This window comes from Brachybacterium sp. p3-SID1565 (genome assembly GCF_025143785.1).
GTDB classification, from domain to species: domain Bacteria; phylum Actinomycetota; class Actinomycetes; order Actinomycetales; family Dermabacteraceae; genus Brachybacterium; species Brachybacterium epidermidis.
Genome location: NZ_JAMBDS010000008.1, coordinates 1 through 57,096, shown reverse-complemented (window position 1 = coordinate 57,096; position 57,096 = coordinate 1). Strand labels below are relative to the sequence as shown.

The window sequence follows — 57,096 nt, the reverse complement described above, 5'->3', positions numbered from 1 at the left end:
CGGCGGGCACTCGGGGTGCCGACGCCGATACGGTGCGCATCGACGCCTCTGAGCCATCCGACCCCTCGGATCCCGCCGCCCCTGCCCGCCCCACCGTCCCCACCCAGGAGGTTCCCGTGGACGAGTCCGCTGTCCCCGGTCTGGAGGCCCCGATCATCTCGGGCGTCGCGCATGATCGCAGCCAGGGCAAGATCACCGTCGTGGAGGTGCCGGACATCCCCGGCAGGGCCGCGCTGCTGTTCGACGTGGTCGCCTCCGCCGGTGCGAACATCGACATGATCGTGCAGAACACCTCCACCACCGATGACACCGTGGCAATCTCCCTGACCCTCCCGGAGGCCGACGCCCCGGCCGCGATCGCGGCGATCGAGGCAGCCCATGAGGCCATCGGCTACACCGAGGTGCGCTACGACGAGCAGATCGGCAAGGTGTCGGTGGTGGGAGCGGGCATGAAGTCTTCCCCGGGCGTCTCGGCCACCCTGTTCCGCTCCCTGGGCGAGGCCGGCATCAACATCGACATGATCTCCACCTCGGAGATCCGCATCTCCGTGGTCACCGACCAGTCCCGCCTGGACGACGCGGTGCGCGTGATCCACACGGCCTTCGGCCTGGACACCGAGCAGACCGAGGCCGTGGTGTACGGGGGGACGGGCCGATGACCGCGCAGGATCCGCGCAGCGCCGCCCCTGGCGCAGCCGCGCCCGACACGTCCGACATCCCCGCCACGCCGGACTCCGCTGCGATCCCCGACTTCACTGCGACTGCTGACGTGACTGCAACTCCCGACTCCCCTGCCGCCCCCGACTTCACGGGGACTCCCGGCTACGCGCCCGACGGGCCCGTGATCGCCGTGGTCGGCGCCACCGGCCAGGTGGGCCGCGTGATGCTCGCCCTGCTGGCCGAGCGCGCCGTCCCGCACTCCGCGATCCGTGCCTTCGCCTCCGCTCGCAGCGCTGGCTCCACGGTGCAGTACGCGGGCCTGGAGCTGCCGGTGGAGGATGCCGCCGCGGCGGATCTGGCCGCGAACGGCGGGGTGGACATCGCGATCTTCTCCGCCGGGGGCTCCACCTCGAAGGCGCTCGCGCCCCGCTTCGTGGAGGCCGGTGCTGTGGTGGTGGACAACTCCTCCGCCTGGCGGCGCGACGACCAGGTGCCGTTGGTGGTGGCCGAGGTCAACCCCGAGGCCATCCACGAGCGGCCCCGGGGGATCATCGCCAACCCCAACTGCACCACCATGGCCGCCATGCCCACCCTGAAGGCGCTGCACGAGGAGGCGGGCCTTTCCCGTCTCACCATCGCCACCTACCAGGCCGTCTCCGGCTCCGGCGTGAAGGGCGTGGCCGAGCTGGCCGCCCAGCTGCGCGCCGGGGCGGATCGCATGGAGCAGCTGGCCACCGACGGCAGCGCCGTCGAGCTGGGCGAGCCCGAGGTGTACGTCGCCCCGATCGCCTTCAACGTGCTGGCGATGGCCGGCTCCCTGGTGGAGGACGGCTCCGGGGAGACCGACGAGGAGCAGAAGCTGCGCCACGAGTCCCGCAAGATCCTGGGCCTGCCGGAGCTGCCGGTGGCCGGGACCTGTGTGCGGGTGCCCGTGATGACGGGGCACGCCGTGGCGGTGCACGCCGAGTTCGAACGGCCCCTGGATGCTGAGCGCGCCCGCGCTGTGCTCGAGCAGGCCGAGGGTGTGACCGTCACCGACCTGCCCACCCCGCTGGACGCCGCCGGTCGCGACGGCACCTTCGTGGGCCGCATCCGTCAGGACCAGTCAGTTCCCGACGGTCGCGGTCTGGTGCTGTTCGCCGTGGCCGACAATCTGCGCAAGGGTGCAGCTCTCAACGCCATCCAGATCACCGAACTGCTCGCGCGGAAGGACCACCGATGACGATGTCCGAGCTCAGCCCGCTGGCCAACGGCCGCCCGGGCCCTACCCCGCTGGCCGCCTTCCTCTCGGACCGCGCGGGGGAGGAGGTCATCGACCCCGCCCCGCAGCCGGTCGGGGACTACGACCCCATCTCGCGGGCGCTGCGAGCGCTCAGCCAGGGCATCACCGAGCCTGCGGAACAGCCCGAGGAGATCCGCAACGTCCACACCCCGGTGCAGACCGCCGGCCCCACCACCCCGCAGGCCCCCAGCCGTCGGGAGGAGATCCTTGACGGCGCCGCGGCGCTGTTCGCCGAGCGCGGTTATCACGGGTCCAGCCTGCGGGACATCTCGCGCCGCGTGGGCATCTCCCACCCGGGCATGCTGCACCACTTCGCCTCCAAGGACGTGCTGCTGGGGTCGGTGATCGACCGCCTGGAGGCCCACGCCAAGGGACTGCTGGACTCGGTCGAGGAGCTCTCCGGCAGCCCGGCCGCGCTGGATGCCGCCCTGGCCGGGCCCTGGGATCCCACCCAGCACCTCATGGGCCTGCTGTCCACGCTGGCTGCGGAGATCGTCAACCCCGAGCACCCGGGCCGTTTCCGCATCGCGCGGCTGCGCCTGGTGCACGAGCACATCCTGGAGTCGGTGCTCACCGCCTACCAGGAGGCCGGCCGCCTGGCGCCCGACGCCGACCCCGCCTTCGTCGCCCGGTCGACCTTCTCCCTGCTGCTGAGTCTGGCGGTGAGGGAGCAGTCGGTGAGCCCGCTGCAGCCCTCGGTCACCACCGATCCGGTGGAGGATGTGCGCCGACTGGTGCACCATTACCTGAAGGGCTGAGCACAGCCCGGCCGGTCGCGGCGCGGTCGCCGCTGCCGGCGCAGGCATGGGGGGTCCGTCGTGGCCGCGCCCGTCGAGGAGGTCGACCGCCGGTGACCCGCAGCACCCCCGCGCCCGAGCACGTCCAGGAGCTGTCGGGCGCATCGGTGCGCGGCAGCGATGGCGAGCACGTGGGCCGGGTGCGGGACATCTACCTCACCGATGCCACCGGGGAGCTGGCCGCCATCACCGTGACCATCGGCCGCCTGCGGGGCCGCGCCGTGCTGCTGCCCGCTGTCGCCATCGCTCCCGGTTCCCTCGCCGAGCTGTTCAGCACGCCCTCCCAGCACATCACCCTGGTGGTGGATGCGGCCGCCGCCCGCGCGGGGGACCCGCCGCCGCCCACCGCGCACGCCGATCCGCAGACCCTGCGGCGAGCAGCCCGCGCCCTGGGCATCGAGGAGGCGCCCCGGGCATGAGGATCCTGCTGATCACGCACTACTACGCGCCCGAGTTCGGTGCACCGCAGCGGCGCTGGTCCGCCCTGATCCAGCGGTTCGTCGATGCCGGGCACCAGGTCACCGTGGCCGCCCCGGTTCCGCACTACCCGGGTGGCAGGCCCACCCCGCAGCAGCGCCGCGCCCACCGCGTGGGGGCCGTCGAGCGCGGAGACCACGGGGAGACCGTGCTGCGCACCGCGTACCTGCCCCACCGCTCCGACATCGGCACCCGCACCGCCGACCACGCCGTGGCCGCGGCAGACTCGCTGCGCCGGCTGCTGTGCCGCTTCGCCCGCACCTCCACTCGGCCCGACGTGGTGATCGCCACCGCCCCCGCCGTCCCCAGCCTGCTGGTGGGCAGGATGCTGGCGCTGCGCTGGCGGGTGCCGCTGGTGGCCGAGATGCGCGATGCCTGGCCGGACCTGGTCACCCACGTCGGCCCCGCCGGTGCGGTGCCCGTGAAGCTCGCCCCCCACACGCGCCCGGACCCGCTGCGGCGGGCAGTGGGGCTGGCGATCGGCCGGGCCAAGGGAGCGGTGCACCATGCGGTGACCAGCTGGCAGCAGGGCGCGCAGGTGGTGGTGACCACCACCGCTCGCTTCGCCGAGGTGCTGCGCGAGCGCGGCATCGACGACCCCCGGGTGGTGCGCAACGGCACGGACCTGGCCGGGGTGCGCGCCCAGCTCGATCACCCGCGCGGGCACCACCGCGAGCTGCGCTGCCTGTACCTGGGCAACATGGGCCGCTCCCAGGGCCTGGAGACCGTGGTGCGGGCCGCCGCCCGGCTGCGGGCCCGGGGCGTGCCGGTGCAGGTGCGGATGATCGGGCACGGCGTGGAGGCTCCCGCGCTCGCGGCCCTCGCCCATGAGCTGGGCGCGCCGGTGCAGGTGCTGTCCCGGATCCCGCACACCGAGGTCCAGGAGCAGTACGCGTGGGCGGACACCGTGGTGGTGTCCCTGCGCGACTGGGAGCCCTTCGCGTGGACCGTGCCCTCCAAGCTGTACGAGCTGCTGGCCACCCGGCGCCACATCACCGCCCTGCTGGACGGGGAGGCCGCCGACGTGGTGCGCGAGGCCGGCGCGGGGGATGTGCTGGCCCCGCAGGACGAGGACGCCCTGGTGACGCTGTGGTCCCGCCTCGCGGCTGACCGCTCCCTGGCGGCCGGGAGGGACAGCGGCCGGGACTGGGTGGCCGCCCACGCCGATGACGACGTGCTCGCTGCGCGGTATCTGGGGATCCTGGAGCAGGTGGTGGCGGCAGGTCGGGGTGCTTCCGGCGCACCTGCCCGACCCTGACATACTGGCGCCATGCGTGGAATCATCTTGGCGGGCGGCACCGGCTCGCGACTGCACCCCCTGACCATCGGCGTCTCCAAGCAGCTGATGCCGGTGTACGACAAGCCGATGATCTACTACCCGCTGAGTACCCTGATGCTCGCCGGGATCCGCGACATCCTGATCATCACCACCCCGGAGGATCAAGCCGCGTTCCAGCGGGTCCTCGGTGACGGATCCCGTTTCGGCGTGAACCTTCAGTACGTGGTGCAGCCCTCCCCGGACGGCCTCGCCCAGGCCTTCGTGCTGGGCAAGGACTTCCTGGACGGCGGCCCGGCGGCTCTCGTGCTGGGCGACAACCTGTTCTACGGGCAGGGCATGGGCACCCAGCTGCGCCGCTACCGTGAGCTCGACGGAGCCGCCGTGTTCGGCTACTGGGTGAAGGACCCCACCGCCTACGGCGTGGTGGAGATCGACGACACCGGCCGTGCCCTCTCCCTGGAGGAGAAGCCTGCCCGGCCCCGCTCCAACCTCGCCGTGCCCGGCCTGTACTTCTACGACGACACCGTGGTCTCCCGGGCCGAGGCCCTCACCCCCTCCGCCCGGGGCGAGCTGGAGATCACCGACCTCAACCGCAGCTACCTCGAGGAGGGCACCCTGCAGGTCGAGGTGCTCACCCGCGGCACCGCGTGGCTGGACACCGGCACCTTCGATGACCTCGCCGCTGCTGGGGACTTCATCCGCACCGTGCAGCACCGCCAGGGCCTGTCCATCGGGGCGCCTGAGGAGGTGGCCTGGCGCATGGGCTACCTGAGCGATCAGGAACTGCGCGAGCGCGCGGAGCCGCTGGTGAAGTCCGGGTACGGGCGGTACCTGCTGGACGTGCTCGAGCGGGAACTGGCCGACCGCTCCGGGAACGCGGGCTGAGGCGGAAGCGCGGAATCAGGGGGCGGCAGCGACGCGAGCGGGCGTGAATCGCGGCTGCAGGGCACTGAAACGACAGCTGCGCTCCGCTGGCGGACTGCGCCCCGCTGGCGGACTGCGCCCCGCTGGCGGACTGCGCCCCGCCGCGAGCGCACGTCCCGTGCTTGCGCCGCCCTGCGCGGCAGGCGGTGCCACAATGGCAGAAAAGCACCCTCGCGCTAGGAGTCCCCGTGGCCTCTCGTCACCTGCTCGTCACCGGTGGAGCCGGCTTCATCGGCTCCAACTTCGTCCACCACGTGCTGTCCCACACCGATGACACCGTGACCGTGCTGGATGCGCTCACCTACGCCGGCAACCGGGCCTCCCTGGAGGGCCTGCCGGAGGAGCGGATGCGCCTGGTGGTGGGGGACATCGCCGACGCGGCGACCGTGGACCCGCTGGTCGCCCAGGCCGATGCGGTGGTGCACTACGCCGCCGAGTCCCACAACGACAACTCGCTGGCCGACCCCTCCCCGTTCCTGCACACCAACCTGATCGGCACGTACACGCTGCTGGAGGCGGTCCGCAGGCACGGCACCCGCTTCCACCACATCTCCACCGACGAGGTCTACGGGGACCTGGAACTCGATGACCCGCAGCGGTTCACCGAGACCACCGCCTACAACCCCTCCAGCCCGTACTCGGCCACCAAGGCCGGCAGCGACCTGCTGGTGCGCGCGTGGGTGCGCTCTTTCGGGGTGCAGGCCACCCTCTCCAACTGCTCGAACAACTACGGGCCCCGCCAGCACGTGGAGAAGTTCATCCCCCGCCAGATCACCAACCTGATCGACGGGATCCGCCCCCGCCTGTACGGGGCGGGCACCAACGTGCGCGACTGGATCCACGCCGATGACCACTCCTCCGCGGTGCTGGCGATCCTGGAGCGCGGGCAGATCGGGGAGACCTACCTGATCGGCGCCGACGGCGAGAAGAACAACAAGGAGGTCGTGGAGCTGCTGCTGCAGATCATGGGCCGCGACGCGGGCGACTACGACCATGTGGCCGATCGCCCCGGCCACGACCTGCGCTACGCGATCGACTCCACCCGTCTGCGCGAGGAGCTGGGCTGGAAGCCCGCCTACGGCGACTTCGAGCAGGGCCTGGCCGCCACCGTGGACTGGTACCGGGCCAACGAGGCCTGGTGGCGCCCCCAGAAGGAGGCCACCGAGGCCAAGTACGCCGCGACCGGCCAGTGAGGGGGCACGAGATGACCACCAAGCCGCTCGCCGTCCATTCCACCCCCATCCCCGGACTGCTGGTGATCGACCTGCCTGTGCACGGCGATCAGCGCGGCTGGTTCAAGGAGAACTGGCAGCGCCAGAAGATGGTGGCCGCCGGGCTGCCGGACTTCGGCCCCGTGCAGAACAACATCTCCTTCAACCAGGCCGTGGGCGTCACCCGCGGCATCCACGCCGAGCCGTGGGACAAGTACATCTCCGTGGCCACCGGCCGCGTGTTCGGCGCCTGGGTGGATCTGCGCGAGGGGCCGACGTTCGGGGCCACCTACCACCACGAGATCACCCCCGATACGGCGATCTTCGTGCCGCGCGGGGTGGGCAATGCCTTCCAGACCCTCGAGGCGCCCGCCGCGTACACCTACCTGGTCAGCGCGCACTGGTCCGAAGCCGCACAGGCCCAGTACACCTTCCTGAACCTGGCCGATGAGACCGCCGCGATCCCCTGGCCCATCCCCCTGGAGCAGGCGGAGCTGTCCGAGAAGGACAAGGCCCACCCCCGACTTTCGGAGGTGACGCCGGTGCCGCCGCGCCGCACCCTGGTGGTGGGCGCTGGCGGCCAGCTGGGCCGCGCGCTCGCCGAGCGCTGGCAGGGCCGGGCCGACGTCGACGCCGTGGATCGCAACGAGCTCGACATCGCCGACGCCGCGAGCGTGGCGGCCTTCGACTTCTCCCCGTATGCCGTGATCGTCAACGCCGCCGCGCACACCGCAGTCGATGCCGCGGAGACCCCCGAGGGCAGGCGCGAGGCCTGGGCGGTGAACGTCACCGGTGTGGGCCGCCTGGTGGAGGCGGCCCGGCGGGAGCGGGCCACGTTGGTGCACGTCTCCAGCGACTACGTGTTCGACGGTGAGCGCGAGCTGCACGACGAGGCCGAACCGCTCAGTCCGCTCGGCGTATACGGGCAGACCAAGGCCGCAGGTGACCAGCTGGTCGCCACCGTGCCGGATCACTACATCGTGCGCACCAGCTGGGTGATCGGCGAGGGCACGAACTTCGTACGGACGATGGCGCAGCTGGCCGAGCGGGGGATCGACCCGACTGTGGTGGACGACCAGATCGGCCGCCTCACCTTCACCAGTGATCTCGCCGCCGCGATCGACCACCTGCTCACGCAGCGGCCGCAGCCCGGGGTGTACAACCTCAGCGGGGGAGGGGAGTCGCTGAGCTGGGCCCACATCGCCGCAGAGGTGTTCGCCCTGACCGGTCACGACCGCGCACGGGTGCACCCGGTGAGCACCGGCGCGTACTACGCCGCCCAGGGCAAGGCCGAGGGCGACGGCACCGTGGCGCCCCGGCCGCGCAACTCCACGCTGGACCTGGCGAAGATCGAGGCCGCCGGCTTCGAGGTGCGGGACCACAGGCAGGTGCTGGGGGAGTACCTGCAGCGGGGGTGAGGGCGAGCACCATGTGGGGCGCCGTTGCCTGGGAGAAGTCAGGAACAGGTAGCGGTTAACCGGGCGGGCGGCGCCCCGAGATGTAAGGATAAGAGTTATCCGAACATCATCGAGGTGTCAGCGGCCGGGTGAGGACTACATGAACGCGTGGGAAGAACAGGAATGGCAGTCGTCCGCGGTGTCGGGGTTGCCACGGCGCGACCGGCGCTCCGGGCCGTTCCTCGCGTATGTTCCCGACACTCTCGTCCAGGCTCCTCTCGTGCTGGGTCGGGAGGCCGAACATCTGCTCGCCACGGCGGAGTCGAAGGTCAGGTCGTTGACCGGCCTTAGCGATGACCTCCCGGCGATCTCCAGGTTCCTGCTGCGCTCCGAGGCGATCGCTTCATCGCGGATCGAGGGGATCGCGCCGTCGGCGCGGCAGGTGGCGCTCGCCGAACTCGGCCAGAGTGAGACCGTTCAGGGTGTCAGCGCACCGGCACAGATGGTCGCCAACAACATGACACTGGTTCGTGAGGCGACCACACGCCTGGTCGGCGCGCCGCTGGTGACCGTGGAGAGCATCATCGACCTGCACCGGAGCCTGCTGCGCGATGAACCCCACCATCACGGGATCAGGGACGTCCAGAACTGGATCGGTGGATCCGACTGGCATCCACTCGACGCGGATTTCGTCCCGCCTCCTGCGGTCCGTGTGGAACCGGCGATGCAGGACCTCGTGGACTACATGAACGGTGCCTCGCACGCACCTATCGTGCAGGCCGCACTCGTCCACGCCCAGTTCGAGACGATCCACCCCTTCACCGACGGGAACGGACGGGTTGGTCGAGCTCTGATCCACTCGGTTCTCACCCGGCGAGGTCTCACCCCTGACTCGGTGCTCCCCGTGAGCCTCGTGCTCTCGACGCTGCGTGACAGGTACGTCGATCATCTTCAGCAGTTCCGTGACGTCGAGGGCCGGGGGAGCGGGGGCAGTGGTCGTGAGCGATGGATCAGCTTCTTCGCGGAGGTGACCCTTCTGGCGAGCGAACAGGCCGTCACGCTGTCCGGAGAGCTGTCGGAGATCCGGGAGGAGTGGGAGCAGCGCTTGACGGCGTCGCGCCAGCGGCGGGGGAGTCAACGAGCACTTCGCAGTGATTCCGCCACAGCGTTGATCCTGGCGGACATGGTGGGTACACCCGTCCTCACCGTCGATACGGCGCAGAGGATCCACGGGGTGTCCAGGGTTGCTGCACTTCGTGCGCTTGATGAGCTGCATGAGGCTGAGATCCTTACTCGACGGTCGATCGGTTCCGGTCGTCACGCGTATGTGTCGGGCGAGGTCCTGGATCTGATCACGTGGGCTGAAAGACGATTGGCGAGCACGAAGTTCGACACCCGGAAGTCGCCTCCGCACCCGGGGGTTCCTGCTCCACCTCAGCGCCCTCCCCTGTGAACAGCGGCGGAGGTGTCGGTCTCCGGCCAGGCCGAACGCCGGTAGTGTGTGTCCCCAGTCACGCCCCCGGATTACTGGAGCCTCTTCATGTCCGCATCGGACAGCCCCGCGCCCGCCCCGGCCGACGCCACCGCGCACGCCGAGACCCGCAAGCTCGAGAGGACCATGAAGCCCGCGTGGGTGTTCGCGATCGCGCTGGGCTCTGCCGTGGGCTGGGGTGCATTCATCCTGCCGGTGGAGTGGCTCGCCGACGGCGGCACCGCCGGTGCCCTGATCGGCTTCGCGATCGGCACGGTGCTGATGGCGATCATCGCCGTCTCCTACGGTCTGGTGATCCGGGCGCTGCCCGTCACCGGTGGGGAGCTCTCCTTCACGCTGCACGCCTTCGGGAGGTACGCCTCCTTCGTGGTGGGCTGGTTCCTGGCTCTGGCGTACGCGTGCATCATCGCGCTGAACGCCTCGGCGATGACCCTGGTGTTCCGCCAGCTGTTCCCCTCGGTCATGGAGCGCGGCTACCTGTACACGATCGCCGGCTGGGACATCCACGCCCCGGAGGTGGTGGTGGCCCTGGCCGCGATGATCATCGCCGGTGCGCTCAACGCCAGTGGCGCGGCGCTGTCGGGACGATTCCAGTTCTACGCCTGCGTGATCATGATGGCGGCGGTGGCCATCATCCTGGTATGGACCGCGGTGCTGTACCTCCAGAACCCCGTGCCGCTGTATCGGGGCTTCCCCGCGGAGGTGTCCCCGCTCGCGGCGATCGCGGTCATGGTGGCGTTCGCGCCGTGGGCGTTCGTGGGCTTCGACAACGTGCCCCAGGCGGCCGGTGAGTTCAACTTCTCCCCGAAGAAGGCGATGGGCCTGATCGTGGCTGCGATCTTCGCCTCCGGCGCCATCTACCTCACGATGATCCTGGTGACCTCGGTGGCGGCCTCCCACGCCGGCGGCAGCGTCGACGGTTCCGTGTGGGCCACGGCCGATGCGATCACCGCGATGCTGGGCCCGGTGGGCCGCGCACTGGTGGTGATCGCCGTGTTCATGGGCGTGATCACCGGGTTGAACGGGTTCACCGTCTCGGCCAGCCGGATCCTGATGACGATGGGCAGGGCCCGGATGCTGCCGCCCGTGCTGGGGCGGGTCAGCCACCGCTTCGGCACCCCGGTGGTGGCGGTGACCGCAGCGATCCTGATCGCCTCTCCGTCCCCGTTCTTCGGCCGCTCGGCGCTGCTGTGGATCGTGGACATGACCTCCGTGGGCGTCACCGTGGCCTACTTCGTCACCTGCCTGGTGGCGTTCAAGATCGCCGAGGAAGACGGCTGGTCGCCGGGAAAGACCAAGCTGGCGAAGGTGATCGCCATCGTGGGGGCGGTGCTGTCGGTGGGCTTCCTGCTGCTGCTGATCGTGCCCGGCTCCCCGGGCGCCCTGGCCACCGAGCCGCTGATCGCCCTGGCCGCCTGGGTGGTGCTGGGCATTGTGTTCTTCGTGCTGCGCAAGCCCACGGTGGACGAGATGCCGGAGGAGCAGCTGGAGCAGGTGATCCTCGAGGGGTGAGCCGGTGAGCTGGCTTGCTGAGGCCCGCCCCTCACGGTTTTGCCCGCTGTGCTTCCAGTGCTGGAAGCACAGCGGACAATTCGGTGAGTTGCGCCGTCAGGGAGCCGACTCGACTTCAGTGCGGAGACGCGCGATGACGCCCGGCAGGTACTCCGTGGTGGTCTGCCAGAAGAGGTCGGCGTCCATCGCCCGGTAGCCGCTGTGTGCCGCGATGTTCCGGGTCGTGATGATCCCCCGGCGCTCGTCGTCCGCCACTGCGGTGAGGAATGGTGCGAAGCGGCTCGGCTCCTCGAACAGCGCGGCGAGTCGGATGACGGCCACTGTCGCCCGGTCATAACTGTCCGAGCCCTCAAAGAAGGCCGGGCGCCCCTGCTCGATGACATCGTCGAGGCGGACCTGGATGCGGTCGAGCTCGACCAGCAGCGCCTCCGCGGGCGAGGGCGCACCGGGGGCTTCGCACTCGGCGCGGCCCTGGATCCGCCACCGGTCCCGCGCCGACGGGGAATCGTCTGCCGAGCTCACAGCGGCACCGCCGTCTCCCGGAGGTGCTCGGGCGTCTCCACCCCGTCGATCACCACGTCGACAGGGAAGCCGAGCAGGTCGGACGCGTCGGCGACGAAGAGCGCATAGTCCAGGGGGTCGGAGTCAGGGTCCCGGGACACCAGGAGATCGACATCAGACTGGTGATGGTCCGATCCTCGGGCGACGGAGCCGAAGACTCTGACGTGGTGGAGTCCCCGCCGCGCGGCGAGGGCCAGCAGCTCGTCCCGATGAGCGGCCAGAGCGAGGGAGGGGCGGTAGTCCGCCGCGGCGAGCAATCGGGCGAGCATCTCGGCGGAGACCGCTCGACGCCCGGATTCGATGCCCGCGATGTGCGGCTGCTGGGCTCCGACCGCCTCGGCCAGAGCACGCTGCGTCATCCCGGCATCCTCGCGAGCGGCGCGGAGCACCCGGGGGGCATCCTGGAGCGGCACGGTCATGGCGCGAAGTATACCCGGGCTGGTATCTCTTTGCGCCGCCCCCCACCCCGAGTTTTTCCAGTCCCGGCAGGAAACCGCCGGGCGCGAGGACACCGGGAGGCCCCAGGGTTCTGCCCGCTGAGCTTCCGCATCAGGACGCTCAGGGGGCAGAACCTTCGGTGCGAGGGCTGAGGCATGGCGGGGCTGACGGCAGCGGCCGTGGGTGCGGGTCGCGTAGCGCACCTGCTCCGTGCCTCCGTGCCGGAAGTGCCACAGGGCCTTGCGCAGGGTCGAGAGCGGGGACGGCATGGGACCTCCGGGCCGGGGACGCGAACTCCCACATAGTAGGCGCAGACCCGCGCGCTGCCCTGCTCCTGGACGCAGCCCCACCTGCGAAGGACCGCGATGCCCGCCCTACTCCACCGCGAAGCGGATCCGGAAGGTCGAACCCTCCCCGGGCTGGGAGCGGACACTGATCTGCCCGTTGTGGGAGACGACGATCCGCCGCGTGAGCGAGAGGCCGATGCCGTGGCCGGGGATGTCGCTGTTGCGGGCGGTCTCGGTGCGGTAGAAGTCGGTGAACAGGTTGGTCTGCTCCTGCGCGGTCATGCCGATCCCGGTGTCGGTGACCCGCAGCTCTGCATGCCCCTCGATCATCCCGGTGGCGACCGTGACCGTTCCGCCGCGTCGCGTGTATTTCACGGCGTTGGAGAGCAGGTTGTCGACGGCCTGCTGCATGCGGGCGGTGTCCACCGGCATCTCCGGCGTGGGCTGCAGATTCGAGATGAGGGCGATCCCGGCCTCCTCGGCGCGCAGCGCGAAGGACTCCACGGAATGCTCGGCGATCTCGGAGAGCCGGCCCGGCCGCAGCACCAGCTTCTCCTTTCCGGAGCGGCTCACCTGATCCTGCAGCAGGTCCCCCACGATCACCAGCAGCTGCTCCGCGTTGCGATGCGCGACCTGCAGGTAGCTCGCGGTCTCCTTCGAGAGGTCCAGGTCGTCCTGGGCCAGTTCCAGGTAGCCGATCACCGATGTCAGCGGGGTGCGCAGCTCATGGGACACCGCGGCGACGAACTGCTCCTGCGAGCGGACCGTCTCGAGGTACGAGGTGACGTCGGAGAACACCACCACCGCGCCGGCCCGTTCGCCGCGCTGGTCCAGGATCTGCCGCGCCGAGACGGAGAAGGCGGCACTGCCCTCACCCGGCGGGCCCGTCGCGACCAGGTAGTTGGTGAAGGACTCCTGCAGCACCGCCCTGCGCACCGGGCGCTCGTCTGCCGGGATCGGCAGCGACGTCCCCGGGTAGCGCAGCAGCAGCTCCGCCTCGCCCGGGTCGTCGTTCCCTGGCGGGGTGGCGAGGGCGTGGATCCGCCGCTGCCGGGTGTTCATGAGGATGTCGTGGCCGTCCGCGTCGACGACGACGATGCCCACGTCCACGGTGTCCAGGATGCTCTGCAGCAGCTGAGCGGAGGCGTCGAGCTCGCCGATCATCGTCTCCCGCTTCGCGACGGTCTTCTGCAGCCGCTCGTTGCGCCGATCCAGCAGGCCCAGCGCCCCCTCGGTGAGCAGGCCGATCTGCAGCACCGTGAGGGGCATCAGCAGCGCGTGCGCCAGGATCATCGAGTCCAGTTCCCCGGCGCGCACCAGCGCGGGCACCGAGATCGCCACGGTGACCGCGAACAGCGAGATCAGTACGCCCGTGCGGCGCAGACGGGCGGACAGCCACATGACCGGGATCAGCGCCAGCAGCGAGACGGACATCGACACTTCTCGCGTCAGGTCCCGGATCAGGGCGACCCCCGCGATGTCCAACACCGGGATCAGCGCCGCCCAGGCCAGCGGGCGGCTGTCCCAGCGCCCCACGAGGGCCAGCACCGTCGTCACGGCGATCAGGCCCAGCGCCGCAAGGAACTGTGGATCCAGCACCATCTCCACGGCGGAGACGGCCACCATCAGGGTGTACCCGGCCACCAGCCCCGCGAAGTACAGCTGCTTCGACCCGGTGCCCGAGGTGGGCGCGAGGACCAGCGCCAAGCGCGTGGCGGCGGAGGGTCGATCGACCACGGAGTGCTCCTTTCTCAGAGCGCGGGGACTCGGGGAAGCGTCCGGACGGGCTCCTTATCGGAATCTTCTTATCGGAATCTTCTGATTCTGGCGCGGGTGAACGGGAGCGGTGCCGCCCACATCACATCGAACGGGGGAGGTGCAGCTGCGGCCCGCTTCGTCCCGACGCAGTTCGTCAGCAGGCTGCCCCTGCCCAATGTCGAGCGCGATCGCGGGGGAGGGGCCGGCGGACGGGAACGCCGCCCGGGAAGTGACACTTCCGGGCCGTGCGTAATCACCTCGAAAGGGATGTGTCGGACTTCTCACGCCGTGCGCACACCGGAGTGATCCGGCCTCTGGGGGGAGGCAGAAATGGACAGTACGCTGGGCCGCTGAGCGCGCGGAGAGGCCGCGTGCACTGCGCGAGGGGGTCTCGTGAGAACCGCACTGGTGGTCGAGGACGACGACGACATCCGCCTGCTGCTGCGAGTCGTCCTCACGCGGGGCGGTTACAGCGTGACGGTAGTCGAGAACGGACGCTCGGGCATCGATGCCGCTCGCTCGCTCCGCCCCGATCTCTGCCTCGTGGACGTGGGGCTGCCCGATATGGAGGGCTACCAGGTCGTCACCGAGTTGACCGGGATCGTCTCGGGCCGCGTCGTGATGCTCTCGGCCCACTCCACCGAGGACGATGCCCGCAGGGGCCTCGAGGCTGGCGCCGATGACTACCTCACCAAGCCCTTCCGTCCCCGCATGCTCCGCGAGCAGCTGGAGGCGATCGTCGCCCGCCCAGCCCGCGCCGCCACGAACACGGGCGAGCCGGGCACCGCCGCGGAGTCCCAGGCCAGCTGACTCCGCGTCCGGTCGGTTCTCGAGGTCGACCAGACGAGAGACGAGCTGAATCCCGTATCGGCTGAGCTCCGCCGCCTGCGCAGTTCCCGTCGGCCACCCGCGCCCCATCGGCAGCATGTCGGCCGCGCGCGGCGGCCCCCTCCCGGAAGAACTCCGCGCGCATCGCACGCACCGTCGCCTCGCCCACCTCGACCAGCTCGGCCAACGGCTGGCGCGCCGCGCGGCGTCAAAGCGGAGGTTCACGAGGCGCCCATCGCCGGCGACGCGGGGACGCGGGCCTGTTGGTGAGCGTCGACGGCTTCGCGCGCCGCGACTCCTGCCTGCTCCACCACAGCCGCTGCTGCTCCGTCCCTCCGTGCCGCAAGTGCCAGAAGGCCGTGCGCAGCTGCGACACCTGCGTGGACAGCGGGAAGGGCGCGAAGACGGGAGTGGGAGAAGGGGGACCCGGCCATCCTACGGGCGTGAGAACGGCTCGACGGAGCCACAGGCTGGTACGACCTGTGGGGCCGCTCGGCTGTGAACGGCTGCATTCCGTGCGAGGGTGCAGATCGAGGGGCCGTCCGCGAACGGAGGGCCCCTCGTCATGAACGCTGCAGCAGATCAGCTATCAAGGTTCTCGATCGCCCAATCAGCTTCCTCCTGGGTGAACTGGTCGCCGTACTCGGAAGTGAGCTGGTCCCGGATCGCTTCCGGGGACATGTTCATCTCATCCTGGTAGACCCGGGCGCTCTCCAAGGCGTTCTGCTTCCAATCGGCGTCGATGTTGTCGATTGCGTACTGCGCCTCCGCCTCGGTGAACTGGTCCCCGTACTCCGAGATCAGCTGGTCGTAGATGCCCTGCTTCGACATGTGCATCGTGTCGGAGTAGACCTTCGCCGACTCCAGTGCGTTGTTGTTCCAATCGGCCTCGACGTTATCGATGGCGTACTGCGCAGCTTCTTCGGAGAACTGTCCGCCGTACTCGGAGATCAGCTGGTCGTAGATGCCCTGCTTCGACATGTGCATCACGTCCGAGTAGGTCTTCGCCTGCTCCAGTGCGGACTTGTGATCCTGAGGAACGTCGCTATCAGCGGCGTCGTCCTCGGCGGGCGCCTCTTCAGCGGGGGCTTCCTCCTCGGCGGGGGCATCGTCCTCAGCAGGAGTTTCCTCCTCGGCCGGCGTCTCTTCCTCAGGGGCGGTGTCCTCGGACGGGTCCGCAGGCGCCTCCACGCTAGGAGTCGGGTCGGGATCGTCACCGCCTCCAGCCACGAGGGCGGTACATCCGGCGATACCGATGGCCAGGATCGCAAGGCATCCGCAGCCCGCGGCGATGAACTTGCCCTTGCCACGCTTCTTCGGCGGGGCGGCGGGCGCCGGAGCGACATTGCCGGCGCCCGGTGTGGAGGGGGCGCCGTACTCGGGGCCGAATCCGGGCTGATTCGGGTGCGCGTTGCTGGGTTCCGGGGGAACGGGTGCAGACATAGTGAAAGCTCCTGTTTCTACGGTTTCGGGCGCGCGGGGCTACCCGAACATCGGGAGAGTTGGGGCGGCCAGGTGCTTTCGGTCGCCAACCTGGGGTAGTAGCGGCCAGTCTAGAACGAGCGGCATTGGTCAACATCGACGGAACCTGAGCCGGTTTCAAGTTAAACCATTCGCTTACGCAGAAACGGACATGCGTCCATGAAGCCTGACTCGTTACACGATCGTGTCCTTCGTGGTGCGCGCTGGCGGGGCCAACGTCCCGGGATCCAGCAGGTGGTCCCCGTCTTTGGGGAGAGGCGGAGGCTCAGAGTCGTCAGTCGCGGTGCGCAGCCGGCTCGGCGAGCACGCTCCCGGAGCGGCCGGGTCGTTCTCAGCGGGCCGGGCCGGTGGAGCGCCGCGCCTTCACCCATCCACTGGCCGCATCCCACCCCGCGATGGCCGTCACGCCCACGCCCAGCAGCACACCGAGGATGCGCATCACGTCCGCACCCACACCGTTGTCCAGGAGCACGGCCTCGGTGAACGCGGGGTTCACCAGCAGTCCCCGGCCCAGCAGGGTCAGCGTCCAGCTCACCACCAGCAGCGCGGCCAGGGTGTTCACGGCCGCCAGGGGCACCGTCCAGCCCCGCCGGATCCACACCGTCACCGCGATCACGGCCTCCAGTGCGAACAGCACGAACAGCGCCGCCATCCACCACGGCCACAGCTGCGGATGCAGGAACGAGAGCGTCTCGCCGCGCACGTGCGCCACGCCGCGGGTGCCGTCCCACAGGACCGCGGCGGCCGTCACCGCGAGCAGCGCCAGGGAGGCCACCACGTCCGAGAGGCGGGCATCGGGATCCTGGGCCTGCGGCAGCTGGTCCACGTCCCAGCCGCCACCGGTCTGGGTGCCGCTGCGCTCCAGGATCACGAACACCAGCGTCACCCAGAAGAACACGTGCACGGCGGCACTGAGCGCGATGGCCAGCGACTCGGCGATGATCGTCTCCACCGGGGAGCCGATCAGGGCCTGCGCGACGGCGACACCGCCCAGTGCGCACAGCGGCACGATGATCAGCAGCGCCTTCAGCAGGCGCCACCAGGTGAGGTAGTAGCGCGGGCCGATCAGGTGCAGGGGGCGATCCGCATAGCCGGCCGCGAGCACCGCCGGATCGCCCAGCTCGGTGAGCACCGCCCGCTCGGCGGCGGCCGGATCCTCGCCCTGCTCGATGCGGGCCTCGACGGCGTCGGCGATGGACACGCCCAGCTCGGCCCGCACGTCCTGCTGGGACTTGGCCGGCAGCGAAGCTGTGGTGGCGGCGATGTAGCGCTCGGTCAGTGTGGGCATGATCAGTCCTCCTCGGTCGCGAGGGTGGGGGAGCCGGGGGTGAGGGATGCGATGGCTGCGGTCAGCGCCGTCCACTCCGAGGTGAGTGCATCGGCCAGGGAGATGCCGGTGGCGGAGGTGCGGTAGAACTTCCGCGGCCGGGCCTCCTCGGTGTTCCATTCGCTGGTGAGGTGGCCCTGCTTCTCCAGGCGGCGCAGCAGGGGGTACAGCGTGTTCGCGTCGGTGGCGAAGCCGAGGCGTTCGAGGTCCTGCAGCAGCCCGTAGCCGTAGCCGGGGGAGCGCAGCAGCTGCAGGCAGGCCAGCACCACGGTGCCGCGCCGCAGCTCCTGCAGGTGGGTATCGAACACATCGTTCATGGAGCACACAATACTGTGTGGCACACACTATGACAATGGGTTCGCGCGGCATTGGCCCTTATCGGGGGCCGGCCGTGCGGATCAGCGCCGCAGCACGTGCCGCAGGGCGCCCTCCAGCTCGGGGTGCGCCGCCTGGAAGCCGCTGGCGCGCAGGCGCTCGTCGCTCACCCGCTGATCGGTCTCCACGATCGCGCGTGCCCCCTCCCGGCCCAGCACCAGTCGCGGACCGAACGGCGGCACCGGCACGGCGGAGGGGCGGTGCAGCACCCTGCCCAGGGTGCGGGCCAGCTCGCCGGCCGTCGTCGGCTGCGGGGCCACCGCGTTCACCGGGCCGTCGAGCGCGTCGGTGAGCAGGGCGTGCACGTAGCTGCGCGCCATGTCATCCAGGGTGATCCAACTGATCGCCGCGTCCCGTGAGGTGAGCGGGCCGCCCACACCGGCCAGGAACAGCGGCAGCTGCGGTGCCAGCGCACCTCCCGCATCGGTCAGCACGATCCCGGTGCGCACAGCGCAGGTGCGCACCCCCGCCTGGGCGGCCGGCGCCATCTGCTCCTCCCACGCCCGGCACACGTTCGCCAGCACGTCCTCGCCCGGTGCGGAGTCCTCGGTGAGCAGCTCACCGGGGCGCCTCGCCCCGTAGTAGCCGATGCCGCTGGCCTGCACCAGAATGCGCGGCCCGGACCCGCTGCGGGCCAGCTGGGCCAGGGTGCGGGCGATCAGCCCCGACGAGGAGGTGCGGGAGGCCAGGATCTCGTGCTTGGCGCGGGCCGTCATCCGGGTGGCGATGCTGCGCCCGGCCAGGTTCACCACCGCATCGACCCCCTCGAGGGCCGACGGATCCAGCACCCCGGCCGCCGGGTCCCACGCGATCTCCCCCTCGCCCGCCCGCCTGCCCCGCACCATCCGCAGCACGCGGTGCCCACCGGTGCTCAGCAGCGCGGTCAGCTGCGTGCCGATCAAGCCGGAGGCCCCGGCCACCGCCACCGTCAGGCGCGGCGCACCTGCCAGGCGCCGATGCAGGTCCAGATCCTGCTCCAGCTGCGCGGCCCGGAAGTCCAGCATCCGCCGCACCTGGCCAGCGGCGATGCGCTCGCCGATGCCGGCCCCTCGCGGCAGGCGGAGGTCGATGGTCTCCTGCAGCCGCGTGTTCGCACCGTCGTCGGTCTGCTCCATGTGGTGGTGGTGCCGCCAGGCGCGGAACGGGCCGGTCACCTGTGCATCCACGAAGGAGAAGGAGGTGGGGGCCTGCGTGACGTCGCAGTGCTCGAGGGTCCATTCCGCGCGGATCCGTCCCAGCTGCGCGGGACCCAGGCGGGTGCGCACCCGCATGCCGTTTTCGATGCCGCCCTGGCGAGGATCCTCGACGCTGCCCAGCGCCGGCGGGATCATCCGCACCAGTGCGCCCGGCCGCTGATGCCAGGCCACCACGTCCTCCAGCCGATGGGGGATCACGGAGCTCAGCTCGATGCGCATGAGGGCACGATACGCCGTGGCCCCGTGGACACGGCAGCCATGAGCCGGGGCAAGGCCAGCCGCACCGCCTCGCAGTAGGGGATGAGCCGCGTCAGTCGCCGGGCCACTCACCGACCACGCGCTCGAAGGCACGTGCGCCGCCGCGCTCCATCAGTGCCTTGATCGTGGCGTACAGCGCTCCCTGCAGGGCGGCGGCCGCCAGGATCTCCCACAGCGGGAACTCGGACTGCAGAGCGGACGGGGCGTCGTCGACGGACTTCGGCGACGCCTTCTTCCACACCTGCTTGAACACGATGCCGGCGAGGGCGCCGCTCAGCACGCCGCTGAGGATGCCGACCGGGCGGTACAGCACCTTTGCGGAGGTGCTGGTGGTCTTCTTGTGGGCCATCGGGGTCTCCTTCGTCAGGGGGTGGGTCTGGCGGTGGGCGTCGGGCCGCGTTCAGTGATCCCGGCGCACCAGCAGCGCGACCAGGGCCGCCAGGGCACCGGTGGCGGCACCGGTGGCCACGAACACGGCCGGCGCGGCAGCAGCACCGGTGCGAGAATCAGTTGTCCGTTCAGCACGGATCTCGGTGACGGTACCGGGCGGGACGGGGACGGTCTCCGGTGCGGTACCCGCATCGGAACGGTTGTCGCCGCGCGATGTCAGACTGTCGATCCGCTCGCGGGCCTGTCCTTTGACCGATTCGACCCGGCCCAGGGCCTCCGCCTTCAGGTGCGCGGCCCGGTCGCGAGCCCGCCCCTTGACGTCCGCGACCTGGCGCTGCGCCTGCACCTTGGGGTTGAGCTGGTCAGAGAGCGCGCTGACGGTCTCTCCCAACTCCCGCCGGGTGAGGGCGATGTCGGTCTCGAGCTCCTCGGCCGATGCGTCATCACCCGGTTCCGGTGGCAGTGCGCCGCCGCGGGTGCGGGGGGCGGGGTCGTGGTCGGCGGGCAGGTGGGAATGGCTGGTGCTCATGTCAGATGCTCTCCTTGATCTCATCGATGTCGCGCTGGACGGTCTCGACGGTGCGCTCCGGCACGGGGGTGAGGCCCTCCGCCTTCTTCTTCCCCAGCAGGGCGGCGATGCCCGCGGCGATGAACACGACCACGGTGACGATCAGGGCCGCCGCCCAGGCGGGCAGGAACAGGGCGAGCACGAGGATCAGGGTCGCCAGGAGGCATCCCAGGCCGAACCAGGCCAGCACAGCCCCGGCGCCGAACAGGCCGGCGGCGGTGCCGCCCTGCTTGGCCTTCTCGGTGTACTCCACTCGGGCCAGCCGCAGCTCGTCCCGCACCAGGCGGGTGGTCTGCTCGGTCATGCGGTCCACCAGGTCCGCGACGGTCGGCTCTGTGCCCGGCTGCTTCTGGGGCGGGTAGGCAGTGCTCATGGACAGCTCCTCTCGAGGGGTGCGCGGGCTCGTCCGCCAGCGCCGCGCCGTTCCCGGTGCCGCTCGGCGCGGCCGCGGTTCTGGGAAGGAGGATACGGGCCGCAGTCGTGGAAAAGCGGGGCCGGATGGTCATCGACCGGTCGGTCGCTCACCCCAGGGCTTTGTCGCGTGCCCCTCCTACACTCGGCGGTGGAGACCTTCAAGCCCGCCACCTGGCGATAGGACGTGACGATGAGCTCGACCACCACAGGCCACCGGGACGACCCGGCCGACGCCCCCCACCCCGAGGACGACCGCAAGCCCGACAGTCCCACCGAGGTCACCACACCGTCCTGGAAGTACATCCTGCGCACCACCGTGCGGGAGTTCAGTGCGGACGGCTGCACCGATCTCGCCGCCGGACTGACCTACCGCACCGTGCTGTCGATCTTCCCGGCCCTGATCGCGCTGGTGTCGATCCTCAGCCTGTTCGGACAGAGCGAGTCCTCGGTGACCGCGGTGCTCGACCAGGCCGAAGGCATCGTCCCGGCGGACATGTGGCAGACGGTGCGACCCGCCCTCGAATCGATCCTCACCGCTCCCGCGGCGGGCCTGGGGCTGATCATCGGTCTGCTCACCGCCCTGTGGTCCGCCTCCAGCTACACCAAGGCCTTCGGCCGGGCGATGAACACCATCCACGACGTGCCCGAGGGGCGCGGCGCGATCAAGCTGAACGTGCAGATGTACCTGCTGACCGCCCTGTTCCTGCTGCTGGGCGTGATCGGGTTGATGATCTTCGTGCTCTCGGGCCCGGTGGCGCAGGCCGTGGGAGACGCGATCGGTCTGGGCAGTGCAGCGGTCGCCGTCTGGAACATCGCCAAGTGGTTCGTGCTGGCCGCAATCGTGGTGCTGGCGGTGGCGCTGCTGTACTACGCCACCCCCAACGTCCAGCAGCCCAAGTTCCGCTGGATGAGCCTGGGCGCGCTGCTCGCCATCATCGTGGCCGTCCTGGCCAGCCTCGGCTTCTTCCTGTACGTCTCCAACTTCGGCAACTACAACGCCACCTACGGGGCGCTGGCCGGCGTGATCATCATGCTGCTGTGGATCTACATCATCAACGCCATCCTGCTGTTCGGTGCGGAGGTGGACAGCGAGATCGAGCGCGGGCGTGAGCTGCAGGCCGGCATGCCCGCCGAGGAGGAGCTCCAGCTGCCCGCCCGGGACACCAAGGCCAGCGACAAGAAGGAGAAGAAGTACCAGGAGGATCTGGAGCGCGGCCGCAACCTGCGCAAGAGCGCCGGCCGCAGCCAGGAGGATCCGCATCGCACCGAGGAGCAGTGAATGTCCACCGCTGAGACGCGGTCGGGCGGCGGCACCGCCGCTCCGCCCCGCACCCAACGCACCACCGACCGCCGCACCGTGGCCTCCGGCTTCCTGTTCGGCTGCGGCATCGCCGCCGCCATGATCGACCTGTTCATCTTCCATCTGGGCCTGCAGTGGCACCACTTCTACGACCTGTCCACCACCCAGGTGGCGCTGACCGCCGACGGGTTCTTCCACGCCTTCGCCTGGTTCATCACCGTGTGGGGCCTGTTCCTGCTGGCCGACGTGCGGCGCCGCGGCCACGTGGCCTGGCCCCGCTGGACCGCCGCGGTGATCACGGGAGTCGGGTTCTTCCAGCTGTTCGACGGGGTGGTCAACCATAAGATCCTGGGCATCCACCAGGTCCGCTACGGCGTGGACCTGCTGCCCTACGACGTGGCCTGGATCGGTTCGGCGATCGTGCTGTTGCTGATCGGCCTGGCGATGCTGTGGCGCACCCGCCCGGCCGCATCCTCCCGCTGAGAGCCCGGGAATGGGACACGATCACACCGGTCACGCCACGAGCTCGGCCGGATGGGTGCTGTTCGAGATCGCGGCCGTCGTGGTGCTCCTCGCCGCTGCGCTCGCCTACGCGGTGGCGCTGTGGGCGGCCCGCGACCGCAGCCCCTGGCCGCTGCGCCGCACGCTGTTCTGGTACACGGGGCTGGTGAGCGTCGGGGTGGGGATCGCGGGCCCACTGGCGCAGGCAGCGCATGCGAGCTTCACCGCCCACATGGCGGCCCACCTGCTGCTGGGCATGACCGGTCCGCTGCTGCTGGTGCTGGGCGCCCCCATCACCCTGGCCCTGCGGGCACTGCCGGTGGCAGGGGCGCGGGCCCTCACCCGCATCCTGCGCACCCCGTACGTGCGGGTGGTCACCCATCCAGCTGTCGCGGCCCTGCTCAACGCCGGGGGTCTGTGGCTGCTGTACACCACGACGCTGTACACGCTGATGCACGAGTCGGTGCTGGTGCACGCGATGGTGCACGTGCACATCGTGCTGGCCGGCTACCTGTTCACCGCCTCGCTGATCGGGCCGGACCCGGATCCGCACCGGTCCTCGATGGCGGTGCGGTCGGTTGTGCTGATCGTGTTCATCGCCGCGCACTCCGTGCTGGGCAAGTGGCTGTACGCCTACCCGCCGGCAGGGGTGGATGCGGCCGATGCTCGGCGCGGTGCACAGCTGATGTACTACGGCGGCGACGTGGTGGACGTGCTGATCATCGTGCTGCTGTTCGCCGGCTGGTACGCCGCGACCAGGCCTCGGCACGGGCTCCAACCGGCGTACGCCAACGGAGCCTGAGCTTGCCCGCGGGGGCAGAGCGTGCCAGGCGGCCTGAGCGCCGCACCGGGGTGGAGGGCGCGAGCGTCGCCTGGCCTGAGCCGCCTAGCGGTGCCTTTCGAGTGCGACGAGGCTACGGCGTGTGCTTCAGCGCTCGTTGCGGCGCCGCTGAAGCCAGACCATCCCAGCACCGGCAGCCATGGCCAGTGCCGTGAATGCGGCGGCCGCGGAAATCTCGGTTCCGGTCTTGGCCAGCTCACCGCCGCCGTCGGCCGCCTCAGCATTGCTGCCCGTAGCCTCGGACGAGTTGCCGAACGCACCCGCAAGGGCCTCACCCAGGGTCACGGACAGTGCACCCAGGCGCTGCTGCGGTGCGGTGGGCTGGGACTTCCCACTGCCGGAGAAGTCACGAGTTCCCGTCTCGGGAGCGGCCGGCAGTTCGGCGCCGGCCCGCGGGGAGCTGGGCTGCTGACCACTGGCCGAGGGAGCGGGGCTGTTGGAGCCGGGGAAGTCCTTGATCGGGGTGGACGGGCTACCGGTTTCGGGGGCGGAGTTACCCGGGGTCGTGCCCGGCTTGTTCTCCTGGTTGCCCGTGCCGCCACCGTTGTTGCCGGTGCCCGTGTTGTCGCCGCCCGTGTTGTCGTCGTCCGGGTTGTCGCTGCCGGGGGTGTCGTCGTCCGGGTTGTCGCTGCCGGGGGTGTCGTCGTCCGAGTTGTCGCCGCCGGGGTTGTCTCCGGGGTTGCCGTCGCCGGGGTTGTCTCCGCCGCCGCCCTCGCCCTCCTCGACAGTCAAGGTGGCGCTGGCCTGCTCCTGGCTGTCAATCAGCACACTGACCCTGTACGAGCCAGGACCTGGAGCACTGATCTGCGTGTTGAAGCGACCGTTGATTACCTCCGCAGGTTTGTGTGTCGTCTGCCCACCGCCTCCGATGACCGCGATGCTCACTCCTGTTACGCCGTCGTAGCAGTCCCCTGAGACATTGAATATCTCGCCGGCCTTGACTGTGTTCGGTGCTAGAACGATCTTCTCTGCGGCACAACCGGTCTCCATCGGCGCCACCCCACCCAGCGGCGCGGCGTTGGCGGCTGCCGGTCCCATCACGCAGGCAGCAGCGAGCATCACGCCGGCGCCCAGGCGCGCGGGAGCGGTTCGTCGGCGAACGGACACAGAAGACTCCTCAGCAAAAGAAGGGGGTTCAGCCATACTCTAGGGGGACGCGCCGCTGTTGTCCGCCCAATGCGTCGATCCGTGGACGAACTTCTCGTGAACGCCACGTCGGCCCCGGTCCCCAGGAGCCGTCCTTGCCCCACGCCGAACTCCAGCCCGACCACCCCGGGGCCACCTCGGGGCCCCACCGCGATTCCCGCGCTGACCTCGCCGACCCCATGGTCGGCAACCCCATGCCGACGCGCGCCGAGAACGCCGCCCCCGCGTCGGACGAACCGCTCGCGGAGCGTGCCGCCCAGCGGATCGCGGAGGAGTCCCAGGCTGTCGTGGAGGAGATCACCACCGTGGTGGAGGGCAAGCCGGAAGTGGCCCGCATCGCAGTGCTGGTGCTGCTGGCCGGCGGGCACCTGCTGATCGAGGACATCCCCGGGGTGGGCAAGACCATGCTCGCCAAGTGCCTGGCCGCGGCTCTCGGCGCCCGCCAGCACCGCATCCAGTTCACCCCCGACCTGCTGCCCGGAGACGTCACCGGCGCGAGCGTGTTCAACCAGGCCACCAGCGAGTTCGAGTTCCGTCCCGGCGCTGTGTTCACCCAGGTGCTGCTGGCCGACGAGATCAACCGCGCCTCCCCCAAGACCCAGTCGGCCCTGCTGGAGGCCATGGAGGAGCGGCAGGTCACCGTCGACGGCGCCACCTACCCGCTGTCCGAGCCGTTCATGGTGGTGGCCACCGCCAACCCCGTGGAGATGGAGGGCACCTACCGCCTGCCCGAGGCGCAGCGGGACCGCTTCCTGGCCCAGACCACCATGGGCTACCCGCTGGCCGGCGCCGAGGTGCGGATGCTCGATGCCCAGACCGGGCCCGTGCGCGAGGGCGACCGCGAGGTGCTGGACTCCGTGCGCGCCCGCACCAGCCCCGAGGCGATGGCCCGTCACATCCGCGACGTGCGCCGCGTGTACGCCTCCCCGCCGCTGCTGGAGTACGTGGTGCGCCTGGCCGAGGCCACCCGCACCCACCCCCAGGTCACCCTCGGTGCCTCGCCCCGCGCCGCCGTGCACCTGGTGCGGGCCGCCAAGGCGCGCGCCGCGATGGACGGCCGCACCTTCGTCGAGCCCCAGGACGTGCGCGCCATGATCATGCCGGTGTGGCGCCACCGGCTGCACCTGACCCCGCAGGCCCTCTCCCGCGGCGCCGGCGCCGGGGACCTGCTGGACCAGGTGCTGCGCACCACCTCCGTGTCGTGACACCCTCGCCGGGCCACCACGCACCGCCCCCCGCACAGCCAAGGGAGCGCACCGGCGACCGTGCAGCGAGAACCACCACCTCCATACGGCCCACGGTGCGCGCGATCGTGGTCGCGGTGTGCGCTGTGGCGCTGTGGATCCTGGCCGACCTCACCCGCGTGATGCCCGCCCGGGTGCTCGCCGCCGCACTGCTGCTCACCCTGGCCGTGGGCGGCGCCTGCATCCTGCTGAGCCTGGTGGGCCTGCACGTGCGCCGCCGCGTGGTCGACGAGGTGGTCCCGGTCGGCAGCCGCGCCCGCATACAGGTTGACCTGGCCCCGAAGGCCCTGCTCACCACCGTCCCCCTGGGCCGCGCAGTGCTGCGCGAGGACCTGCCCGAGGAGCTCGGCGGCCGCGGCGACCTCCCCCTGGCGCACCGCATGCCGCACGCCCTGACCGTGACCCGTCGCGGCACCCACCCCATGGGGGCGCTCAGCATCGTGGTGCGGGACGTGTTCGGCATGTTCCACCTGGACCGCACCATCCACGACGACGCCCGCATCATCGGCCTGCCCGTCGCCGAGCAGATCGACCCGGCCGCCGCCCGCGCCACCGGCATCGCCCACCAGGGCCAGCAGGCTGCCGCCACCGCCCCGGGCATCGGCGAGATCGGTCCCATCGCCCGCCCCTACGTGGCGGGGGACGACATCCGCCGCATCCATTGGCGGGCCAGCGCCCGCACCGGCTCCCTGATGACCCGGGAGGACGAGCCGCCGGTCGGCCGCACCGCCCTGATCGTGCTGGACAACCGCCGCAGCGGCAGCCAGCCGCACCAGACGGGGCCCGTCGGGCGAGGGGCGCAGCAGCCCCGGCCCGGCAGAGATGGGGCGCAGCATCCCTGGCCCGGCAGAGATGGGGTGCAGCCGCCCCGGCCCGGCAGAGATGGAGCGCAGCAGCCCCGGCCCGGCGGGTCCCATGCCCAGCAGCCACCGTCGGCCGCCCTGATCGCGGCCGAGGACCGCCTGGTGGATCACGCCGCCTCCGTGCTGGCCGGGCTGCGCTCCCACGGCTGGGAGGTGCGGGTGGTGGACGCCGACGGCGATGAGATCACCCGCGCCGAGCGCCACCGCGCCGGCGCCTCCCTGTTGGGCCGCGAGGCCGATGCGAGGGGGGAGCGGGTCTCCCTGATGGCCCTGGCCGACCTCGACTTCGAGGACTCCGAACCCACCCCGCGGCACGCCCAGGGAGGCGAGCACGCCACCGGGCACCCCCAGGTGGTGGTGGCGCTCGGCATCGACGACGGCACCCCCTTCGACGGCCTCGAGCTGGACCGCTTCGCCGGCCGCGCCCACCACCGCACCGCCATCGCCCTGCTGCCCGAGGCCGGTGGTACCGGCCCCACCTCGACCACCGTGAACGGCTGGATGCTGGTGCGCGGTCACGTCGACCATGCCCTGAGCGATCTGCTCACCGCCGCCGGCCCGGGGGAGGCGACATGAGCCCCCTGCTGGGTCGCCCCGGCCTGCACGGAAGCCACCTCCTGCGCCGGGCGCTGCTGCTGGCCGTGAGCATCCTGATCGCCTCGGCGCCCCTGTCGATCCTGCTGGCGGGCTCCAGCTGGTTCGTGCTCACCGCGATGGCCGTGGTTTGCGTGATCGGCTCCGGGGTGCTGCTGCGCATCCTGCTGCGCTCTTCCGTGCTGGTGCCGCTGCTGCAGCTGGCGGTGGCGTCGGGCCTGATCATCACCCTGCAGCGGCTGCGGGGGCTGATCCCCATCGGCGGCGGGCCGCGCGGCATCATCACGGCCCAGCGCGACATCATCGTCGCCGGCTTCCAGGAGCTCGCCGGGAGCTGGCCGCCGGTGGTCCTGCAGGGACCGGGCGCGGTGGTGGTGCTGCTGCTGATCAGCCTGGTGGTGCTGGGCCTGGACCTGATGTTCCTGGACCTGGGCTGGCACACGCCCACGGCCCTGGTGCTGATGGGCTTCATGCTGGCGCCCGCCCTGCAGCAGCCCGCCGGGGGACCCTGGTGGACCCTGCTGGGACCGGTGGTGGCGGGGCTGCTGATCCTCACCGCCCGCACCCTGCACGGCGACCCCTCCTACCTCGAGGGTGATCAGCGCCCCCAGGCCGGGCCCCTGCCCCGCGGGGGCCGCACCGCCGCGGCCGTGGCCGTGTGCTGCCTGCTGGTGGCGGGCAGCACCCTGCCGCTGTCCCGCGCCCTGCCGCAGACGGCCCCGCCGCGGATCCCGCTGTCCCTGGACGTGGTCAACTCCTGGCAGGGCAGGAACGTACCCGCGCCGGGGCCGGTGATGATCGACGACAGCGTCTCGGTGCGCCAGGACCTGCTGCGGGGTGAGGAGCACGAGGTGCTGCGCTACACCACCGACGACGAGGACCCCTCCTACCTGCGCCTGCACACCATGTACCGGTACGAGGACGGGGACTTCGTGACCGGGCCCGGCATGCCCCCGGCGGCCGACGGCGCTCCCGCCCCCTTCTCCGACCTGCAGACCGATCACGAACCTCGCGACGCGCGCACTGATCACCTGGTCTCCACCGAGATCAGCCTCACCGGCTTGGGCGGCAGCACCCTGCCGATGCCGCAGAACGTGCGCGGCCTGTTCGGCCCCATGGTCGACGGCACCTCCGTGGTGCCCGGTGACCCCGGCCAGGTGCAGACCCTCGGTGGCGTCGGCACCGACGGGTTCCAGTACGGCGTCGCCCACGAACCGCGCCCGACCACTCCCGAGCAGCTGCGCGCCGTCCCTGCTGATCAGCTCCGGCAGCCCCTGGAGATGGGGGTGATCACCGGGGAGATCCCGCAGGTCACCGTTGATCTCGCGGATCGTCTGGCCGAGGAGGCCCAGGCCGAGAACGCCTACGACACGGCCGTGGCCTACCAGGAGTTCTTCCGCACCTCCTTCGCGTACTCCCTGACGGTGCGCACCCCGCCCGGGGCCGACCCCGTGGAGACGTTCCTCGAGGACCGCATCGGCTACTGCGAGCAGTTCGCCGCCACCTTCGCGCTGATGATGACCTCCCAGGGGTACCCCACGCGCGTGGTCATCGGCTTCACCGCCGGTCAGCGCGACGGCGACACCTGGGTGGTCACCAACCACAACGCCCACGCCTGGCCCGAGGTGTGGTTCGGCCCCGAACACGGCTGGGTCCCGTTCGAGCCCACGCCCCCGGCCGCCACCAGCGGCGTGAACCCGCCCGCCCACACCGACCCCGATGCCGGCACCGCCGACGAGGAAAACCCCACCCCCGAGCAGGAGGCCACCCCCACCGAGGAGGAGACCCCCGAGGCGGAGCAGACGGAACCCACCCCGGAGACGGAGGATCCCACCACCGGCGCGGACGACGCCGGCCAGGGCAGCGGGCAGGATGCTGGCGAGGGCGCCGGGGGGCAGCCCTGGGGCGTGCTGTTGGGCCTGCTGGGCCTGGGCGCTGCGGCGGCCGCGGTGACGTGGGCCCAGCGCAGGCAGGCGGCCGTGCGGGAGCAGCGCTGGGCGGAGGCCGCTGCGAGGGGCCCGGGTGAGCTCACCGCCCTGGCCTGGTCGCAGCTGGAGGCGGCCCTGCGGGCCCGGCAGCGGCGACTGCGATGGCTGGGCTGGACAGGCTGGTACGGCAGGCCCCCGGTGCACCTGCAGCTGGATCCCGCCCTGCCGCCGCAGGAGGCGCTGGCTGCTCTGGTGGAGCGTGCCCGGGAGGGGCGGATCCCCGTCGAGCAGCAACACGAGCAGGCCGCTGCCCGGCTGGGCCGGGCCGTGCACGTGGCCCGCTACGCACCGTCCGGGGGGCAGTCTGGTGCTGGTGCTGGTGCTGGTGCTGGTGCTGGTGCTGGTGCTGGTGCTGGTGCAGGTGCTGGTGCTGGTGCTGGCGGTGCAGTGGCTGGTGCACCGGGCGGTGCGGGGACTGGTGCGCCGGGCGGTGCTGGTGCTGGGGCTGGTGCGCCCGCTGGTGCTGGTGCTGGCGGTGCAGGGGCTGGTGCACCGGGCGGTGCGGGGGCTTCCGGTTCCGGCGCGTCTGCGGGTGCGCCGGGCGGTGCGGGGGCTTCCGGTTCCGGTGCGTCTGCCCTGGGCGAGGCGGCCGGGGGAGTGCTGCGGCAGGACACCGAGACCCTGACCGAACTGCTCACCCGCGCCCCGAGCCGACGCAACTGAACCGGGGCCGCGCGGGCGCGGGGCGACCTGGCGACTGAGCCGGGCCGGCGCGCCTCGGGGCGCAGAACCTCGCTCGACCTCGAGGCAGTTGGCGGTTAGGGACCTCGATACCGCCAACTGCTCACACCTCGGCCGCGGGCGGGTCGCCCTTCTGATGTTTCGACCGGCCCGGTGACCGCCTGTGCGTCGGTCGGCCGGCCTGGTGACCGCCTGTGCGTCGGTCATCCGGCCCGATGACCGCCTGTGCGTCGGTCGGTCAGCCCCGTGCGCCCTCGCCGAACTTGCGCTTCGGCGCCTGCTCCTCGAACGCCCGGGCCGCCCCCAGGGAGTCCACCTCACCCACCACCGGGTTCGGCTGATGCGTGCGGCGGGTGCCGCCGTACAGCGAGAGCAGGTTCATCGACACGGCCCGCTGGTTGCGGTGACCCAGCAGCTGGCCCACGTGCACCGTCAGCCATGCCGCCCAGCCGATCGAGCCGGACAGGTCGGGGAAGGAGGGGATCTCGGCGATCGCGGCATGGCGGCCGATGGTGGCCATGGTGCCGGGGTTCTTGTACCGGAACGCGGTCAGGGGCTTGCCGGCCACCTCGGCGGCGATCATCCGGGCCACGTGCTTGCCGCCCTCCACCGCGGGGCGGGCCAGCTGCGGGAGGCCGTGCTCGCCGCCTGCCATGTCCCCTGCCGCGTACACCCCGGGGAAGCCCTCCACCTGCAGGTGCTCGTCCACCACGATGCGGCCGCGGTCGTCCTGCGGCAGGCCCCACTGGGCGACCTCGTCGGGGATCCCCACGCCGGCCGCCCAGATCGTGATGTCGGCCTCGAGCACGCGGCCGTCGGCCAGGCGGACGAAGTCGTACCCCACCTCCGCCACGCCCTCGCCAAGCGCCAGGGTGACCCCGCGCTCCTCCAGCTCGCGGGCCGCGTACGTGCGGAAGCTGGGGCGGAACTCCTTGATCAGCTCCTTGCCGCGCTGGATCAGGGTGATCTGCAGGGTGCCCGGGTCCATCTCCGGGTACAGGATGTCCAGCTCCTGCCTGCGGAAGTCGGCCAGGGCGCCGGCGATCTCCACGCCGGTGGGGCCGCCGCCCACCACCGCCACGTTCAGGCGGTCCTCGAATCGCCGGCCGGCGGCGTGCGCGGCGGCGCTCTCCCGGCTGGAGCGCTCCAGCTCGGCGAACACCCGGTCGCGGATGGCCAGGGCCTGGGAGCGGGTGTACATCGGCATGGCGTGCTCCTCGGCCCCCTTGGTGCCGAAGAACGTGGTGGTGGCTCCGCCCGCGAGCACCAGGTAGTCGTACTTCATCTCCACCGTGCGGTCCCCGCCGCCCTCGATGGAGACGATCCTGCGCTGCGGGTCCACACCGGTGACCTCGCCCTGCCGGTAGCGCATGTTCGGCACCGTCAGCGACAGCCCGCGCAGGAACATGGTGACGTCCCCGGGGTTCAGACCGGCCGTGGCCACCTGGTACAGCAGCGGCTGGAACGTCTTGTACACGTTGCGGTCGATCAGGGTCACGCGCACCCGGGCATCGCGCAGCCCCAGCACCGCATTCGCGCCGGCGAAACCGCCGCCGACGATCACCACATGGGGCCAGCTGGCACCGTCCTTCGCGGGGACGGCACGGCGGCGACGAGTCAGACCGAGGACCATGGGGAGCTCCTTCGAAGCAGGGCACTGCGCGAAGCGGCGACCACGGGCCGTGGGCCGGGGCGGGCCATCGGCCGGGCGGGCCACCGAGCGGCAGTGCGCGTCGGGACTGTGACGACACTAGGCCACCGGGACGCGCGGTGCGAAGGGGCGGTGGCCGACGGTGGGTAGGAGAGGGGCCGACGGTGGGTAGGAGAGGTGGCCGGTGGTGAGTAGCGGAGGTGGTTAGTGGTGCGCGAAGGAGGGGGTCGGTGGCCGGGTCGAGGAGCGGTGCGCAAGGGAGGGGGTCTGTGGCCGGGTCGCGAAGCGGCCCGAGCGCGGGGTCGGTTCCACTCCGCTCCGCCCGCCCCCGCATCGTCAAAATGCGGCAAAGCCTCACCCGTCGCCCGGTCAAACCATGGCCCTGGGGGATCGACGCAGGTGAACATCGGGTGACACCTTGCCTCCGCGAGGGCGAACCCCTCGGCGTGTCGAGCAGCACGTGAGGTTTGATGGCTGGTGCCACCGTCGGCGCCGTCGTCGCCGTTCCGCGTCCCTTTCCTCCTCAGGAGCATCGTCATGTTCGTACCCCCTGCCCGCCGGGTCACGCGCGGTGCGTCCGTGGGCCTGGGCGCCGCTGCCCTCGCCTTCGGTGCCGCCGTGGTGCCGCTCGGATCCGCCGCTGCCGCCGAGCCCGGTGAGACCGTCACGCTGGTCACCTTCAACGACTTCCACGGCGCACTGAGCGTCGGAAAGCCCTTCGCCTGCACGGTCACCAACGCCCTGGCGGGCGATGAGAACTCCGGGCTCATCTCCGCCGGCGACAGCGTAGGCGGCTCCGAGTTCGCCTCCGCCGTGCAGAACGACGAGCCCACCCTGGACTTCCTGAACGCCCTGGGCGTGCAGGCCACCGCGGTGGGCAACCACGAGTTCGACCAGGACCAGGACGACCTGATGAACCGGATCGTCCCCAACTCCGACTTCCCGACGCTGGCCGCGAACGTCTACCAGGCCGACGGCTCCCGCCTGCTGGAGCCCTACGCGATCGTCGAGGCCGGGGGTGTGAAGGTCGCCGTGGTCGGCGCTGTCACCACCCTGACCCCTTCCAAGGTGAGCCCGGTCGCCGTCGAGGGTCTGGAGTTCCGTGACCCGGTGGATTCCGTGAACGCCGCCGTCGAGGAGCTGAAGGCCTCCGGCGAGGAGTTCGACGTCATCGTCGCCTCGTACCACGAGGGCGCCGGCGCCTCCGCCGACCCCGGCACTGCTCCCTCCGCCGGAGACCGCGCGATCTTCACCAAGATCGTCGAGCAGACCTCCGCCGATGTCGACGCGATCTTCAACGGCGACTCCCATCGCGAGTACGCCTACGACGCGCCTGCCCCGGACGGCGAGGTGCGCCCCGTCGTCCAGGCCGGCTCCAGCGGCTCCCACATCGGCTCGGTCGAGCTCGTGCTCGGGGACGACGGCGACTGGGACGTCGTCAAGGGCGGCACCCAGCTGATCCCCGTGAAGACCGTCAAGGACTCCGACGAGCCCACCGCCGAGGCGCTCGCCGGCTGCGCCACCGATCCCGCTTACATCGCCGCCTCCGGTGTGGCTGAGCAGGCACTGGCCGACGCTGCCATCGAGGGTGCCCGCCCCGTAGGCACCATCGAGGGCGACATCACCACCGCCTGGAACTCCTCCAAGGCCCAGTACGTGGACGGCACCTGGACCCGCACCGACGAGGCTGCGGCCAAGGGCGATGACCGCTCCCGCTTCTCCGCCGCCGGCAACATGCTGGCCGACTCGATGAAGTGGTTCCTTGAGGACCGCGGCGGCTATGAGGGCCAGGAGATCATCGGCTTCATGAACCCCGGCGGCATCCGCGCCGAGTTCTGGTACGAGGCCTCCGGCAGCGAGGGCGATGGCGTGGTCACCTACGCCGAGGCCAACAACGTCACCCCCTTCGGCAACACCCTGAACTCCGGTGAGGTCACCGGCGCGCAGTTCAAGCAGATCCTCGAGGAGCAGTGGCGGATCGCCGACGGCAAGGAGGCCTTCCTCGCCTTCGGTGTCTCCGAGAACGTCACCTACGCCTACGACCCCACTCGTGAGCTGGGTGATCGCATCATCGACCTCAAGATCAACGGTGAGCCGATCGACCCGGAGGCCACCTACACGATCGTGGCGGCCAGCTTCCTGTTCGAGGGAGGCGACGGCATGACCACCCTGGCCCAGGCCTCCAACATCCGCGACACCGGCGTGCTGGACCGCGATGCACTGTCCACCTACTTCGAGAAGAACTCCCCGGTCGCCCCGGACTACGCGCAGCGTCAGCTGTCGGTGCAGATCCTGGAGAGCGGCGAGTACAACGACGAGGAGGGCATCGACCAGGATCCGGTGCTGCGACTGGGCAACCTGGAGTCCCTGAGCCTGGGCGCCCCCCAGATCGAGAAGGTCATCGTGAACGCCGGAGAGTACGGCACCTTCGAGGCCCCCTACGTGCTCGACGAGGAGTCCGGCCGCTACTTCGGCGGCGTCACCCTCACCGACTGGCTGTGCGTGCCCGAGGGCACCTCGGTCCGGCTGACCATCACCGCTGTGCCGGAGACCGGTTCGGAGTTCACCATCGAGGTTCCCTCCTCCACCTGGACCGAGGGTGGCCCGCCTGCCTCCTGCGAGGATGACGACCAGGGCAAGCCCGGTGAGCCTGGCGAGCCCGGTGAGCCCGGCAAGCCCGGTGACGACGGGCAGCCCGGCAAGCCCGGTGACGACGGGCAGCCCGGCAAGCCCGGTGACGACGGGCAGCCCGGCAAGCCCGGTGACGACGGGCAGCCCGGCAAGCCTGGTGAGCCCGGCAAGGGCGAGAAGCCCGATCACGAGCCCGGCAAGCCCTCGGACAAGCCCGGCACCTCCGGCAAGCCTGCTGACCGCCCCGGCCAGCAGCCCGCCCCGGCCGACCGCGGTCGCTCCGACCTGGCCCGCACCGGCTCCGAGGTCGTTCCCTGGGCCGCTGGCATCGCCTTCGCGACCGTCGCCGGCGTGGGCGCACTGGGCCTGCGCAACCGCCTGACCCGCGACTGATCCCCACCAGGACGGTCCCGTACATCACGTGAGTGGAGGTGAGTGGTCGCTTCAGCACCCCTGAAGCAGCCATTCACCTCCACTCACCGCTGTGAGCGTCACTCTCACCCACCCTCGCCCGCACTCCCCGCCACCCCACCCTCCCCACCTCCCAGGAGACCCCATGAGCACCCGCACCATCGGAGACGGCCTGCGCAGCCGCCTCGCCCGTGTCGGCGGCGCCGCTGCCGCCCTCGCCGTCGGCATCAGCATGGCCCCCGCCATCACCCCCACCGCCCATGCCGCCGTCGTCGCGCCCGGCGACGTCCAGATCAACGAGGTGTACGGCGGGGGCGGCAACTCCGGCGCCGCCTACCAGAACGACTTCGTGGAGCTGCGCAACACCGGCTCCGAGCCCGTCAGCATCGACGGCTGGTCCCTGCAGTACGCCTCCAGGACCGGCACCTTCAACAACACCGTGGAGCTGAGCGGCACCATCGCGCCCGGCGACACCTTCCTCATCCAACTCGCCGCCGGCAACGGCAATGGCGAACCACTGCCGGGTGCGGACCTCACCGGCGTCATCAATGCCTCCGGCACCGGCGGCGTGTTCGCGCTGTCCGACGCCTCCGGCAAGTTGGCCTGCACCGGCGCCACCTGCGCCGAGGACCCGGCCGTGGTGGACCTGGTGGGCTGGGGAGGTGCCTCCACCTACTCCGGCGAGGCTCCCGCGCCCGCCACCACCAACGCCACCTCCGTGGCCCGCGTGGCCGCCACCGGCGAGAACTCCACCGACTTCGCCGCCGGTGAGCCCACGCCCGCCCCGTCGGGCACCCCCACCGATCCGACCGACCCCGGCGACCCCGAGCCCGACCCGGAGCCCGAGCCGGACCCGGAGCCCGCCCGCGAGGTCAGCATCGCCGAGATCCAGGGCACCGGCAGCGCGAGCCCCCTGGTGGGCCAGACCGTCACCACCGAGGGCGTGGTCACCGCGGTGTACGCCACCGGCGGCCTGAACGGCTACGTGATCCAGACCGGCGGCACCGGCGGCGCGCTCTCCTTCGACACCCACGAGGGCTCCACCGCCGTGTTCGTGTACTCGCGCGACACCGCCGGCCAGGTGGCCATCGGCGACTCCGTGCAGATCACCGGCGAGGTCTCCGAGTACTACGGCTCCACCCAGATCACTGTCCCGGCCGATGGCCTCACCAAGCTCGACCAGGCCCTGCCCGTCGTGGAGCCGGTGACGCTGGATGCCTTCCCCACCGACGAGACCCAGCGCGAGTCCCTCGAGCACATGCTGTACCTGCCCGGCGCCGGCGACTTCACCGTCACGGACGTGTACAACACCAACCGCTACGGCGAGGTGGGCCTCGCGATCGGCGATCAGCCCCTGCGCCAGGCCGGTGACGTGATGCGCCCCGGTGCCGAGGCCACCGAGTACTACGACGCCCAGGCCGACAAGCTGGTGCTGCTGGACGACGGGAAGACCACCGACTTCTCCCGCAACCCCGAGCAGCCCATGAGCTGGCTGACCGTCGAGGAGCCCGTGCGCGTGGGCGCAGCGGCCACCTTCACCGAGCCGGTCGTGGTGGCCTACTCCTTCGACCAGTGGCGGCTGAACACCACCACCCCGTGGGAGTCGTCCGGCACCGACGGCGTGGACTTCGAGAACACTCGCCGGGCCACCCCTGACGAGGTGGGCGGTGACCTGCAGGTCGCCACCTTCAACGTGCTGAACTACTTCACCACCCTCGGTGAGGACATCCCCGGCTGCACGCCGTACACCAACATGGACGGCGAGGGCACCAACGTGCGCGGCGGCTGCCTGCCCCGTGGTGCCTGGGACGAGACCAGCTTCGAGCGCCAGGAGTCCAAGATCGTCGAGGCGATCTCCTCCACCGACGCCGAGGTGGTGGGCCTGATGGAGATCGAGAACTCCGCCCGCCTGGGCGAGACCCCCGACGAGGCCACCGCCACCCTGGTCGCCGCGCTGAACGAGCGCGACGGCGAGGGCACCTGGGCGTACATCCCCACCGCCCCCGCCTACGAGGCGCAGGGCACCGACGGCGGCCAGGACGCCATCACCAACGCCATCATCTACAAGCCCGCCGAGGTCAGGCCCGTGGGCGATGCGCAGATCCTGGTGGGCGATCCGGCCTTCGACAACGCCCGCGAGCCCATCGGCCAGGTGTTCGTGCCGATCACCGAGGGGGCCGACGGCGAGACCGTCGAGGGTGAGCCCTTCTTCTTCGTGGTCAACCACTTCAAGTCCAAGGGCTCGGCCGACGCCGAGGACGCGAACCTGCCGGAGGACCCGGTGCAGGGCAACGCCCGCACCTCCCGCCTCCAGCAGGCCGAGGCGCTCAGCACCTGGGCCGCCGCCACGGCCGCAGAGCTGGGCGTGGAGGACATCCTGCTGGGAGGCGACTTCAACGCCTACACCCAGGAGGAGCCCCTGCAGCTGTTCTACGACCAGGGCTACACCAACCTCGGTGAGCAGTTCGATCCCGAGGGCTGGTCCTACAGCTTCGGCGGCATGGTTGGCTCCCTGGACCACGTGATCGCCAACGCATCGGCCACCGAGCGCATCACCGGCGCCACCGACTGGTCCATCAACGGCCCCGAGTCCGTGATGACCCAGTACTCCCGCTACCGCAACAACACGGTGAACATCTACGAGCAGGGCGTGTTCGGTTCCTCCGACCACAACCCGCTGATCGTGGGCCTGGACGCCGGGTTCCCGGTCGTCGAGGAGCCCACCGATCCCGAGCAGCCCGGCACCCCGGGTGACGACGATGAGCCCGGTGACGATGACAAGCCCGGCAAGCCCGGTGACAACGACAAGCCCGGCAAGGGCAGCGACCGTCCCGGGAACAACCCCGGCAAGGCCCCTGATCACGCGGGCAAGCCCGGCAAGCCCGATCACGCGGGCAAGCCCGGCAAGCCCGATCACGCGGGCAAGCCCGGCAAGCCCGATCACGCGGGCAAGCCCGGCAAGCCCGATCACGCGGGCAAGCCCGGAGTGGGTGCCCGCGGTGACGTGACCGGCGCCGCCGATGGTTCGTTGGCCGTGACCGGCACCGAGGCGGGAGGCATGCTCGCCGCCCTCGGTGTGCTGCTGGCCTCCGGCGCGGGTGTACTCGGCCTCCGTCACCGCCTGAGCCGCGACTGACCCGGGCTCGGGGCGGGGGGGGCCCCGGGGCCCCCCCCGGCCCCGGGGGCCCCCCCCCCCCGGGGGGCGCGCCCCTCGCGCATGCACGGCCTCGCACAGCCGGGACGGGATCATGCCTTGTAGGGCTTCGCCTTCAGGATCTCCACCGGGAAGGACTTGCCGTTGGGGGCGGTGTAGTCGATGGACTGGCCCACCGAGGCGCCGTTGATGGCGCCGCCCAGAGGCGAATCGGTCGAGTACACCTCGAGGTCGTCACTTTCGGCGATCTCACGGTTGCCCAGCAGGAACGTGCGCTCCTTGCCGGCCAGGGAGATGGTCACCACCATGCCCGGCTCGACCACGCCGTCGTCCTTCGGGGGCTCGCCCACCACGGCGTTCTTCAGTAGGCGCTGGAGATCGGCGATGCGCGCCTCCATCATGCCCTGCTGCTCGCGGGCCGCGTGGTAGCCGCCGTTCTCCTTGAGGTCGCCCTCGTCACGGGCCGCAGCGATGCGCTCCGCGATCTCGGCGCGCCCCGGGCCCTCGAGCTCCTCGAGCTCCTTGGCCAGGCGGTCGTACGCGTCCTGGGTGAGCCAGGCGCCATTCGGCTGGCTGCTCATGGGTTCACTCCTGTCGAAGTTCTGGTGCGCAATGGGACGACATGGCCCCCTACGCAAATACGGGGCACATGTGCGCATGCGCCCCGTGTGCGGGAAATGAAGAACCGGCACGAAGCCGGTTCCCAGACAGTTTACATGTGTGAGGGCAGTTTCCTGAACGCACAATGGTGCACGTCACGACATTGCAGGTCAGTGCGAGGCTCGCAGGGGGTGTCGGCGTGCTCCGCGTGCTCAGAGCTGTTCGCAGCCGAGCACCTCGGCCGATACTGCTTCACCCTGGGTGGCGATCTCCACCCGGTGCGTGCTGCGGCGCTGCTCCTGGGCGGGAACCTGCACCTCGACGAAGCCCACCTGCGCACGTCCCTCGTTCATCGCCTGGACCGCGCACTCCGCCTCCACTCCGGGGCGCATGGTGACCGCGAAGCTCACCGCGATGCGGTTTTCGTCCACGTGCTCATACGAGAGCAGTTCGGCCCTGACGGGTTGATCGGCGAAGCGGATCCCGATCAGCACCACCATGGCCGCGAACACGATCGCGACCACGGCCACCATGATCCGGCCCAGGCGCGGGGACACGATGGGTGCGCCGTAGCGATCTGCCGGTCGGTTCTGGACTGCACTCATGCCAGCCAGTGTCCCAGACCGGCCTGGGGGAGGACGGGTCGATGGTCGGCACCGCGGGAATGGTGACCATGCCGCCGACGCCGCTTGCGCAGACGGCCCGTGCACGCCGCTGGGCGAGAGCACATGGCAGTGGCGTAGGCTCAACCGGTGGTCGGGGCCGTGTCCCTGGCGCCGTCCGCCGCTGACCTGTGCCTGATCCGTCGAGGAGATCCGTGAACGTCGTACTGCCCGCCCCCGACGAGCCCCTGCGCATGGTGGCCGTCCACGCGCACCCCGACGACGAGTCGTCCAAGGGTGCCGGCAGCACCGCCCGCTACGCCCGCGAGGGTGTGGAGGTCACCGTGATCACCTGCACCGGTGGCGAGAGGGGCGACATCCTGAACCCCAAGCTGCTCGGTGACGCCGAGATCGCGGCACGCCTGCCTGAGGTGCGCCGCGAGGAGATGGCCAAGGCCCAGGCGATCCTCGGCGTGCAGCACGAATGGCTCGGCTTCGAGGACTCCGGGCTGCCCAGCGGCGACCCGCTGCCGCCGCTGCCCGAGGGCTCCTTCGCCACCATCGACGTCCAGGAGGCCGCCCGCCCCCTGGTCGAAGTGGTGCGGCGCCTGCGCCCCCACGTGATGACCACCTACGACGAGAACGGCGGCTACCCGCACCCCGACCACATCCAGGTGCACCGCATCTCGATGGCCGCCTTCGAGCTGGCGGCGGATCCCGAGTTCGCCCCGGAGCTGGGGGAGCCATGGGCGATCGCCAAGCTCTACTACATCAACGCGTTCCACCGGCAGCGGTTCGCCGCGATCGCACGGCACCTGCGTGAGGAGGGCCAGCCCAACGAGGAGCTGGAGGACATGCTGCTCCACTTCGACGAGCGCACCGATCGCCTGCTCACCACGCGCGTGGACGTGCGCGACTACCTCCAGGTGCGGGACGACGCCCTGCGGGCCCACGCCACCCAGGTGGATCCTGACGGTCCGTTCTTCCGCATCGCCCACGACGCGGACACCCGAGCCTGGGGCACCGACGACTACGAGCTGCGCATCTCCCGCATCGGTGTGGAGCTCCCGGAGACGGACCTGTTCGCGGGCCTGCGCCCTGCCCGGCCGGAGCAGCCCCACCATGAGGAGGGCGGCTGGCTCGACCTGGTGCGCACCGAGGGCCACGAGGCACCCTCCCGGGATGTCGGCGAGCAGGCCAGGACCGGTCGGTCCGCCGACGGCGAGGTGCGCTGATGTCCCCCGCCCTGGTGATCACCGAGCTGGTGCTGGCAGCCCCCACCCCTTCGGACGGCGAGGAGTTCACCCCGGTCTCCGTCTCCCCCGGCCTGCCCGGGTTCTTCGCCACCTTCGTGTTGGCGGCCCTGCTGGTACTGCTGCTGGTGGACATGGCCCGGCGTGTGCGACGCGTGCAGGCCGCGGGCCGGGTGCGGGAGCGCTACGAGGCCCAGGAGCGGCGCGACAGGGCCGAGGAGCGGCGCGACGCGGCCGGTGCTGAGAGCCGGGAGGTCGATCCGGGAACGGACCCTGTCGACGGGACGCGCACGGCTGGCGAGCGCAGAGCCGGGGAATCCGAGGACGATCTGCGGCCTCCGTCGGACCTGCGCTGACGGGCCCTTACGGGCTCTTAGAGCACCGACAGTGCGACCGCCGCAAAGTGGCAGCCGAAGCCGACCAGCGTGCCGGCGTGGAAGATCTCGTGGAACCCGAACCACGCCGGTGAGGGATCGGGCCGCTTGAGGGCGTACACGATCGCACCAGCCGTGTAGGCGATGCCCCCGGCCACGAGCAGTGAGACCACGGCCCAGCCGCCGCCGGCCAGCATCTGCGGCATGTAGAACACCGCCACCCAGCCCAGTGCGATGTAGGCAGGCACGTAGAGCCAGCGCGGGGCCCCGGTCCAGAACAGCCGGAACAGCACCCCGACGGCGGCACCGCCCCAGCAGATCGTCAGCAGGGTCACCGCATCGCGCGTCTCCAGCAGGGAGATCGCCAGCGGCGTGTAGGTCCCCGCGATGATCAGGAAGATGTTGGCGTGGTCGAAGCGTCGCAGGATGATGGCGTGCTGCGGTGACCAGGTCCCGCGGTGGTACGTCGCGCTGACCCCGAACAGCAGGGAGGCGGTCGCGATGAACACCGTGCAGGCCAGGCGGATGGCGAGGGTCTGTCCCAAGGCCACCAGCAGCAGGCCCGCGATCAGCACCGCCGGGAAGGCGATCAGGTGCAGCACGCCCCGCAGTCGAGGCTTGGGCAGCTGGAGGCCCAGCGTCGCGGCCCGGCGCGCCATGGCGCGGGTCAGGGTGCGCGGCGCGAAGGGGTAGCGATCGGCGGTGGGGATGTCCTCGTCGGCCACGGTGGCACCGGACTCGGCGACCGCGTCGACCGCCTCGCGGAGCGCGGGATCCTGGTCATGGTGCGGGAGGGTGATGGTGCCGGGCGCGACGCGGGTGCGCTCGTGCTGGGGTGCGTCGTCCGGACGCTCGCCGATGGTCATGGCGAAAGCGTAACCTACGGTTCCGTAACCGTCACGGCCTGGGCGGGCGGGGCGTCGACGCGCCAGCGGTGAGCTGTGCGGATCCGGTGAGGATCGCGGTGCCGCACGCGAAAGCCGACCGCGACAGCCGATAATGGACAGCGCGGCCGCGATCCGGGTCGCACGATCGGTCGGCGGAAGGGGATGAGGCCGTGGTGGACGACGACTCCCTGCTCTATCGCGTGTACGAGCGCCGCCTCACCCGTGAGCTGGAGAACTACGAGCTGCCCCAGCACCTGGGCGTCATCGTGGACGGCAACCGGCGATGGGCCAAGGCCTCCGGAGCCACCACCGCCGAGGGCCACCGCATGGGCGCAGCGAAGATCGTCGAGTTCCTGACCTGGTGCGAGGACCTCCACATCCCGCTGGTCACCGTCTGGATGCTCTCGACCGACAACCTGTCGCGCCCGGCCGAGGAGCTCGGGGCGCTCTACGGGATCATCAAGGACACCGTCGAGCAGATCATCGACGCCGGCTACTGCGTGCGCCTCACCGGCAGTGCGGAGATGCTGCCCGAGGAGGTGCGCGGCGCCATCGGCCGGATCCAGCAGGATGCCGAGCCCGCTTCCCGCCTCACGGTGAACGTCGCCATCGGCTACGGCGGGCGCGAGGAGATCGTGGATGCGGTGCGCGAACTGGTGCGGGATCTGGGCTCCCAGGGGATGGACCCCGAGCAGGTTGCGGCGGCCATCAGTGTCGACTCCATCGCCGAACACCTCTACACCCGCGGCCAGCCCGATCCCGACCTGATCATCCGCACCTCCGGGGAGCAGAGGCTGTCCGGGTTCCTGCTGTGGCAGTCGGTCCACTCCGAGTACTGGTTCTGCGAGACGTACTGGCCGGGCTTCCGCCGGGTGGACCTGCTGCGCGCCCTGCGCGACTTCTGCCGCCGCGAGCGCCGCTTCGGCAGCTAGGCCGGTGCGCCGAACCCCGGGTGCGCCGGCCCGCCGCCCGGACGGTGGGGCCGGTCGGTCGTCGTTCCCATGGAGGGCGGGCACGTCACCCCACCCGTCGAAGCCGGGACGGGGATGGGCGCGTCCCTCATGTGCTCCAGGTCACTGCGATGGCACCATGGAGGTCGCCGGGGTTCTGCCGAACTCCCGGTGACGATCGGGTGAACGTCCCACCCGCCCGCGGTGGGACGCGCCCGAGTGCGGGTGCCGACAGGGTTATGGTCCAGGCAACCGCGTGAACCCGGGAGGCTCCCATGGACGAGACCACCACAGCCCGCGAGACGATGCCCGCCGAGGGCGGCGTCGCAGATGCCGGCCCCGCAGAGCTCCGCACCGCGCGGGCCAGCACATCGGCGGAAGCGGCGCCCCGTCTGGGAGACGGCACACCGGTGGTCCCCTCGCTGGTGCCCGGGGCGGCCCAGGAGGTGCTGCCTGACATCGAGACCGGGGTGATCACCTACGTGCTGGACACCTCGGTGCTGCTGGCCGATCCGCTCTCGCTCACCCGCTTCGCCGAGCACGACATCGTGCTGCCGATCGTGGTGGTCACCGAACTGGAGGCCAAGCGCCATCACCCCGACCTGGGGTACTTCGCCCGCCAGGCCCTGCGGATCCTCGACGACCTGCGCGAGCAGCACGGCAACCTCGCGGTGCCCCTGCCCATCGGCCAGGAGGGCGGGCGCGTGCACGTGGAGCTGAACCACCAGTCCACCTCCTCCCTGCCCGATGGGTTCCGCCTGGGCGACAACGACACGCGCATCCTCGCGGTCGCCAAGAACCTGCAGCTGGAGGGCAAGCACGTGGTGCTGGTCTCCAAGGACCTGCCGATGCGGATCAAGGCCTCCGCCTCCGGCATCCACGCCGAGGAGTACCGCGCAGAGCTCGCTCGCGACCGCGGCTACACCGGCATGATCGCTGCCTCCGTGGACGAGCAGACCATGGCCGACCTCTACGACGGGGAACTGGTGGAGATCCCCGAGATCGCCCACCATCCCGTGCACACCGGGCTCACCATCACCAGCCCGCGCGGATCGGCCCTGGGTCGCCTCACCAAGGACAAGAAGGTGCGCCTGGTCCCCGGTGACCAGACGGTGTTCGGGGTGTCCGGTCGCTCCGCCGAGCAGCGGGTGGCGATCGACCTGCTGCTGGACGAGTCCGTGGGGATCGTGTCCCTGGGGGGCCGCGCCGGCACCGGCAAGAGCGCCCTGGCGCTGTGCACCGGTCTGGAAGCGGTCCTGGAGCGCCGCACGCAGCGCAGGATCATGGTGTTCCGGCCCCTGTTCGCGGTGGGCGGCCAGGAGCTCGGATACCTGCCCGGCGACCAGAGCGAGAAGATGGGGCCGTGGGGGCAGGCCGTGTTCGACACCCTGGGGTCGATGGTCTCCCAGAACGTGATCGACGAGGTCCTCTCCCGTGGGATGCTCGAGGTGCTGCCCCTGACCCACATCCGCGGCCGTTCCCTGCACGACGCCTTCGTGATCGTGGACGAGGCGCAGTCCCTGGAGCGCAACGTGCTGCTGACCATGCTCTCCCGCATCGGGCAGAACTCCCGCGTCGTGCTCACCCATGACATCGCCCAGCGCGACAACCTGCGGATCGGCCGCTACGACGGCATCGCCTCCGTGGTCGAGGCCCTCAAGGAGCACGAGCTGTTCGGCCACATCACCCTGCAGCGCTCCGAGCGGTCCAAGGTCGCCGAGCTGGTCACCCACGTCCTGGACGAGCCGATCCCGTGAGGTGAGCCCGGCCGCCCCTCTGGGAGACTCGGGGGATGACCGATCCCGAGCGCGCCGCGGACGCCGCTCGTGCGCAGCCGCCCTCGCATCGTGCCCCGGTCACCTGGGCGCTGACGGCCGACTGTCCCCTCCGGCTCGGGGAGGCGGAGGCGCGGATCGTGCTCCAGGACCGCTCGCTGGTGCGGGCGGTGCGCTTCGGCGGAGAGAAGCTGCGTGCCGAGCATGAGGGCAGGACAGCGGACCCGGAGCGGTGGAGGCGCCGCGGGGGATCGCCCCGATGGGTGCCGATCGTGCTCCTCCTGCTAGTCCTCGCGATCCCGCTTCAGTCCTCGCCGATTGGCCGCTTCGCCCCTTACGCGGGCGCGGAGGCGGCGCCGGGGTTCCTCATCCTCCTCGGTGCGAGCTATGCGCTGGTGAGCCTGCTCCACCTCGGGCTGCTCCTGCGATGGGTGCGCAATCCCCTGAGGTCAGCCGGGACACGCCTGGTGTCGTCGCTGCTCACGCTGGTGATGCTGCTGGTGCTGCCGTGGTTCGCGGTCCCGGCGGCCGTGATGGCGCCCCCAGTGGTCGCCGCGCTGGGGCTGATCCCGTTCGCCCTCGCGATGGGGCTCGCGGCCCTGAACCTCTGGGCCGCGAGGTCCGAGCGGACCAATGCGGAGGGGGTGCGCGCCGCGATCGACGAGGTGGGCACCCTCCTGTGGGAGGACACCGCAGCGGCGAGGCGGCGTGCAGGAGCCGCCGACGTGCGGGGCGCGGCCGGGGAGCTGCGCCGCACGCTGCGTCGGCTGCCCGAGGCGGAGCGCCACGCGCTCGAGAGCACCTGCGCTGCGGTGCTCGATGCCCTCGAACAGCGTGGCGCGGTCTCGGCGGAGCTTGTCGCGCGGGCCAGGACGACGCCGCTCGGGCGATGGCACGAACTGGACGGGGCAGCAGCCGACGACGATTGAGCGTCGGGGAGCCGGCGCGGCGAGCCGGTGCTGATGGGGAGCGTCGACGAGCGGCCGGCCGCGACTGATCCCCGGCATCGAACTCCGGGCCGCCCGGCTCAGCCGATCGGCGTGTCCGGCCAGGGCTCCCCGGAGTCCAGCTCCTCCCGCCACGAGCGCAGCTGTGCGCGGGCCTCGGCAAGCGCCCGCTCCTTTTCGTGCAGGGCCGCGTCCAGCTCGTCCAGGGCGGCCCGCGCCGCCTCCACCCGGGCCCGCACTTCCGGGCTGAGCCCGCTGCGGCGGGCGACCTCACCGATGGGCAGCGACATACCAGGAGTACAGCACGAGGCACACGGCCACGGCGGCCGCGCGCACCAGATGGTGGCTGAGGTGGAACTCGCCGATGGTCCGACCCCACAGCAGGGGAGCGGCGCAGATCAGCGCCCCGGCCAGCACCGCCAGGGCGATCAGCGCCCCGCGCGGACCCGGCTCGGAGACGCGGGCGGGGATCGCGGCGATGACGACCACGGCGACGCTGAGCAGCGCCGCGGCGACGTAGGCGACGGTGGGCACCGACAGTGCGGCGGCACCGAGACCGGTGCCGGGCGCGGCCTGGCCGACGGCGACGAGGGCGAGCAGCTGGGACAGGGCGAGGAGCGCGAAGGGCGCGAGCAGCAGGATCCACATGCGTCACAGCCAAAACCATGGAGTGCACTCCAGGTCAAGGGTCCGATGGTCAAGGGTCCGATTTCGCGGGGTCGGCGTCACCTCGCCCCGTGTCGTGGGCCTCGTGACCGCACGCGAGCAGAGCGCACCTCCGCTGCACCGCCGCGAGCCCTCCGGAGGCCGGCGGCGTCGGATGTTCGGCTGGGACCCGTGGGCGCTCGAGCCCGGCTTCCCGCACCGCCGCGTGCTGCGCGCCGGCACCGTGATCACCGCCGTGCTCGGCGGGGGCTTCGTGGGTGTCGTCCTCCTCCTGGTGCTGCGCATCCCCGACCTGCCCGCACCCGCGATGGCGGTGGGGGTGGTCCTCGCCCTGGGGGTCGGGATGCTCATGGCCCGGCGGCTCCTGCGCGGCACCGGGGAAGGGGCCGAGCTCCTCGGGCCCGCGCCGCGGATCCCGTCGGCCGACATCCCCCGCCGGGCCCGCCGCCGACCCTGACCCCCAGCCGCCCCTGCTCTACCCGGAGGAGCAGTACGGGGCCCGCCGGGCCACCGGCTGCCTGCGCCGCGGCGAGATGCGCGCTCGCGCGGTCATCTATGCGCCGCAGCTGTTCACCGATGCGCCGGGCGGCTGGGAGGACGGCGAGGGACTGCTCACCGTGCATGTGGCGCGGCACGAGCCCGGGACCGGACGCAAGGCGCTGCTGCCGCCGCTCGCGCTGCCGGCCGACGTGGTACGGCGCCTGCTCGCCTCGGCGGGCGGCTACGGCGGCAGCAGCTCAGGGGCGGGGGACGCCGGAACGGCGGGCTGGTCGGGCGGCACCACGACCCATGGCGGGGTAGACGACCCGGACGGCGGCGGAGGCGATGGTGGCGACGGCGACGGAGGCGATGGCGGGGACTGACCGCTGCGCTGGCTGTCCGAGCGCCCCCGTGGACGCGAAGCTAGCCGTTCAGCCAGCGGTGGATCTCCTCCAACCCGTCATGGTGCAGGTCGATGGTCCACTCCGGGTCGAGATCCGGGCGGGCGGCGAGGAATCGAGCACGCCAGTCGCGGGTCGACAGGTGTTCGTGCGTGCTGAGGCAGATCGCCAGCAGCAGCGCCGCACCACCGGCAGTCCCGAGCGCGATCGCGAGATCCGCGGCAGTCGACTGCGGGAGTGTCGGAACTCGTGTGATGGCAAGGGTCCCCGAGAGGAGCAGCCCCGAGGAGACTGCGAGGAGCTTCGCGCCGAGTCCCGCAGGATGGCGACTCGCATACTGCAGAACGGGCGCTGCTGCCTCGCTCCCCGGGGCCGTCGCGTCCGTCCAGCGTCGTCCCTCGCGCACTGACCTCCGGACGGCCCGGAGAAGCAGAGCCGCTGCACCGAGGGCCAGGAGCAGGAAGGGTGCGGCCAACCACGCGTCCTCGAGACCGAGGGCGTCGCACAGGATGAGGCCGACGAAACCCGCGATGAGCAGTGACGGCGCGGAGAGTGCGCGAACGAGGAGCGGTCGCCCGGCTTGGCCGTCAGCCCGCCGGTGGTCGTGTCCCGTGGACCGGGCGGTCTCCGTCGTGTCGTCGGCGGGGCTGTCCCGGCGCTCCCACTCGATCGCGGCCAGCCGAGCGAGGTCCATCGGCTCCGAGGCGACCTCCGGCCAGCGTGCCCGCAGGGAGTCCAGCCGGGCGGAGCCCGGTGCGGCCACCGTCGGCAGGAGCAGCAGCACGACGCCGACCGCGATCCCGCCGGGCACGAGCGCGAGCAGGGCCCCGGCTCGGCCGCCGAGCTCGGGATTCCCTGAGATGAGACCGATGACAGCGACGATCCCGCCGATCAGCACGAGTGCTCCGGCCAGGAGTTCCACCAAGACCGTGATCCGCTGTCCAGCCGTGCTGGAGAGCCGGCGTGCGTCCTGTGCCGAGAGTCGCTCCCTGGACGCGACCGCCTCCGCGATGCGCAGTTCGATCGTCGCCAGCAGGATCCACACACCCACGACCACGGTCAGTGCTGCCCCGGAGACCAGCGCCCCCGACACCATGACGGCAGACAGCACGCCGTCCCCGGTCTGGGATTCGGAGAAGGGCGGGACGCCCAGGAGCGACAGACCGCTTTCGAGCGCGAGCTCGGCGAGCAGTCCGAGGAAAAGCAGGGGAAGGGTCGCGATCATCCAGCCCGCCACGGTGAACACCCCGCGCAGCACCGCCAATGGTGGGGGAAGAGGGAGTGGACGCACCGACGGGGCCGTCGCCGGCGAGGGACCGTCGTTCACTGCCCGGGAGGCCGTTCAGCAGCAGGACGCGGTGATCTCCGGGGCATCGATCAGGCCTTGGGCTCGGTCATGGACAGCACATCCAGGGCCGCATCCAGCTGCTCCGCGGTGAGGTCTCCGCGCTCCACGAAGCCCAGTGCGATGGTGGCCTCGCGCACGGAGATCTGCTCGGCCACGGCGTGCTTGGCGATCTTCGCGGCGTTCTCGTAGCCGATCAGCTTGTTCAGCGGGGTGACGATCGAGGGGGAGGCCTCAGCGTAGAAGCGTGCCTTCTCCTCGTTGGCGACCAGGCCGTCAACGGTCTTGTCGGCCAGCACGAGGGAGGCGTTGGCCAGCAGACGGATCGACTCCAGCAGGCTGGTGCCCATCAGCGGGATCTGCACGTTCAGCTCGAAGGAGCCCTGGGCCCCGCCCCAGGCGACCGCCGCGTCGTTGCCGATCACCTTGGCGCACACCATCAGCACGGCCTCGGGGATCACCGGGTTCACCTTGCCGGGCATGATCGAGGAGCCGGGCTGCAGGTCGGGGATCGCGATCTCACCCAGACCGGTGTTGGGGCCAGAGCCCATCCAGCGCAGGTCGTTGCAGATCTTCGTGATCGACACGGCGATGGTGCGCAGCGCACCGGACATTTCTACCAGGCCGTCGCGGGCGGACTGCGCCTCGAAGTGGTTGCGGGCCTCGGTCAGCGGCAGGCCGGTCTGCTCGGCGAGGTTGGCGATCACCTTCTGCGGGAACCCGGCCGGGGTGTTGATGCCGGTGCCCACGGCGGTGCCGCCCTGGGGGACCTCGGCGGTGCGCGGCAGGGCGGCCTCGACGCGCTCGATGCCGTAGCGCACGGCTGCCGCGTAGCCGCCGAACTCCTGCCCCAGGGTGACGGGGGTGGCGTCCATCAGGTGGGTGCGGCCGGCCTTGACGACGTGCTTCCACGCCTCGGCCTTCGCCTCGAGGGCCTCCGCCAGGTGAGCCAGAGCCGGCAGCAGCTTCTCTGTCACCGCCGCGGTCACAGCGACATGCACCGAGGTGGGGAACACGTCGTTGGAGGACTGCGAGGCGTTGACGTGGTCGTTGGGGTGCACGTCGACCTCGCCGGCGCGGGTGGCCAGGGTGGCCAGCACTTCATTCATGTTCATGTTCGAGCTGGTGCCGGAGCCGGTCTGGTACGTGTCCACCGGGAACTGGTCGTCGTGATCGCCCGCGATGACGGCATCGGCGGCGGTGACGATGGCGTCGGCGATCGCGGCATCCAGGACGCCCAGGTCCTTGTTGGCGCGAGCGGCGGCCTTCTTCACCTGGGCGAGGGCGTGGATGTGCGCGGGCTCGAGGCCCTGACCCGAGATCGGGAAGTTCTCCACGGCGCGCTGGGTCTGGGCGCGGTACAGGGCGGAGGCGGGGACCCGCACCTCGCCCATGGTGTCGTGCTCGATGCGGTACTCGCCCTGGGTCGCGGGCGCGGTGGTGTTCTCGGACAAGGTCTCTCCCTCGGTGTGCGGTCGGCGGTGACGGGACGTGGTGGATCGGGGTCAGGTCTCGGGGTCAGGAAGCAGGGTAGGCGTGAGCGCTGCCGCGGCGGGCCGGGGGCGCGGATCAGGTCAGCTCGTGGCTCCACGGCGGGTTGGCCCCGGAGCGGGAGACCGTCACGGCGGCCAGCCTCGCGGCGCGGCGCAGCACCCCGGCGACGTCGTCCGACGGCATTGCCGCGATCGCCTCACGGCGATCGGCTCCGAGCAGTCGCTTGTCGGCCAGGGCATCGAGGATGCCCGCGCTGAAGGTGTCGCCGGCACCGACGGTGTCGACCACCACTACACGCGGCGGGGCGACCTGCACCCGGCCGGAGTCGCTGAAGCCCACTGCGCCCTCTCCACCGCGGGTGAGGACGGTCAGTCCGGGTCCGCTGCGCCGCCACGAGGCCACGACGTCCTCCACGTCCTCGGTGTCGTACAGCCAGGCCACGTCCTCGTCGGAGGACTTCACCACGTCGGCGCGTTCGATGATCGCCTCGATCCGCTCGCGGGCCTCGGCCGCATCACCCATCAGGGCGGGGCGGGCATTGGGGTCGTAGCTGATGGTGGCCTGCCCGCGGTAGCGGTCCAGCACCTGGGCGACGGTGGCGGCGCCTGGGTCGAGCACGGCGGCGATGGAGGAGGTGTGCACGGCGGTGATGCCGTCGGGCAGTCCGGACGGGTCCGGGTCCCAGGTCAGGTCGAAGGTGTAGGTGGCCGCCCCGCTGGCATCCAGCTGGGCTTCGGCGGTGGAGGTGGTGGCACCGGTGATGCTGCCCGGGGTGAGGTCCACGCGGGACTCGGCGAGGTGGGCGCGGATCGCCTCGCCGCGAGCGTCGCTGCCGATGCGGGTGAGCAGGTGGGATGTGTAGCCCAGGCGTCCCAGCGCCACGGCCACGTTCATGGGGGAGCCGCCCGGGTGCTCAACCCGATGGCCGTCCCCGTGGACGACGATATCGGTGAGGGCTTCTCCGACGGTGAGGAATGTCGCGGTCACCGTGCGATCATCGCAGGTTTCGTGGGGTGGGGCGAATGCGCGGCGGCATCGGGTGCGGCGCCGCAGACGGTGTGCCCCAGGACCCGGCGGAGCTGCGGCGCGGTTGCGGGGACAATGGGACCATGCATGCCCCGGACGACACCCCCGCGCCCCGGCCGACGTCACCGTACTCCCGGCTCACCAAGCAGAACACCTCCCTGCGCAACATCGTGTGGGCACTCGGGCTCACCATGGCGATCGTGATCGTCGTGGGCTTCGCCTTCTTCGGCGCGGGGAATGACTCCTCCCCTGAGCCGCTGCCCAACTCCGGGCTGGACGTCGCGGCCAGCGCGGAGCGAGCCCAGGGGACCGCCCCGTACCCGGTCGCCGTGCCGGAGGTGGGCGCGGAGTGGGCCGAGCGCTCCGCGCGCTACTCCGGCAGCCAGGAGCGCTGGGAGATCCGCTACTCCTCGCCGCAGGGGCACCTGGTGGCACTGGTGCAGGTCCCGGAGGTCTCCGCCCCCGTGCTCTCGGCGAGCCTGCCCGGGGCGTCGGTGCAGGAGGAGCGCGAGATCGCGGGCATTCCCTGCCAGGTGGTCACCGGCGGCTCCGATGACGAGCCCCGCACGGGGCTGTCCTGCCAGGGCGAGGACTGGGGCCTGCTCGTGCACGGCGGGGCGGAGATCGCAGAGCTCGAGGAGCTGGCCGAGGAGGCGATCTCCTCGATCGGGTGAACCGGTCTCGACCGGTCTGCGGTGTCCGGCCAGCAGTGGACCGGCCCGCCATGGGTTCACCCGTCGGACGGTTCGTCCTTCCGCCGGGCCGCCACGGCCTGGTCCAGGCGCTCCCGTGCGCCGTCGAGCCACTGCTGGCAGCGGCGGGCGAGCATCTCGCCCCGCTCCCACAGGCCGATCGAGTCCTCCAGCCCGCCCTGCCCGCTCTCCAGTCGCCGCACCACCTCGGTGAGCTGGTCCCGGGCCGCCTCGTAGCTGAGCTCGGCGATGTCCGAGGGCAGCGGCTGCGGGTCGTCGCTGGGCTGCACCGCAGGCGCGGTGGTCGCGGTGGCTTCGGCGGGGGAGTCGGCGGAATTGGTGAGCTTGCTGGGGCGCGGGGTCATGGGGTCTCCGTTCGGGTGAGGGTCGGATTCTCGGGGCCGGCGGGGCGATCGAGGGGCGAGGGCCGGTGACGACGGGTCGAGGTGGATGCGTCAGGGGGTGGGCGGCGGCTGGTACGGATCGTCCTCGGTGCGGCGCACCCCGAAGCGACCGGCGGCCACCCGCACGGACAGTGCCTGATCCACCGCCGCCTGTTGCGGGTCCCGCACCACGGTGCCCTGGGCGTCCTGCACCACGGCGTAGCCGCGCTCCAGGGTGGCCAGGGGGCTGAGTGCCCGCACCTGCCTGCGCAGGTGGCCGACCTCGTCCCGGGCCCGGTCCAGACGGGATCCCACCAGGGTGCGGGCCAGGCTGATGCGTGCGCGGATCTCATCGGCCCGGCCCGCCAGGATCGTCGAGGGGTTCTCCAGCACCGGGCGGGAGCGGATCGCATCCAGGGTGGACTGCTCGCGCTCCAGGCGACTGCGCACCGCGGTGCGCAGGCGGGACCGGGACATGGTGAGCTGCTCGAGCTCGGCCTGGATGTCGGGTACCACGCGCCTGGCGGCATCGGTGGGGGTGGAGGCGCGCACGTCTGCCACCAGGTCGATCAGGGGGGTGTCCACCTCGTGGCCGATCGCGGAGACGATCGGTGTGGTGGACGCCGCCACCAGGCGCACCAGCTGCTCGTCGGAGAACGGCAGCAGGTCCTCCAGCGAGCCGCCGCCGCGGGAGACGATGATGACTTCGACCTCCGGGAGGGAGTCGAGCTCCCGCAGCGCAGCGGAGACCTCCCGCACCGCCTTGGGGCCCTGCACGGCGACCTCCCGGATCGCGAACTCCACCGCGGGCCAGCGCCGCCGGGCGTTGACCACCACGTCCCGCTCCGCAGCGGATTCACGACCGCAGATCAGCCCCACGGTGCGCGGCAGGAACGGCAGCGGCTGCTTGCGAGAGGCGGCGAACAGGCCCTCCGCGGCCAGCACGCGCTTGAGCTGCTCCAGGCGGGCCAGCAGCTCGCCCAGCCCCACCGGGCGGATGTCGTCGGCCTCCAGCTGGAGGCTGCCGCGCCGGGTCCAGAACGTGGGCTTGGCGTGCACCACCACGCGCGCGCCCGGCACGGGCTCCATGGGCAGGGCCCGCAGCACGTGCTCACGGATCGGCACCGAGAAGGACATGTCCACCTCGATGTCCCTCAGGGTCATGAACGACAGCCCCGACCCCGGACGCCTGTTGAGCTGGACGATCTCGCCCTCCACCCACAGCGGGGACATGCGCGCCACGTACTCGCCCACCTTCACCGACAGCTGGCGCAGCGGCCAGGGATTCTCCGCGGTGGTCTGCGCGGCGGTGGGCGCCAGGGTGCGGTGCTCCGGAGCGGCGACATCGCCCGGGGAGTGCTCAGTCATGGAGCCCACTCTGGCACGAGGGTGCGACAGTCCGGCACGCCGACGCGACCCGGGGGAGATCCGACCGTGGGGAGGAACCTGGGGCCTGACCTGAGGAGCAGCAGGCGTGGCAAGCGGCCCTGTGGCCCCGAGCTGCAAGAGCCGTGGTCGTCAGGAGATACCACGGCGCGTGTGGAGGGATGGTGAGGCATGCCCCAGCACCGTGCCCTCCCGGGTGCTGGTTCCCTACGATGGAGCGGTGAGCACCGGAACCGTGTACCTGGCCGAACCGCGCGGATACTGCGCCGGCGTCGATCGCGCCGTCGTCGCCGTCGAGCGCGCCCTGGAGCACTACGACGAGACCGTCTACGTGCGCCACGAGATCGTCCACAACAAGTTCGTGGTGGACAGCCTGCGCGCCAAGGGCGCCGTGTTCGTCGACGAGGTCGACGAGATCCCCGAGGGGTCCCTGGTGATCTTCTCCGCCCACGGCATCTCCCCGAAGGTGCGCGAGATGGCCGAGCAGCGCAACCTCCGCACCATCGACGCCACCTGCCCACTGGTGACCAAGGTGCACAAGGAGGCGGTGCGCTTCGCACGCGAGGACTACGACATCCTGCTGGTGGGCCACGAGGGCCACGAGGAGGTCGAGGGCACCGCCGGGGAGGCCCCCGACCACGTCCAGATCGTCAACTCGCCCGATGACGTGGTCAACGTGACCGTGCGCGACCCCGAGAAAGTCGTGTGGCTCTCGCAGACCACCCTCAGCGTGGACGAGACCATGGAGACCGTGGACCGCCTGCGGGAGCGGTTCCCCACCCTGCAGTCCCCGCCCAGCGACGACATCTGCTACGCCACCCAGAACCGCCAGGTCGCGGTGAAGAAGATCGCCCCGCAGTCCGACCTGGTGCTGGTGGTCGGCTCCCCGAACTCCTCCAACTCCGTGCGCCTGATGGAGGTGGCCAAGGAGGCCGGTGCCAAGGCCTCCCATCGCATCGACTCGGTGGCCGAGCTGCGTGAGGAGTGGTTCGAGGGAGTGGAGACCGTGGGCGTCACCTCCGGTGCCTCCGTGCCCGACGTGCTGGTCCAGCAGCTGCTGGCCGAGCTCGCCGAGCGCGGCTACGGCGATGTGAAGCCGGTGCGCACCGCGACCGAGGACCTCATGTTCTCCCTGCCGCGCGAGCTGCGGCAGGAGATGAAGGCACGCGGGGTGAACGATCGCCGCTCCCGCCCCACGGGCGAGCGCGCCACCGCCGAGTCCGGCTCCCTGGGAGCAGACCCCTCCCAGCCCTCCGGGAAGGTGCAGGACGTCCGCGAGAACCCGGAACAGGGTGCCGGACTGGGCTGACGAACAGGCCGATCACCCGGCATGATGGCCGGGTGAGCACGCCGTGGGCACTCAGGCCGCGCCCATGCGCGAAGCTGGCGGCTAGGCGAGAACGCCGAACAGCAGTACGGCCGCCAGCACCAGCGCGAAGTACCCCAGCCCGATCCACAGGCCGATGCGGCCTGCCAGGCTTCGCCTGCCCAGATACCCCAGTACCATGCCGACGACGAGCATCCCCAGGCACAGCAGCGCCACGAGGTCCGCAGAGAGCACCGTGGCGCGGCCGATCAGGCCGACCGCGCCGCCGTCCCGGGACTGGATGCCGGGGATCAGGATGCCGATGACGACCAGGGGGATGGACACCCAGGCCCAGCGTTCGACCCCCGGCCTGCTGCGAGGGCGCGAGCTGTGATCCGGCGCTGCACCATGGATGCCGCTGGGTTCTGACATGGCCCCTCCTGTGCTGTGTGATCCCAGTCTGGCATCGCTTGGCCGGCCACGGCTGACGAACAGGCCGATCACCCGGCATGATGGCCGGGTGAGCTCACCCATGCCGCCTGGTACCGCTCCTGCCCCGGCCACCATCCCGAGCGCACAGCCGTCCCGAGACCCGGATGCACCGCAGGTGCGCCCCTCACGCTGGCGTCGCGCGGTGCCCGGGTCCAGGGCGATGGCCTCCGTGTTGATCATGACGCTGGTGGCGGCGCTGGTGGTGATGGCCGGCCCCGCATCCCCGGCCCTCGCCGAGGGCTACAACACCGGCCGCACGGCCCCGTCGATGCTGGTGTTCGACGCCTCCGGCTCCATGCGCGCGGAGGACGTGGAGGGCCGCATCCGCATGGACGTGGCCAAGGAGGCCGTCTCGGGCCTGGTGCCGATGCTGCCCGACGATGCCACCGTGGGCCTGATGACCTACGGCAACTCGGACCCGCAGACGGCCAGCAGTCAAGAAGCAGGCTGCCAGGACGTCAAGCTCCTGGTGGAGGCCGACGGCCTGGACCGGGAACGACTGCTGCAGGAGATCGACGGGGTGCAGCCCTCCGGCTACACCCCCATCGGTCTCTCCCTGCGGAAGGCCACCGAGGCGCTGCCCGAGGCGGAGATGCGTTCGATCGTGCTGGTCTCCGATGGCATCGACGAGTGCGGGGGACCGCCCCCGTGCGAGGTCGCAGGGGAACTTGCCCAGCAGCACCCCAAGATGCGCATCCACACCATCGGGTTCAAGGCCGAGCAGGCAGCCCGGGACGAGCTGGCCTGCATCGCCGAGGCCACCGGTGGCACCTTCGCCGACGCCACCGACGCCGAGACGCTGCGCGATGAGCTGTTGGTCAAGATGACCCGTGCGATCCAGGGCTACTCCTCCGCGGGCAGCCCGATCACCGGCGGGACCAGCCTCGAAGAGGCCGTGGACCTGGTGCCCGGCTCCTACCTGGACGTGCTCGAGCACGGCAGCCCCGCGATCGACGACGGAGAGGGCCACTCCCGCTACTACCGGCTGCAGATCGCACCTGGCGAGATCGCCCACGTGGCGGCCACCATGGTGCTGCCCGGGGACGACGGCGCCACGAACAAGCTCGCCCAGCTCCAGCTGCGCACCTTCGCCCTCGACGGCACCGACTGCCGCATCGGGAATCTCGATGCCCGGGCCGAGGCCGATCTGGGCGACGGGCCGATCACGGCCTCCATCGCCACCCCGCGGATGGGGCAGACCGAGAACCTCTCCTGCTTCGGAGCGGATGCCGATGGCACGGTGATCCTGCAGGTGGAGCGCACCGGCAACCCGTCGCAGGACCAGGCGATCCCCGTGGAGGTGCAGTTCTTCGCCGAGGAGGAGGTCGACCCGTCGGGGCTGCCGCCGGCGGTGAAGTGGCCGCGCCAGATCGACCCGCTGCCCGTCCCCACGGACGGACAGCAAGTGCAGCCGGCCTTCTCCTTCGCCTCGGCGGCGCAAGCGGGCAGTGGCCCCCTGCGCGGCACCATCATCCCTGGTGAGGTGCAGTTCTTCCGGGTGCCCGTGCAGTACGGGCAGCAGGTGCGCACAGCCCTCGTGCTGGGCGAGTTCGAGCCCCCGCCGGGCATGGACCTGACGTTGCACGCCACGCTCATCTCGCCCCTGCGCGAGGACGTGTACACGATGGTCTCGCCCGATGGCGATGCGGATCCCGGCGGCCACTCAGCGGCGGCGGAGCCGGGCCTGCAGGTACAGCTCAACCAGGCCACGGCCGTGCAGTTCAAGAACCGGGAACAGGGAGGAACCGAAGCGCGCAGCTCCTACCTGGCCGGCGACTACTACCTGCAGCTGACGATGGTCCCCTCCCGGTACGACGGTGACCGGCTGTTCGAGGTGCCGTACACGATCGACATCGATGCTGCGGGAGAGGCTGCTGAGGGGCCGGAGCTGGACGGCCAGGGCGCGGCCTCCGCGCAGGACCGCACCGCGGCCGACCCGGGCCGGGTGCCTGCAGTGTCCGACGGGGGCGGTTCGGACGGGGCAGGCGAAGGGCCCGGTGACATCGAGGACGGGCCATCGGAGCAGAGCGGCAGCGGGTGGTCCTTGCCCCCGCTGGCCTGGGCACTCATCGCCGGAACCGCGGGGGGCATCGTGGTGGCGGTCGCCGCCATCGCCGCT

52 protein-coding genes (1 of these 52 only partly in view) are annotated in these 57,096 nt (G+C 71.2%); 29 read left to right on the top strand and 23 right to left on the bottom strand.

Translation table 11 applies throughout. The features are described from left to right. The 10 genes from M4D54_RS03685 to M4D54_RS03640 all read left to right on the top strand — a co-directional run. Positions 1-659 carry the 3' end of an aspartate kinase gene (locus M4D54_RS03685; protein WP_259890319.1) on the top strand. Its footprint begins 841 nt before the window's first position, so the window shows 659 of its 1,500 coding nt (coding positions 842-1,500); its start codon lies off the left edge, out of view; it ends in the stop codon at positions 657-659. Beyond that, entirely contained in the window at positions 656-1,882 is a 1,227-nt protein-coding gene (locus tag M4D54_RS03680; protein WP_259890318.1) for an aspartate-semialdehyde dehydrogenase, read from the top strand. The genes M4D54_RS03685 and M4D54_RS03680 overlap by 4 nt, the downstream gene beginning before the upstream one ends. After that, positions 1,879-2,700, top strand: coding sequence for a TetR/AcrR family transcriptional regulator (locus M4D54_RS03675; RefSeq protein ID WP_259890317.1), 822 nt, complete (start codon positions 1,879-1,881; stop codon positions 2,698-2,700). Before M4D54_RS03680 ends, M4D54_RS03675 begins: the two co-directional genes overlap by 4 nt. Positions 2,701-2,792: 92 nt before the next feature. Continuing rightward, positions 2,793-3,158, top strand: coding sequence for a PRC-barrel domain-containing protein (locus tag M4D54_RS03670; protein WP_259890316.1), 366 nt, complete (start codon positions 2,793-2,795; stop codon positions 3,156-3,158). Beyond that, complete coding sequence (locus tag M4D54_RS03665; RefSeq protein WP_259890315.1) at positions 3,155-4,474, top strand: glycosyltransferase family 4 protein; 1,320 nt, start codon at positions 3,155-3,157, stop codon at positions 4,472-4,474. The genes M4D54_RS03670 and M4D54_RS03665 overlap by 4 nt, the downstream gene beginning before the upstream one ends. Before the next feature lie 12 nt (positions 4,475-4,486). Next, complete coding sequence (gene rfbA / locus M4D54_RS03660) at positions 4,487-5,380, top strand: glucose-1-phosphate thymidylyltransferase RfbA (RefSeq protein ID WP_259890314.1); 894 nt, start codon at positions 4,487-4,489, stop codon at positions 5,378-5,380. A gap of 227 nt (positions 5,381-5,607) precedes the next feature. Continuing rightward, positions 5,608-6,612: a dTDP-glucose 4,6-dehydratase gene (rfbB, locus tag M4D54_RS03655; protein WP_259890312.1), complete on the top strand. Its 1,005-nt coding sequence runs from the start codon at positions 5,608-5,610 to the stop codon at positions 6,610-6,612. An 11-nt stretch (positions 6,613-6,623) separates the two neighbouring features. Continuing rightward, positions 6,624-8,048, top strand: coding sequence for a bifunctional dTDP-4-dehydrorhamnose 3,5-epimerase family protein/NAD(P)-dependent oxidoreductase (locus tag M4D54_RS03650; protein WP_259890311.1), 1,425 nt, complete (start codon positions 6,624-6,626; stop codon positions 8,046-8,048). 139 nt (positions 8,049-8,187) lie between these two features. Continuing rightward, positions 8,188-9,480: a Fic family protein gene (locus M4D54_RS03645; protein WP_259890310.1), complete on the top strand. Its 1,293-nt coding sequence runs from the start codon at positions 8,188-8,190 to the stop codon at positions 9,478-9,480. Between the two features lie 87 nt (positions 9,481-9,567). Then, positions 9,568-11,031: an APC family permease gene (locus M4D54_RS03640; protein WP_259890309.1), complete on the top strand. Its 1,464-nt coding sequence runs from the start codon at positions 9,568-9,570 to the stop codon at positions 11,029-11,031. Positions 11,032-11,127: 96 nt separating this feature from the next. Here the strand turns inward: M4D54_RS03640 and M4D54_RS03635 are convergent, their stop codons facing one another. The 3 genes from M4D54_RS03635 to M4D54_RS03625 all read right to left on the bottom strand — a co-directional run bounded on the left by M4D54_RS03635 (position 11,128) and on the right by M4D54_RS03625 (position 14,054). Next, a complete protein-coding gene (locus M4D54_RS03635) occupies positions 11,128-11,553 on the bottom strand; it encodes an antitoxin (protein ID WP_259890308.1) in 426 nt (141 codons plus the stop codon). Next, positions 11,550-12,011, bottom strand: coding sequence for a helix-turn-helix domain-containing protein (locus M4D54_RS03630; protein ID WP_259783537.1), 462 nt, complete (start codon positions 12,009-12,011; stop codon positions 11,550-11,552). Before M4D54_RS03630 ends, M4D54_RS03635 begins: the two co-directional genes overlap by 4 nt. A gap of 393 nt (positions 12,012-12,404) precedes the next feature. Continuing rightward, on the bottom strand, positions 12,405-14,054 hold the full coding sequence (locus tag M4D54_RS03625) for a cell wall metabolism sensor histidine kinase WalK (protein ID WP_259890307.1): 1,650 nt from the start codon (positions 14,052-14,054) through the stop codon (positions 12,405-12,407). A 414-nt stretch (positions 14,055-14,468) separates the two neighbouring features. Between M4D54_RS03625 and M4D54_RS03620 the strand changes: the two genes are divergently transcribed. Further along, positions 14,469-14,885, top strand: coding sequence for a response regulator transcription factor (locus M4D54_RS03620; RefSeq protein WP_259890306.1), 417 nt, complete (start codon positions 14,469-14,471; stop codon positions 14,883-14,885). A 600-nt stretch (positions 14,886-15,485) separates the two neighbouring features. Here M4D54_RS03620 and M4D54_RS03615 read toward each other — a convergent pair. The 7 genes from M4D54_RS03615 to M4D54_RS03585 form a co-directional block, all read right to left on the bottom strand. After that, complete coding sequence (locus M4D54_RS03615; RefSeq protein WP_259890305.1) at positions 15,486-16,346, bottom strand: Ltp family lipoprotein; 861 nt, start codon at positions 16,344-16,346, stop codon at positions 15,486-15,488. Between the two features lie 370 nt (positions 16,347-16,716). After that, positions 16,717-17,673, bottom strand: a complete 957-nt coding sequence (locus M4D54_RS03610; RefSeq protein WP_259890304.1) for a permease prefix domain 1-containing protein — start codon at positions 17,671-17,673, stop codon at positions 16,717-16,719. Between the two features lie 2 nt (positions 17,674-17,675). Next, positions 17,676-18,029 (bottom strand): PadR family transcriptional regulator, encoded by a 354-nt coding sequence (locus M4D54_RS03605; protein ID WP_193866707.1) that lies wholly within the window; start codon positions 18,027-18,029, stop codon positions 17,676-17,678. A gap of 81 nt (positions 18,030-18,110) precedes the next feature. Beyond that, positions 18,111-19,502: a TIGR01777 family oxidoreductase gene (locus M4D54_RS03600; protein WP_259890302.1), complete on the bottom strand. Its 1,392-nt coding sequence runs from the start codon at positions 19,500-19,502 to the stop codon at positions 18,111-18,113. Between the two features lie 91 nt (positions 19,503-19,593). Next, entirely contained in the window at positions 19,594-19,890 is a 297-nt protein-coding gene (locus tag M4D54_RS03595; protein WP_193866709.1) for a DUF4235 domain-containing protein, read from the bottom strand. Between the two features lie 51 nt (positions 19,891-19,941). Continuing rightward, the gene (locus M4D54_RS03590) at positions 19,942-20,460 is read right to left on the bottom strand and encodes a DUF3618 domain-containing protein (RefSeq protein WP_228020051.1); all 519 of its coding nucleotides are present in this window, start codon (positions 20,458-20,460) and stop codon (positions 19,942-19,944) included. 1 nt (position 20,461) lies between these two features. After that, entirely contained in the window at positions 20,462-20,872 is a 411-nt protein-coding gene (locus tag M4D54_RS03585) for a phage holin family protein (protein WP_017823151.1), read from the bottom strand. 231 nt (positions 20,873-21,103) lie between these two features. Between M4D54_RS03585 and M4D54_RS03580 the strand changes: the two genes are divergently transcribed. From M4D54_RS03580 to M4D54_RS03570, 3 genes are read left to right on the top strand one after another with little or no spacing between them, the layout of a single operon-like run. After that, entirely contained in the window at positions 21,104-22,192 is a 1,089-nt protein-coding gene (locus tag M4D54_RS03580; protein ID WP_193866710.1) for a YihY/virulence factor BrkB family protein, read from the top strand. Beyond that, the gene (locus M4D54_RS03575) at positions 22,193-22,696 is read left to right on the top strand and encodes a DUF2243 domain-containing protein (RefSeq protein WP_259890300.1); all 504 of its coding nucleotides are present in this window, start codon (positions 22,193-22,195) and stop codon (positions 22,694-22,696) included. It begins immediately after the preceding gene. 10 nt (positions 22,697-22,706) lie between these two features. Then, positions 22,707-23,516: a cytochrome c oxidase assembly protein gene (locus M4D54_RS03570; protein ID WP_193866712.1), complete on the top strand. Its 810-nt coding sequence runs from the start codon at positions 22,707-22,709 to the stop codon at positions 23,514-23,516. 126 nt (positions 23,517-23,642) lie between these two features. Here the strand turns inward: M4D54_RS03570 and M4D54_RS03565 are convergent, their stop codons facing one another. After that, the gene (locus M4D54_RS03565; RefSeq protein ID WP_193866713.1) at positions 23,643-24,323 is read right to left on the bottom strand and encodes an LPXTG cell wall anchor domain-containing protein; all 681 of its coding nucleotides are present in this window, start codon (positions 24,321-24,323) and stop codon (positions 23,643-23,645) included. 473 nt (positions 24,324-24,796) lie between these two features. Here M4D54_RS03565 and M4D54_RS03560 point away from each other — a divergent pair, with 473 nt between their 5' ends. The 3 genes from M4D54_RS03560 (at position 24,797) to M4D54_RS03550 (ending at position 30,053) form a co-directional block, all read left to right on the top strand. Next, a complete protein-coding gene (locus M4D54_RS03560) occupies positions 24,797-25,906 on the top strand; it encodes a MoxR family ATPase (RefSeq protein WP_193866714.1) in 1,110 nt (369 codons plus the stop codon). A 95-nt stretch (positions 25,907-26,001) separates the two neighbouring features. Next, complete coding sequence (locus tag M4D54_RS03555; RefSeq protein ID WP_259890299.1) at positions 26,002-27,384, top strand: DUF58 domain-containing protein; 1,383 nt, start codon at positions 26,002-26,004, stop codon at positions 27,382-27,384. Then, the gene (locus M4D54_RS03550) at positions 27,381-30,053 is read left to right on the top strand and encodes a DUF3488 and transglutaminase-like domain-containing protein (protein ID WP_259890298.1); all 2,673 of its coding nucleotides are present in this window, start codon (positions 27,381-27,383) and stop codon (positions 30,051-30,053) included. Before M4D54_RS03555 ends, M4D54_RS03550 begins: the two co-directional genes overlap by 4 nt. Before the next feature lie 256 nt (positions 30,054-30,309). On the opposite strand, the gene M4D54_RS03545 is transcribed toward M4D54_RS03550, so the two are convergent. Continuing rightward, the gene (locus M4D54_RS03545; protein WP_193866716.1) at positions 30,310-31,704 is read right to left on the bottom strand and encodes an NAD(P)/FAD-dependent oxidoreductase; all 1,395 of its coding nucleotides are present in this window, start codon (positions 31,702-31,704) and stop codon (positions 30,310-30,312) included. A gap of 555 nt (positions 31,705-32,259) precedes the next feature. Between M4D54_RS03545 and M4D54_RS03540 the strand changes: the two genes are divergently transcribed. Together M4D54_RS03540 and M4D54_RS13800 are read left to right on the top strand one after the other, a co-directional pair. After that, positions 32,260-34,746: a 5'-nucleotidase C-terminal domain-containing protein gene (locus M4D54_RS03540; RefSeq protein WP_259890297.1), complete on the top strand. Its 2,487-nt coding sequence runs from the start codon at positions 32,260-32,262 to the stop codon at positions 34,744-34,746. A 163-nt stretch (positions 34,747-34,909) separates the two neighbouring features. Then, a complete protein-coding gene (locus M4D54_RS13800) occupies positions 34,910-37,900 on the top strand; it encodes an ExeM/NucH family extracellular endonuclease (RefSeq protein ID WP_311199669.1) in 2,991 nt (996 codons plus the stop codon). Between the two features lie 110 nt (positions 37,901-38,010). Here M4D54_RS13800 and greA read toward each other — a convergent pair whose 3' ends face one another. Together greA and M4D54_RS03520 are read right to left on the bottom strand one after the other, a co-directional pair. Further along, entirely contained in the window at positions 38,011-38,499 is a 489-nt protein-coding gene (gene greA, locus M4D54_RS03525; protein WP_259890296.1) for a transcription elongation factor GreA, read from the bottom strand. 231 nt (positions 38,500-38,730) lie between these two features. Continuing rightward, positions 38,731-39,123, bottom strand: a complete 393-nt coding sequence (locus tag M4D54_RS03520; protein ID WP_259890294.1) for a DUF4307 domain-containing protein — start codon at positions 39,121-39,123, stop codon at positions 38,731-38,733. A gap of 212 nt (positions 39,124-39,335) precedes the next feature. On the opposite strand from M4D54_RS03520, the gene mca reads away from it, so the two are divergent. Further along, positions 39,336-40,355 carry a mycothiol conjugate amidase Mca gene (gene mca / locus M4D54_RS03515; protein WP_259890293.1) on the top strand — a complete coding sequence of 340 codons (1,020 nt, stop codon included), beginning with the start codon at positions 39,336-39,338 and terminating at the stop codon, positions 40,353-40,355. Continuing rightward, the gene (locus tag M4D54_RS03510) at positions 40,355-40,729 is read left to right on the top strand and encodes a hypothetical protein (protein WP_259890292.1); all 375 of its coding nucleotides are present in this window, start codon (positions 40,355-40,357) and stop codon (positions 40,727-40,729) included. The genes mca and M4D54_RS03510 overlap by 1 nt, the downstream gene beginning before the upstream one ends. A 17-nt stretch (positions 40,730-40,746) precedes the next feature. Here the strand turns inward: M4D54_RS03510 and M4D54_RS03505 are convergent, their stop codons facing one another. Then, entirely contained in the window at positions 40,747-41,613 is an 867-nt protein-coding gene (locus tag M4D54_RS03505) for a hemolysin III family protein (RefSeq protein WP_311199668.1), read from the bottom strand. Positions 41,614-41,804: 191 nt separating this feature from the next. Here M4D54_RS03505 and M4D54_RS03500 point away from each other — a divergent pair, with 191 nt between their 5' ends. The 3 genes from M4D54_RS03500 (at position 41,805) to M4D54_RS03490 (ending at position 45,288) form a co-directional block, all read left to right on the top strand. Next, positions 41,805-42,566 (top strand): isoprenyl transferase, encoded by a 762-nt coding sequence (locus M4D54_RS03500; RefSeq protein ID WP_259890291.1) that lies wholly within the window; start codon positions 41,805-41,807, stop codon positions 42,564-42,566. A gap of 293 nt (positions 42,567-42,859) precedes the next feature. Continuing rightward, positions 42,860-44,341 (top strand): PhoH family protein, encoded by a 1,482-nt coding sequence (locus M4D54_RS03495; RefSeq protein WP_259890290.1) that lies wholly within the window; start codon positions 42,860-42,862, stop codon positions 44,339-44,341. A 35-nt stretch (positions 44,342-44,376) separates the two neighbouring features. Then, positions 44,377-45,288: a hypothetical protein gene (locus M4D54_RS03490; RefSeq protein ID WP_259890289.1), complete on the top strand. Its 912-nt coding sequence runs from the start codon at positions 44,377-44,379 to the stop codon at positions 45,286-45,288. Positions 45,289-45,386: 98 nt separating this feature from the next. Here M4D54_RS03490 and M4D54_RS03485 read toward each other — a convergent pair whose 3' ends face one another. Both M4D54_RS03485 and M4D54_RS03480 read right to left on the bottom strand, forming a co-directional pair. Further along, positions 45,387-45,596 (bottom strand): hypothetical protein, encoded by a 210-nt coding sequence (locus tag M4D54_RS03485; protein WP_259890288.1) that lies wholly within the window; start codon positions 45,594-45,596, stop codon positions 45,387-45,389. Then, complete coding sequence (locus tag M4D54_RS03480; protein ID WP_017824586.1) at positions 45,577-45,954, bottom strand: hypothetical protein; 378 nt, start codon at positions 45,952-45,954, stop codon at positions 45,577-45,579. The genes M4D54_RS03485 and M4D54_RS03480 overlap by 20 nt, the downstream gene beginning before the upstream one ends. Before the next feature lie 103 nt (positions 45,955-46,057). On the opposite strand from M4D54_RS03480, the gene M4D54_RS03475 reads away from it, so the two are divergent. Then, positions 46,058-46,429: a hypothetical protein gene (locus M4D54_RS03475; protein WP_259890287.1), complete on the top strand. Its 372-nt coding sequence runs from the start codon at positions 46,058-46,060 to the stop codon at positions 46,427-46,429. 76 nt (positions 46,430-46,505) lie between these two features. After that, a complete protein-coding gene (locus M4D54_RS03470; protein ID WP_259890286.1) occupies positions 46,506-46,835 on the top strand; it encodes a hypothetical protein in 330 nt (109 codons plus the stop codon). A gap of 40 nt (positions 46,836-46,875) precedes the next feature. Here M4D54_RS03470 and M4D54_RS03465 read toward each other — a convergent pair whose 3' ends face one another. The 3 genes from M4D54_RS03465 to M4D54_RS03455 form a co-directional block, all read right to left on the bottom strand. Then, entirely contained in the window at positions 46,876-48,144 is a 1,269-nt protein-coding gene (locus M4D54_RS03465) for a hypothetical protein (protein WP_259890285.1), read from the bottom strand. 86 nt (positions 48,145-48,230) lie between these two features. Next, positions 48,231-49,652, bottom strand: a complete 1,422-nt coding sequence (locus M4D54_RS03460) for a class II fumarate hydratase (RefSeq protein WP_311199667.1) — start codon at positions 49,650-49,652, stop codon at positions 48,231-48,233. A 115-nt stretch (positions 49,653-49,767) separates the two neighbouring features. Then, entirely contained in the window at positions 49,768-50,679 is a 912-nt protein-coding gene (locus M4D54_RS03455; RefSeq protein WP_259890284.1) for a carbohydrate kinase, read from the bottom strand. A gap of 122 nt (positions 50,680-50,801) precedes the next feature. On the opposite strand from M4D54_RS03455, the gene M4D54_RS03450 reads away from it, so the two are divergent. Continuing rightward, positions 50,802-51,392 carry a DUF4245 domain-containing protein gene (locus M4D54_RS03450; RefSeq protein ID WP_259890283.1) on the top strand — a complete coding sequence of 197 codons (591 nt, stop codon included), beginning with the start codon at positions 50,802-50,804 and terminating at the stop codon, positions 51,390-51,392. 56 nt (positions 51,393-51,448) lie between these two features. Here M4D54_RS03450 and M4D54_RS03445 read toward each other — a convergent pair whose 3' ends face one another. Beyond that, positions 51,449-51,775 (bottom strand): exodeoxyribonuclease VII small subunit, encoded by a 327-nt coding sequence (locus tag M4D54_RS03445; RefSeq protein ID WP_259890282.1) that lies wholly within the window; start codon positions 51,773-51,775, stop codon positions 51,449-51,451. A 90-nt stretch (positions 51,776-51,865) separates the two neighbouring features. Further along, on the bottom strand, positions 51,866-53,161 hold the full coding sequence (xseA, locus tag M4D54_RS03440; protein ID WP_259890281.1) for an exodeoxyribonuclease VII large subunit: 1,296 nt from the start codon (positions 53,159-53,161) through the stop codon (positions 51,866-51,868). A 238-nt stretch (positions 53,162-53,399) separates the two neighbouring features. On the opposite strand from xseA, the gene M4D54_RS03435 reads away from it, so the two are divergent. After that, complete coding sequence (locus M4D54_RS03435) at positions 53,400-54,488, top strand: 4-hydroxy-3-methylbut-2-enyl diphosphate reductase (protein ID WP_259890280.1); 1,089 nt, start codon at positions 53,400-53,402, stop codon at positions 54,486-54,488. Positions 54,489-54,569: 81 nt separating this feature from the next. On the opposite strand, the gene M4D54_RS03430 is transcribed toward M4D54_RS03435, so the two are convergent. After that, on the bottom strand, positions 54,570-54,917 hold the full coding sequence (locus M4D54_RS03430) for a hypothetical protein (RefSeq protein WP_259890279.1): 348 nt from the start codon (positions 54,915-54,917) through the stop codon (positions 54,570-54,572). A 220-nt stretch (positions 54,918-55,137) separates the two neighbouring features. Here M4D54_RS03430 and M4D54_RS03425 point away from each other — a divergent pair. Further along, positions 55,138-57,096 (top strand): VWA domain-containing protein (locus M4D54_RS03425; RefSeq protein WP_259890278.1); only part of this gene is annotated, 1,959 nt, incomplete at its 3' end.

Excerpts from the sequence above, each read along its gene's own strand:
- M4D54_RS03490 (WP_259890289.1), top strand. The coding sequence starts at position 44,377 with ATGACCGATCCCGAGCGCGCCGCGGACGCCGCTCGTGCGCAGCCGCCC.
- M4D54_RS03600 (WP_259890302.1), bottom strand. The coding sequence starts at position 19,502 with ATGCGCATCGAGCTGAGCTCCGTGATCCCCCATCGGCTGGAGGACGTG.
- M4D54_RS03540 (WP_259890297.1), top strand. The coding sequence starts at position 32,260 with ATGTTCGTACCCCCTGCCCGCCGGGTCACGCGCGGTGCGTCCGTGGGC.
- M4D54_RS03610 (WP_259890304.1), bottom strand. The coding sequence starts at position 17,673 with ATGCCCACACTGACCGAGCGCTACATCGCCGCCACCACAGCTTCGCTG.
- M4D54_RS03545 (WP_193866716.1), bottom strand. The coding sequence starts at position 31,704 with ATGGTCCTCGGTCTGACTCGTCGCCGCCGTGCCGTCCCCGCGAAGGAC.
- M4D54_RS03595 (WP_193866709.1), bottom strand. The coding sequence starts at position 19,890 with ATGGCCCACAAGAAGACCACCAGCACCTCCGCAAAGGTGCTGTACCGC.
- M4D54_RS03520 (WP_259890294.1), bottom strand. The coding sequence starts at position 39,123 with ATGAGTGCAGTCCAGAACCGACCGGCAGATCGCTACGGCGCACCCATC.
- greA (WP_259890296.1), bottom strand. The coding sequence starts at position 38,499 with ATGAGCAGCCAGCCGAATGGCGCCTGGCTCACCCAGGACGCGTACGAC.
- M4D54_RS03640 (WP_259890309.1), top strand. The coding sequence starts at position 9,568 with ATGTCCGCATCGGACAGCCCCGCGCCCGCCCCGGCCGACGCCACCGCG.
- M4D54_RS03630 (WP_259783537.1), bottom strand. The coding sequence starts at position 12,011 with ATGACCGTGCCGCTCCAGGATGCCCCCCGGGTGCTCCGCGCCGCTCGC.
- M4D54_RS03575 (WP_259890300.1), top strand. The coding sequence starts at position 22,193 with ATGTCCACCGCTGAGACGCGGTCGGGCGGCGGCACCGCCGCTCCGCCC.
- M4D54_RS03570 (WP_193866712.1), top strand. The coding sequence starts at position 22,707 with ATGGGACACGATCACACCGGTCACGCCACGAGCTCGGCCGGATGGGTG.
- M4D54_RS03470 (WP_259890286.1), top strand. The coding sequence starts at position 46,506 with ATGCGCGCTCGCGCGGTCATCTATGCGCCGCAGCTGTTCACCGATGCG.
- M4D54_RS03650 (WP_259890311.1), top strand. The coding sequence starts at position 6,624 with ATGACCACCAAGCCGCTCGCCGTCCATTCCACCCCCATCCCCGGACTG.
- M4D54_RS03585 (WP_017823151.1), bottom strand. The coding sequence starts at position 20,872 with ATGAGCACTGCCTACCCGCCCCAGAAGCAGCCGGGCACAGAGCCGACC.
- M4D54_RS03680 (WP_259890318.1), top strand. The coding sequence starts at position 656 with ATGACCGCGCAGGATCCGCGCAGCGCCGCCCCTGGCGCAGCCGCGCCC.
- M4D54_RS13800 (WP_311199669.1), top strand. The coding sequence starts at position 34,910 with ATGAGCACCCGCACCATCGGAGACGGCCTGCGCAGCCGCCTCGCCCGT.
- M4D54_RS03675 (WP_259890317.1), top strand. The coding sequence starts at position 1,879 with ATGACGATGTCCGAGCTCAGCCCGCTGGCCAACGGCCGCCCGGGCCCT.
- M4D54_RS03550 (WP_259890298.1), top strand. The coding sequence starts at position 27,381 with ATGAGCCCCCTGCTGGGTCGCCCCGGCCTGCACGGAAGCCACCTCCTG.
- M4D54_RS03485 (WP_259890288.1), bottom strand. The coding sequence starts at position 45,596 with ATGTCGCTGCCCATCGGTGAGGTCGCCCGCCGCAGCGGGCTCAGCCCG.
- rfbA (WP_259890314.1), top strand. The coding sequence starts at position 4,487 with ATGCGTGGAATCATCTTGGCGGGCGGCACCGGCTCGCGACTGCACCCC.
- M4D54_RS03450 (WP_259890283.1), top strand. The coding sequence starts at position 50,802 with ATGCATGCCCCGGACGACACCCCCGCGCCCCGGCCGACGTCACCGTAC.
- M4D54_RS03590 (WP_228020051.1), bottom strand. The coding sequence starts at position 20,460 with ATGAGCACCAGCCATTCCCACCTGCCCGCCGACCACGACCCCGCCCCC.
- M4D54_RS03645 (WP_259890310.1), top strand. The coding sequence starts at position 8,188 with ATGAACGCGTGGGAAGAACAGGAATGGCAGTCGTCCGCGGTGTCGGGG.
- M4D54_RS03430 (WP_259890279.1), bottom strand. The coding sequence starts at position 54,917 with ATGTCAGAACCCAGCGGCATCCATGGTGCAGCGCCGGATCACAGCTCG.
- xseA (WP_259890281.1), bottom strand. The coding sequence starts at position 53,161 with ATGACTGAGCACTCCCCGGGCGATGTCGCCGCTCCGGAGCACCGCACC.
- M4D54_RS03495 (WP_259890290.1), top strand. The coding sequence starts at position 42,860 with ATGGACGAGACCACCACAGCCCGCGAGACGATGCCCGCCGAGGGCGGC.
- M4D54_RS03580 (WP_193866710.1), top strand. The coding sequence starts at position 21,104 with ATGAGCTCGACCACCACAGGCCACCGGGACGACCCGGCCGACGCCCCC.
- M4D54_RS03665 (WP_259890315.1), top strand. The coding sequence starts at position 3,155 with ATGAGGATCCTGCTGATCACGCACTACTACGCGCCCGAGTTCGGTGCA.
- M4D54_RS03615 (WP_259890305.1), bottom strand. The coding sequence starts at position 16,346 with ATGTCTGCACCCGTTCCCCCGGAACCCAGCAACGCGCACCCGAATCAG.
- M4D54_RS03510 (WP_259890292.1), top strand. The coding sequence starts at position 40,355 with ATGTCCCCCGCCCTGGTGATCACCGAGCTGGTGCTGGCAGCCCCCACC.
- M4D54_RS03605 (WP_193866707.1), bottom strand. The coding sequence starts at position 18,029 with ATGAACGATGTGTTCGATACCCACCTGCAGGAGCTGCGGCGCGGCACC.
- M4D54_RS03505 (WP_311199668.1), bottom strand. The coding sequence starts at position 41,613 with ATGACCATCGGCGAGCGTCCGGACGACGCACCCCAGCACGAGCGCACC.
- M4D54_RS03480 (WP_017824586.1), bottom strand. The coding sequence starts at position 45,954 with ATGTGGATCCTGCTGCTCGCGCCCTTCGCGCTCCTCGCCCTGTCCCAG.
- M4D54_RS03445 (WP_259890282.1), bottom strand. The coding sequence starts at position 51,775 with ATGACCCCGCGCCCCAGCAAGCTCACCAATTCCGCCGACTCCCCCGCC.